This is a genomic window from Citrobacter braakii (assembly GCF_002075345.1).
GTDB lineage: Bacteria > Pseudomonadota > Gammaproteobacteria > Enterobacterales > Enterobacteriaceae > Citrobacter > Citrobacter braakii.
Map to the genome: position 1 here is coordinate 115,344 of NZ_NAEW01000007.1, position 57,671 is coordinate 173,014.

Below are 57,671 nucleotides of genomic sequence, written 5' to 3' on the forward strand. Positions count from 1 at the left end.
AAGTGGTGGCTATCAGTGATTTCGCCAGAGAGTTTATTCATTACGCCACGAATTTAATTTCGGGCCATTATGATAGCCAGTCAAAAGAGGGCAAGCTGGTTAGCGTCCTGGTCGACATTATTCTGCAGCTTCCGGAAGTCGCTTTTGTATTACCCTGGCCGCAGGATCGCGAATTAACCAAAGTTTGCCGAACAATACAAGAATCCCCGGCGCTGGAGCATTCGGTTGAATACTGGGCGCAGCATCTGGGTATGTCTGCCCGTACCTTTTCACGCCATTTCAAAAAAGAAACCGGATTGCCTTTCAGCGTCTGGAAGCAAAAAATGCGTATTCTGGAATCCGTATTAATGCTGAAGAAAAATAAAAGCGTGACCGCCGTGGCGCTCGACGTAGGGTATTCAAGCACCGCGGCATTTAGCTACGCATTCCGCCAGGCGTTTGGCGTTCCGCCATCTAATTACTGATTAACGACGCTGATGCCAGTAAGCCGCTGCGCGAACAAGTTGCTGATCGAACGCCTCGCTTTCAAAGCGAGCACTCAGGTTTTTGACCACCTTACCTTCGCCGGTAATCCAGATGTAATAATCATCTGCAGGCACGCTTAGCTGCGATAAGTGTTCATTCACCGCCTGTTCGTCATGGCCGATAAACCACTGAATAGTAAATCCGTCGAGATGGGCAAAATAGTCCTGGTACGCGGCATCCTGCACGCTTACCAGCGCCGTGACGTTCGGACGTACCGCTAAACGGCTGAGCGACTCCAGGCGTCGGCGCAGCGCAGGCATTCCCGATTCATCACACACGTAAACCTGATACGCATAGTCCTCTGGCACCACCAAAGAACCGCGCGGTCCGCCTACCGTCAGCTTGTCACCCTCGCGGGCATTCATCGCCCACGTACTTGCCACGCCACCGTCATGAATATAGAAATCCAGTGCCAGCTCATGGCGTGCTTCATCATACAACGGCGTGTAATCACGGGATATCGGACGCACGCCGTCAGCCCAGACAATACCTTCATCGGTGACAACCGGCGGCACAAAGTGGCTGCCCGGTTCAGGGAAAAAGACCTTGGTATGGTCGTCAAAGCCGTGTGAGCTAAAACCATCCAGAGCGTCACCGCCCAGTACAATGCGCTGAAAGCCCGCGCTAATACGTTCTACGCGCAGGACGGTAAGTTCCCGAAAACGCAGTTCATTGCGAACGCGCTGCGGGTAGCGTGAGGTGTTTTTTGTCATTTTTTCGCCTTCGGAAAGATAATACGATATATCTAAATTAATTTTTAAATGATAATGATTGCTAATCAGAAAGATTGCAAGCACTTTTTTGATATAGTCGACTTCTGATTAACCGGCTAAAACAACCTCTTTAAAACAGATAAAAATCATAAAGTTAAATAAAAAATATTTTATAGCCTTGCGCAAAAATGATATTTAGATATAAATTAGATATATCTAAAACACATCAGGAGACGATGATGCAAAACCATCATGAAGGTTGCTGCAAGCATACAGAGCACCAACACGAAGGCTGCTGCAAGGGTGAAGGACATCACCACGAAGGCCGCCACAACGAACACCATGCCGGTTGCTGCAAAGGTGAAGAACATCGCCATGAAGGCTGCAACAAAGAACATCACCACGAACAGGGTTGTGGACACCGCCACGGTCGCGGCGGCGGTCGTCGCCAGCGCTTCTTCGGTCACGGAGAATTACGCCTGGTCATTCTGGATATCCTGACCCGCGACGCCAGCCACGGCTATGAGCTGATTAAAGCGATTGAAACCCTGACTCAGGGCAACTATACCCCGAGCCCGGGCGTCGTCTATCCGACGCTGGATTTCTTGCAGGATCAAGAGCTGATCACCATCAGCGACGAGGAAGGCGGGCGTAAACAGATTGCGATCACAACCCAGGGCCAGCAGTGGCTGGATGAAAACCGTGAGCATCTGGAACATATCCACGAACGTATTAAAGCCCGCTGCGTGGGTTTTGAATTACGCAAGAACCCGCAGATGAAACGCGCGCTGGAGAACTTCAAAGCCGTGCTGGACCTGCGGGTCAATCATGGTGATACCAGCGATGCGCAGATCAAAAAAATCATCGGTATTATCGATCGCGCTGCGCTGGATATTACTCAACTGGATTAATCTACAGAGCAGGCGGAACGCGTTCACCCTGCGTTCCGCCTTTATCGTTAATATTAATGCAGCACCGTAACCGCATCTTCCAGACGACCAGCGCGATGTTTCACCATCGCGGAAATCTGGGCGCTCTCTTCAACCAGTTCGGCATTTTTCTGCGTAATGTTGCTTAATTCATTCACTGCGCGAGTCAGGCTCGAAAGACCATCTGACTGTTCCAGCGTTGAGTGACTGATTTGGGCGATCAACTGCGTCACGTTTTGCACCTGTGCCACAATATCATCCATCGTGCGCCCTGCGGCGTGAACCTGGTCAGATCCGGACTGCACCTTATCGGCGCTGGCATCAATCAGCTTGCGGATATCATTGGCTGCACTGGCGCTGCGGCTGGCAAGATGACGCACTTCTCCCGCCACCACGGCGAACCCTTTCCCCTGCTCACCCGCCCGTGCGGCTTCAACAGCGGCGTTCAGGGCCAGAATATTAGTCTGGAAAGCAATATCGTTAATCAGCGTGGTAATGGTGCCGATCCGCTGGGTGCTGTTGGCGATATCGTCCATAGTTTTGATGACGGTATCCATCGCCTCGCCGCCGTGCGTCGCCGCGCTGCTGGCTGCAATGGAGAGCTTGTCGGCCGCGGCGGCGGTCTCTGAGTTTTGCTTCACCGATGCCGCCATCTGATTCATGGTGGTCACCGTTTCCTGCACGTTCTCTACGGTCTGCTGCGTATGCTTGTTTAAATCATCGCTGCCTTTCGCCAGCGTTTCGCTGTCGCTGCGCACACAGCTCACCTGACTGGAGACATCATGGATGAGCCAACGGCACATTAGCCCCAGTTGCCCAACCGCTCGCAGCATCAGGCCCAGTTCATCACTGCGGTTAAGATGCGACACGCTGTTTCGTTCACCGGTCGCCACTTTTAGCGCCTGACGAGCGACATTCTCAATAGGACGCACAATCTGCCATTCGAAAATAGCCGTTCCCAGCATCATCACCAGCGCGCTTATCAGCAGTAACGGCCATTCGGCGCCCATTTGCTGCAATGCGGCCGCCAGTACGATAAACATAATTGCCATTACGCTGCGCACTCGCCAGCGAATCGGCAGCGCCGGGAGTTTACCCAGCCAGCCTTTGCGTACCACCAGTCCTTTATGGATACGTCGGTTGCAACGCCCTTCATTCAGCGCTTTATATAAAGGCTCTACCGCCGCAATCTCCTCGTCAGTGGCCCGGGTACGAATCGACATATATCCGGTGACACGACCTTCCCGCACCATCGGCACCGCATTGGCCCTTACCCAGTAGTGATCGCCATTCTTACGCCGGTTTTTCACAATCCCGCTCCATGGCTCGCCCTGTTTCAGGGTGTACCACATATCCGCAAACGCCGCTTTTGGCATATCCGGATGACGAACCAGATTGTGCGGCTTATCGAGCAATTCATTCAGTTGATAGCCACTGACCTGGACAAAGGTATCGTTCGCGTGGGTGATATAGCTTTGTAAATCGGTGGTCGACATGAGGGTGATATCATCATCCAGCGGTGTATTTTGCTGACTAACGTAGGGATGAGAAGACATGATTGCGTCCTGTGCAGGTTATCTGGTTGTTAACTCTTTCGGCTTATGTTATTTCGGCGATAATTTTTTTATCTTTAGTTGTTAAATTTGATTTAGATCGCAATTTGCGATTAAACCTCAAAATCTGTACGCATTCTAATCCATTGATTTAAAATACTTTCATTCAGTAACTATTCAACTGCACTTCTACCAACGCACCGTCACAGTGCAAACATTGCTCACTTTTAGCGCAGAAAAGTGCTTTTCCGATCTGTTTTCGCGGTCTTAACCTGGGCAAAATGCCAGCAAATGTTAAACATTAGAATTAAATGTTGCGTGAATGAGATGTTTCCTGGTGTTTATCCCGATTTTTGCTAAGCGCGCCGGAATGGCGCAATCGCTGCAATACTTAAATCAGTATCATGTGATACGCGAGCTCCGGGAGCATATTTTGAACAGGTTACCTTCCAGCGCATCGGCCCTGGCCTGCAGCGCACACGCACTGAATCTCATCGAAAAGCGCACGCTTGATCATGAGGAAATGAAATCATTAAACCGAGAGGTGATTGAATACTTCAAGGAGCATGTCAATCCGGGGTTCTTAGAGTATCGAAAATCTGTAACTGCAGGCGGGGATTACGGAGCCGTAGAGTGGCAAGCGGGAAGCCTGAATACGCTTGTCGACACCCAGGGGCAGGAGTTCGTCGATTGCCTGGGTGGATTTGGAATTTTCAACGTGGGGCACCGTAATCCAGTCGTGGTTTCCGCCGTACAGAATCAACTCGCGAAACAACCTCTGCACAGCCAGGAGTTACTTGACCCTCTGCGGGCCATGCTGGCAAAAACCCTCGCCGCGCTGGCGCCAGGTAAACTGAAATACAGTTTTTTCTGTAACAGCGGGACCGAGTCGGTTGAAGCCGCTCTGAAGCTGGCGAAAGCGTATCAATCGCCGCGCGGTAAATTTACGTTCATTGCCACCAGCGGCGCATTCCACGGTAAATCACTGGGAGCACTGTCCGCCACGGCTAAATCAACCTTCCGCAAACCGTTTATGCCGCTGCTGCCGGGTTTCCGCCATGTGCCGTTTGGCGATATTAACGCGATGCGCACCATGCTCAGCGAGTGTAAAAAGACCGGTGACGACGTCGCAGCCGTGATCCTCGAACCTATCCAGGGTGAAGGGGGCGTGATCCTGCCACCGCAAGGGTATTTGCCCGCCGTGCGTAAACTTTGCGATGAGTTTGGCGCACTGATGATCCTTGATGAAGTGCAGACCGGCATGGGTCGTACCGGCAAAATGTTCGCCTGCGAGCACGAAAACGTGCAGCCCGACATTATGTGTCTGGCCAAAGCGCTGGGCGGCGGCGTGATGCCAATTGGCGCAACCATTGCCACCGAAGAGGTGTTTTCCGTCCTGTTCGATAATCCCTTCTTGCATACCACCACGTTTGGCGGCAACCCGCTCGCTTGTGCGGCTGCGCTAGCCACCATTAACGTCCTGCTGGAGCAAAATTTACCGGCTCAGGCGGAGCAGAAAGGCGATATGTTGCTGGATGGTTTCCGCCAGCTTGCGCGGGAGTACCCAGACCTGGTGCATGATGTACGCGGTAAAGGCATGCTGATGGCAATTGAGTTTGTCGATAATGAAATCGGCTACAACTTTGCCAGTGAGATGTTCCGCCAGCGGGTACTGGTTGCCGGCACGCTAAACAATGCAAAGACGATCCGTATCGAACCGCCGTTAACGTTAACGATCGAGCAATGCGATCTGGTATTGCGATCGACGCGCAAAGCCCTGGCAGCATTACGGGTGAGCGTGGAGCAGGTGTAATACATGTCGGATGGCGCTGCGCATCTCAGGCTTACGGGATCAAATGTAGGTCGGATAAAAGCGTAGCCGCCATCCGGCAATTAGCACAACTTAAACAATCCGCACACCCGCTGGCATAAGGCGTTCTGGCGTCAGCAGCACGCTTTCGCTGCCATCGTCCGTCTCAGCGCAGAGCAACATGCATTCTGACGTTTCCCCGCGCATTTTGGCCTTTTGCAGATTACACAGCACCACCACCGTTTTCCCCATCAGCTCCTCTTCGCTGTAATAAGGCACCAGGCTGGTCACGGTTTGCAGCGTACGCTCTCCCACATCCACCTGCACGATATACAACTTATCAGCATTGTCATGGCGCTTTACCTGTGCGATTTTTCCAACACGTATTTCCATTCGGGCAAAATCAGCAAATGCGACGGTATCCATTGTGTTCTCCTTTGGTAAAATTTTACTAAATACTAGCAAAATATTTTCTTGGCATGGTTCTCAAAAGCGGGAAAATGACGTAGTCATCACACTCTGAAAGCCCAGTTTTACCCCAGGCATGTCAATTAAACGTACTTTTTTTACTGAAAACAGATGAATAGATAAGCACTTCATTTACAATGCGCAGGTAACTCAGGGAAAAGGCAAACATGGCAACACTTAAAGACATCGCAATCGAAGCTGGCGTGTCCCTGGCGACAGTGTCCCGGGTTTTAAACGATGACCCCACGCTGAATGTAAAAGAAGAGACCAAGCATCGCATTCTGGAGATCGCGGAAAAACTGGAGTACAAAACCAGCAGTGCTCGTAAAAACCAGACCAGCGCGCTCGGCCCCCAGCATATTCTGGCGCTCTACAGCTACCAGCAGGATTTGGAAATCAACGATCCTTACTATCTCGCGATCCGTCACGGAATAGAAACCCAGTGTGAGAAGCTGGGGATCGAACTGACCAACTGCTATGAGCACAGTGGGCTACCGGAGAGCAAAAACATTACCGGCATTCTTATTGTCGGCAAGCCTTCTTCGGCTTTGCGTAATGCAGCAGCAGCGCTTACCGACAACATCTGCTTTATCGATTTCCATGAACCCGGCAGCGAATATGACGCCGTCGATATCGATCTGGCCCGCATCAGTAAAGAGAGTATCGACTACTTCATCGCCCAGGGCGTCACTCGCATTGGCTTCATCGGCGGTGAAGACGAACCCGGCAAGGCAGATATCCGTGAAGCCGCGTTTGTCGAATACGGTCGTCTGCAGCAGGTCGTTTCTGAACAGGACATCTATCGCGGCGGTTTCTCCAGTTCATCAGGGTATGAACTGGCCAAAAAAATGCTGGCGAAAGCCGACTATCCCGGTGCCCTGTTTGTGGCTTCAGACTCGATTGCTATTGGCGTTCTGCGCGCCATTCACGAGCGTGGCCTGAACATTCCGCAGGACATTTCGCTGATTAGCGTTAATGATATCCCGACAGCGCGCTTCACCTTTCCTCCGCTTTCCACCGTTCGCATCCATTCAGAAATGATGGGCAGTCAGGGCGTCAACCTGCTGTTTGAGAAAGCCCGCGATGGGCGTGCGCTTCCTCTGCTGGTTTTTGTTCCCAGCAAGCTGAAACTGCGCGGCACCACCCGCTAAAATCCCCAGTAAACACGCCCGGTTTCTTCAGATGCCGGGCGCGCATTGTCATGCATTATTTTCTGCGCCCCATTATTTTCGTGATCCAGTTAAAGTAAATCACCTCACTCGCTATATTTTAGTAAAACTTTTACTAAAATCACCATCAATTACACTTACTCACCATTACAATGAATGGTTCCGATTTTTCTCCACCGGGAGGCCTTATGAATCGCTGGGAAAACATTCAGCTCACCCACGAAAATCGACTGGCGCCACGCGCATATTTTTTCTCTTATGACTCCGTTGCGCAGGCTCGCTCGTTTGCCCGCGAAACCAGCAGCCTCTTTCAGTTGCTAAGCGGTCAGTGGAATTTTCAGTTCTTTGAGCATCCGCTGCAGGTGCCGGAAATCTTTACGTCGCAGTTTATGAATGACTGGGGCAGCATCACCGTCCCAGGCATGTGGCAGATGGAAGGACACGGCAAACTGCAGTATACCGACGAAGGTTTTCCTTTCCCGATTGATGTCCCCTACGTTCCGACCAATAACCCCACCGGAGCCTACCAGCGCATTTTCTCCCTCAGCGAAGGCTGGCAGGGCAAACAAACGCTGATTAAATTTGATGGCGTAGAAACCTACTTCGAAGTTTACGTGAATGGTCAGTACGTTGGTTTCAGCAAAGGCAGCCGCCTGACGGCTGAATTTGATATCAGCGCGGTGGTAAAGACCGGTGACAACCTGCTGTGCGTTCGCGTAATGCAATGGGCTGATTCCACTTACGTTGAAGACCAGGACATGTGGTGGTCGGCGGGAATTTTCCGCGACGTCTATCTGGTAGGCAAACAGGCGACCCATATTCAGGATTTTACCGTTCGCACCGAGTTCGATGATGACTATCGCGACGCCACCCTCACCTGCGACATTGCGCTGGAAAACCTGGCTGCCACGCCAGCGATGGCGTCGCTCGAATACACCTTGTTTGACGGTGAGCAGGCGCTGCATAGCGGCGTGATTAACAATCTGGCAGTGGATCAACACACCCGCACCGCTTTTAATTTCAAGGTTAGCGCGCCGCAGCAGTGGTCAGCGGAATCGCCGTATCTTTATCATCTGGTGATGACGCTGAAAGATGCCAACGGCAATCTCCTTGAGGTCGTGCCACAGCGGGTCGGATTCCGCGATATCAAAGTTCGCGACGGTCTGTTTTACATCAATAACCGCTACGTGATGCTGCATGGCGTTAACCGCCACGATAACGATCATCTTAAAGGCCGTGCGGTTGGCATGGATCGCGTTGAAAAAGATCTGCTGTTAATGAAGCAGCACAACATCAATTCCGTGCGTACCGCCCATTACCCGAACGATCCGCGCTTCTATGAATTGTGCGATATCTACGGTCTGTTCGTGATGGCCGAAACCGACGTTGAATCTCACGGCTTCGCCAATATCGGCGATATCAGCCGGATAACGGACGATCCGTTGTGGGAAAACGTCTACGTTGAGCGCATCGTGCGCCACATCCATGCACAAAAAAACCACCCGTCGATCGTCATCTGGTCGCTCGGCAACGAATCCGGATACGGCTGTAACATCCGCGCCATGTATCACGCCGCGAAAGCACTGGATGACACGCGTCTGATCCATTACGAAGAAGATCGTGACGCCGAAGTGGTGGATATCATCTCCACCATGTACACCCGTGTGCCGCTGATGAATGAGTTTGGCGAATATCCACATCCTAAGCCGCGCATCATCTGCGAATATGCTCACGCCATGGGCAACGGTCCCGGCGGGCTGACGGAATATCAGAACGTCTTTTATCAGCATGACTGCATTCAGGGACACTATGTCTGGGAGTGGTGCGATCACGGGATTCAGGCCAAAGATGACGACGGCAACGTCTGGTACAAATATGGCGGCGACTACGGCGACTATCCGAACAATTATAACTTCTGCCTTGATGGCCTGATTTATTCCGATCAAACCCCGGGGCCGGGTCTGCAGGAATACAAGCAGGTGATTGCGCCAGTAAAAGTACGCGCACAGGATCTGGCTCGCGGCGAGCTACGGGTAGAAAACAAACTGTGGTTTACCACGCTTGACGACTACACCTTGCATATTGAGGTTCGCGCCGAGGGAGATACGCTTTCTGCTCAGCAGATAAAACTGCGCGACGTCCCTCCTGACAGCGATACCCTGGTGCAATGCACACTGCCGGAGCTGGATGCGCGCGAAGCGTTCCTCAACGTCATCGTGACGAAAGATTCCCGTACGGCATACAGCGAAGCCGGGCACCACATCGCGACTTATCAGTTCCCGCTGAAGGCCAGAACGGCGGCTGCCGTACCGTTTAGCCTGAAAAACGCTATTCCTCTGACGCTGGAAGACAGCCGCCAGAGCTGCACCATACGCGGTTATAACTTCCATCTGACCTTCTCAAAACTGAACGGTAAGCCCATTAGCTGGACCGTTAACGGTGAGGAGCTGATTACCCGCGAGCCGAAGATTAATTTCTTCAAACCAACCATTGATAACCACAAACAAGAGTTCGAAGGCCTTTGGCAACCAAATCATTTACAGATTATGCAGGAACATCTGCGCGATTTTGCCATTGAGCAAACCGATGACGCGCTGTTGATAACCAGCCAGACGATTATCGCCCCGCCGGTATTTGATTTCGGTATGCGCTGTACCTACCGCTGGCGGATTGCCGCAGACGGTCAGTTGAACGTGGAGCTTTCCGGCCAGCCTTACGGCGAGTACCGGGACATTATTCCGTGCATCGGCTTCACGATGGGCATCAACGGCGATTTGGGGCAGGTGGCGTATTACGGACGTGGTCCCGGTGAAAACTATGCCGATAGCCAGCAGGCCAACATCATCGATATCTGGCGCAGCAGCGTGGATGAGATGTTCGAAAACTATCCGTTCCCGCAAAACAACGGCAATCGTCAGGACGTGCGCTGGGCAACGCTAACCAACCGCCACGGCAACGGTCTGCTGGTGATTCCGCAGCGCCCTGTCAACCTGAGCGCCTGGCGCTATACGCCAGAAAATATCTTTGCCGCACAGCACTGTAATGCGCTGCAGCGCAGCGATGACATCACCCTGAATCTGGACCACCAGGTGCTGGGCTTAGGCTCCAACTCCTGGGGAAGCGAGGTGCTTGATTCCTGGCGCGTCTGGTTCCGTTCGTTCAGCTACGGCTTCACGTTGTTGCCGGTTTCCGGTAGCGAATCTAGCGCTCAAACCGCCGCCAGCCGCGTCTTTGGTACCGGGTTCTTTTCCACGAATTTGCACAGTGAGAATACAAAATGAGGATCATCGACAACTTAGCGCAGTTCCAACAAATTTACGCATCCGGGAAGAAGTGGCAGCGCTGCGTCGAAGCGATTGAAAATATTGATAATATTCAACCAGGCGTCGCCCACTCTATCGGTGATTCCCTGAGCTATCGCGTGGAGACAGACTCCGCGACCGATGCACTGTTTACCGGTTATCGTCGTTATTTTGAGATCCATTACTACCTGCAAGGACAGCAAAAAATAGAGTATGCCGCCAAAGAGGATCTCCAGGTGGTTGAATATTATCGCGATGAAACCGATCGCGAATATCTGAAAGGCTGTGGAAAAACCGTAGAAGTGCGCGAAGGACAAATGGTTATTTGTGACAACCATGAAGCCTATCGTTTTATTTGTAATAACGCAGTGAAAAAAGTCGTACTCAAAGTCACCATCGAAGATGGTTATTTTCATAATAAATAAAAACACAGGCGGCGCCGACGTTGCGCCGCCAGTACCCTATAATAATCAGGAATCGGAGATGTGCTATGTCTGATACCAAACGTAATACCATCGGCAAGTTCGGCTTACTTTCACTCACCTTTGCCGCGGTTTATAGTTTTAATAACGTTATCAACAATAATATTGAGCTGGGTCTGGCATCCGCACCGATGTTTTTCCTCGCGACGATCTTCTACTTTATTCCGTTCTGCTTAATCATCGCTGAATTTGTTTCGCTGAATAAAAACTCCGAAGCCGGTGTCTATGCATGGGTGAAAAGTTCGCTGGGCGGACGTTGGGCATTTATTACCGCCTATACCTATTGGTTCGTTAACCTGTTCTTTTTTACCTCGCTGTTACCCCGTGTTATCGCCTACGCCTCATATGCTTTTTTAGGCTACGAATACATTCTGACGCCGTTCGCAACCACTGTGTTAAGTATGGTGCTGTTTGCCTTCTCCACCTGGGTTTCGACCAACGGCGCAAAAATGTTAGGACCAATTACTTCGGTCACCTCCACATTGATGCTGCTGCTGACCCTGTCCTACATCCTGCTGGCGGGTACTGCGCTGGTTGGCGGCGTACAGCCTGCTGACCCTATCACCGTAGACGCAATGATCCCGAATTTTAACTGGGCCTTCCTCGGTATCACCACCTGGATCTTTATGGCGGCAGGCGGTGCGGAGTCGGTGGCAGTGTACGTCAACGACGTCAAGGGCGGGTCCAAATCGTTCGTGAAGGTTATTATCATTGCCGGGATTTTTATTGGCGTGCTCTATTCCATCTCCTCGGTACTGATCAACGTCTTCGTGAGCAGCAAAGAGCTGAAATTTACCGGTGGTTCGGTACAGGTATTCCACGGCCTGGCGGCATACTTTGGCCTGCCGGAACTGATCGTTAACCGCTTTGTCGGCCTGGTCTCCTTTACCGCGATGTTCGGCTCTCTGCTGATGTGGACCGCAACGCCGGTGAAAATTTTCTTCTCTGAAATTCCGGCGGGTATTTTCGGTAAAAAAACCGTCGAACTGAATGAAAACGGCGTTCCGGCCCGCGCAGCCTGGATTCAGTTCCTGATTGTTATCCCGCTGATGATTATCCCAACGCTCGGCTCCAATACCGTGCAGGATTTAATGAACACCATCATCAACATGACAGCCGCCGCATCGATGCTGCCGCCGCTGTTTATTATGCTGGCTTACCTGAATCTGCGCGCAAAACTGGACCACTTACCGCGCGACTTCCGTATGGGTTCGCAAAAAACCGGCATTATTGTGGTATCGATGCTGATTGTCCTTTTCACCATCGGGTTTATTGCCTCGACCTTCCCGACCGGCGGTAACATCATGACAATTATATTCTATAACGTCGGGGGGATTGTTATTTTTCTCGGTTTTGCCTGGTGGAAATACAGTAAATACATCAAAGGGCTAACCAAAGAAGAAAAAGCTATTGAGGCGGCTCCCGCGTCAGATATTAATTAAAATATTAATAACGATTAGAGCGGTCTGTTTTCTTGCTCACCTGAAATACAATGTGAAATTAAATATACAGACTTGCAGGGCATTTATTGCCCTGCTCTTCTGTTGTGTACTTTCATTATTTGCAGCAAAGATTCGTCCACCAGCGGCCGCAACGTGTGAATCGCCCCCTGCCAGAAGGAGGTTTAGCAACCCAGGACGCTCTGCGGCATTTATTTAACCCCCAGATGCCGCCACAGTTTGTCCAGCGGCATTGTCGCCAGCGCCACGCACTCATCGGCGGCGCCGTACCAGACGTGCAGCGTCTCATCGCGGATCAGCGCCCCACAGGTGAACACCACATTGCCGAAGAAGCCTTCGCGCTCGTAGGGCGCATCTGGCTCCAGCAACGGTACCGGTGATTTCGCCAAAATATGGGTCGGATCGTTGAGATCCAGCAGCAGCGCGCCGAGGCAGTAGCGCTGATCGGCATCCACACCGTGGTAGATCTCCAGCCAGCCGCGATCGGTTTTTAATACCGGCGCGCCGCCGCCTGATTTACGGCAGTCCCAGGCATCGCCGGACCGTCCCAGCAGGTGGCGATGGTTGCCCCAGTGCAGCATATCCGGCGACTCGCAGATCCAGATTTCCGGATGACCGAAGTGGCACGGGGCCGGACGGGTCAGGGCGTGATATTTACCGGCGATCTTTTCCGGGAAAAAGCAGACGTCGCGGTTGTCCGGACAGAGGATCAACCCTTTTTTCTCCACCGTGACAAAATCTTTGGTCACCGCCAGCGCGGTAGAGATCCCCAGCGACGACACCGCCGAGTAGTTGATGTACGCGATATCATCGATGCGGGTGATCCGCGCATCTTCGCAGCCAAACTCTTCATATTGCGTATCGGCGATGATAAACGGCTGGCTGTCAATCCGGAAGTTCACCCCGTCGCGGCTGCGCGCCAGGCGCAGATGCGACATGGAGGTCAGCCACACCCGCGCCGGATCGCTTTTCAGCACGATCACCCGCGGATCGCTGAAATCATAGCGTTCATCGCGACGATCGAAACTCGCGGTGGCCTGTACCCAGCCCGCATCGGTTTTTTCCAACAGCGGTACGACACGCTGCTGCGGGTCGGAATTGATCACGCTTTCCGCCACCCGCAGCAGCAGAACGATCTCCCCGTCACACTCCGTTACGCCAGCATTGAAAACACAATCGACCTTCCTGCCGGGCAGTGAAGGCGTCACGTCAGCCGGGGTAATCAACGGGTTTTTATTGTGCCTGTCCATGTACTCTCCTTTTGATCAAACATTGATTCTTGCCAATCCATTGCGCGTCCTCCCCGTACAGCACTTCAGCCTCAATCTCCTGCCACGGATTGCGAACGGGCGCACCAAAGTTGATGGCGACCCAGACCTGCTCCGCCGCCGTCGAACGGGTAAACCAGATGCATTCATCAGTGAGGTCGAGCGAGTCCTGCTGTCCCTGATGCAGCGCCGCAACGCGGCGGCGCAGGGCGATAAGCCGCCGGTACTGATGCCAGAACGATGTCTCATCCTGCTGCTGGCGCTCCGCGTTAATCAGGGCGATATCGCCGCCGACGGGCATCCACGGCGCGACGGTGGAAAATCCGCCAAAGGGGGCGTCGCGCCAGGGCAGCAGCGCGCGCGAACCATCCCGCGAATGTTCAATGGCCTGCGCCAGCGCCTGCTGCGGGCTGCTGCCTGCGGCAAGGGCGGTGCGGTAATGGGTTATTCCCTGAATATCAAAAAGCTGCTCTGCCGTTTGCGGACGGTAGTCGGTCACCCCCAGCTCTTCTCCCTGGAAGATAAACGGCACGCCGCTCACCGTTAGCTGGAGCGCCAGCACCGCCAGCGCCCGCCCGGTATCGCGCTCGTTTTCGCCAAAGCGGCCGATCATCCGCGACATATCATGGCTGGAGAAAAACAGCGTCGGTAAACCCGACTGCGCAACCAGCGTGGTTTTTAACTGGCTGAAAAGACGGGAAACATCAAAGGTTTTCTGGCTGCCGATATTAAAATTAAACACCACGTCCATCAGCTGCGGACTTTGATAGCGGCTGAGCACGTCAGGGTCTTCGCTGCCGATTTCGCCAATCAGGAAATAGTCACCCTGCGCCCGAACATGGGCACACAGCCGTTGCAGCGTCTCCGGGAGTCGCGGCTGATTGATGTCAAATTCATGGCGCTGCTCGCCGTTCTCTTCCGGGTTATCAGGCCCAATGCCGTCGGTAGTAAGAAAGTTGATAACGTCAAAGCGAAAACCGTCCACCCCCTGCGTAACCCAGAAATCCACTACCCGGTAAATTTCCTGTTCCACCGCCGGGTTGGCCCAGTTGAGATCCACCTGGCCGGGCGCGAATTTATGGTAATAAAACTCGCCGGTGTCTGGCTCAGCGGTCCACGCGCTGCCGGAAAAGAAAGAACGCCAGTTATTCGGCTGGCGGCGAAAAAGGAAATAATCACGATAGCGGCTGCCCGGATTATTCCACGCATCGCAAAACCAGGGATGTTCTGAGGAGACGTGATTGACCACCAGATCGATAATCACCCGAATGCCTCTGGCGTGGCAGCCGTCAACCACCCGGCGAAAATCGTCGAGAGTGCCGAAACGGGCGTCAACGGCGCAGTAATCGCTGATATCGTAGCCGTTATCCACCAGCGGAGAGGGATAAAACGGCGTGATCCACACCGCGCCGATGCCCAGCGCCTGCAAATAATCCAGCCGGGAAATCAGGCCCGGAAAATCGCCCAGCCCGTCGTTATTGCCGTCGCAAAACGAAGGCAGATAAATTTGATAGCAGGTACACGCCTGCCACCACAGTTGCTTTTTCACCGTCACGTTCCTTATTTCAGTGATAACGACATGCCTTCGAGGAAGTATTTTCTGAACAGAATAAACAGGACAACGATTGGCAGCATCTGCACCACCGACCCCGCCAGCACCGGTCCCAGGTAGATGCCGTAGGATTTGCTGAAGGTGGCGAGCAGCACCGAAAACGGCATTTTGTCCACTTCGCGCATCACGATCAGCGGCCAGAGGAAGTTGTCCCATGAGCTGGAAAAGGTGAACAGTGCGACAATCGCCAGAATGGATTTATTCAGCGGCATCATCACATGCCGCAAGATCCCCCACAGGCTGGCGTGATCGAGCCTTGCGGCGTACAGGTAATCATTCGGCGTGCCTTTAAAGCTCTGCGAAACCATAAAAATGCCCCAGGCGCTCATCGCATACGGCAGGATCATCGCCCCGTAGCTGTTGATCAGCCCCAGTTCACGCATCAGGACAAACTGTGGAATGATGAACATAAAGACCGGGAAAACCATCTGCACAATCAACAGGTTGCGAAACGCATTTTTGCCGCGAAACTCGGTTTTCGCGACGGCATATCCCACCAGCATTGAGGTCAGCGTGACGCAGACGGTAATGGTGAGCGACACGAACAGCGAGTTAACCAGGGTGCGCAAAAAAGGTTTGTCCGCCCGGTTGCTGTTATCGAACAGAAAAGCGTAATTCTCCAGCGTCAGATGACCGGAAAACAGCCCGGTCGTGTAGATTTGCGCCGTCGGTTTCAACGAGGAGATCACCATCCAGATAAAAGGATAAAGCCAGGTGAGCGCCAGCAAAAACATCACGGCGTGAATGAGCAGCGTTAAAGGAGTCAGTTTCTTCATTCACACAATCTCGATATGTTTTTCGAAAACTTTGCGGAAGACCCAGATGGCGAGGAAACTGCATGCCGCAACGATAATCGACATGGTCGCCGCCCAGGTTGGCTTCATTTTCTGGAACGCCACTTCATACATCACCACCATCGGACTGGTGGTGCTGTTGAGCGGTCCACCGCCGGTGATAAGATACGGCTCGGTAAAGATGCTGAACGCCACGGTAATCGCCAGCACCATCACCATCACGATTTGCACGTTCATCATCGGCAGGGTAATCGCCCAACTTTGCTTAAACTTCCCGGTTTTATCCAACTGCGCCGCGCTGTAAATATCCGCGGGGATCGCCACCATCCCGGAATAGAGAATCAGCCCGTAATAACCGACGAATTTCCAGGTAACAATTAACGCAATGGATAACATGGCGCAGTCAGGGTTGGTAAACCAGGGCACAGAGATGCCGAAACTGGCCTGTAAAAATTGATTGACCGGCCCGTATTCACTGAACAGTTTTGCAAAAACGATGGAATAGGCCACCCCCGAAGAGATATTCGCCAGTAAAAAACTCAGGGCAATAAAACTTTTCCCGTACTTAATTTTTCGTAATCCCGCGGCAAACAGCAGCGAGGTAAGAAAGACAATCGGGATATACCACATTAAAAAACGGCACACGTTCCACATCGACTGCCAGAATAACGCGTCATGAAACACACCAATGATATTCTGTAATCCGCTAAACGTCGGCGTGCCAATAAATTGCCAGTTCGTCACGCTGAGCACGACCAGCCAGCACAGCGGATAAAACCAGAACAGCAACGAATAACCGATCCACGTGGAGGCCAACAGGCCTCCGGTGCGGGATTCATATCCAGCCATTTTTTCCCCTTATTTCGCCAGCAACGTGTTAATTTCCTGCGCGGATTTATCGAGGGTGGCTGCCGGATCGGCGTGGTTGAAAATGACCTGCTCCAGCATCTGCGTCATGCTGCGCTGAATCTCCGTGGTTTGCGTAGTGGCCGCTGGCGGCAGCGCGACGTCCACGTAAGATGCGATCGCCTTCTCCAGCGGGTTTTTCTCAAAGTAATTCACAAACAGCGGATTACTCATTAAATCACTGCGTGCTGGCGGCATACCGGTCAACTCCAGCCAGCTCCGGTCGTGCTCGGCGTTGTTAAAGACCCACTGAATAAACGCCCACGCCTGCGCTTTGCGCTTGCTGGAACTGAAGATCACCACCCCTTTGCTGTCGCCGAACGTATACGGGTGCGCGTCGCCTTTCTCGGTGAGCATCGGCCCAATTTGCAGCGTTTTGAGGATCTCCGGATACTGCTTGTGATAGCGAGCGATATCCCACGGACCGCGCGCGGATGCCAGCACCTGTCCGGTCGCTAACGGATCGTCGGCGGCGGTGAAGTCGTAGCTGCTCCACTTGCTGTTAAAGACTTTCCCCATAAAGGTCAGTACCGCCTGTCCGGCAGGATCGGCAAACGTCGCCTGATGACCCGCGAGGTAAGGTTTACCGCCGTTTTGCGCATAATAAAGCGGAATAAAATCGAACCAGCGTTCCCACCAGTTTTTCCCGGCGGTCATCTGGATAACATAGCCGTTATTATCCGCCGCCCGGCGCTCTGCCAGCTGATAAAGCTCATCATAACGGGTCGGAACATGATCAAAACCATACTGCTTGAGTAAATCGCCCCGCCACCACCAGACGATAGGATTAATATAGATTGGCAGAACGTGTTGCTCGCCGTTTAATTGCCAGGCAGGAATAATTTTGCCCATCTGTCGGTTATTAACGAGTTCATTAAAACCACTCATTTTAGACAGGTCTTCAAGCTGACCAATTTCCACCAACTGGCTGGCAAAACCGATAAAGATATTACTGGAAATATCGGGTTCCGTGCCGGAAGCCAGCGCGTTCATTATTGCCTCTTCAGAACTGCTGGCGGCAGGAATGGGCGTAAATTCGACCGGGGTATGCGCCGGGTCTTTATTCCATTCTTTAACCATAGTATTCCAGAAGGCTTCTTCATTTTCGTTTGGTGCCACCCACATTTTAATTGGCGTTGTTGCTGTCTCTTCGGATTTTTTATCATCCGGACCGCAGCCAGAAATACAAAATGCGAATAGTACACAGGCTGTTAATTTAGCTAATTTTACAACTCTCACGATAACTCTCCATTTACTTTCAATAAGTATTGATTTACCGCTACCCTGCTATTGAATGGAGCGTAAATTAACACCCCCTTTTTATGTTTAACGTTAAACAAATCACAAAACGATTTTTGTTTAACGTTAAACTTTGCATCAACGTTCAACGCAATGGACGATAGAAATAAATAATTCACGCCAATATATAAACCCAGCAAATATATTAAACATGAAAATAAACGTTAATGATAATAAAGATAAGAAACGTATTACGATAAAATCATTGGCCAAGATTATGGGTATTTCCCATACCACGGTGTCGAACGCATGGAATAATCCGGAAAAATTATCTCCGGAGCTGCGCCAGCGAATTTTGCAATATGCCAACGAGCTTGGCTTTCAGGGACCGGACAAGCTGGCGCGCGCGCTGCGTACCGGTAAATCTGACACCATCGGCGTGATATTCAATGACTCTATGAGTTACGTGTTTATCGATCCCCACGACATTGCGCTGATGCGGGGGATCGCCGTCCAGTGTGAAGAACAAAACGTCAATCTGGTCTTGATCCCTTTGCGTAAGCGGCAACAGACGCCGCTCAACACCCTGGTTGATGGCTATATTCTCAACGCCACGCATAACAATGCGGCCATGATCCAGCACGCGCTGGCTCATGGGCGTCCGGTGGTCACGCTCGATTTTCAGTTTCCCGACCACAGCAGCGTCTCCATCGATAACGCCTGCGCCATGCGCGATATTGCCCGCTATCTGGCCGATAAAGGTCATCGGTATTTCGGCGTCATCGCTTTTCCGTCACAGCCCTCGGCGCAGGGAATGTGCGATCTGACCGCCCCCGTCACCGGCGACAACCTGCTGATGCTCTCCCGCGTGAATGCCTGCCGGGAGGTTTTCCAGCAGCGCGGCTTCGCCCTTGATACGTGCTGGCTGTATCAAACCCGACACGATGAAGAACACGGCGAACAGGCGGCCAAAGCGTTACTGGAAACCCATCCGGAGATCACTGCGCTTATCTGCCTTTCCGATCGCTTCGCCGTCGGCGCGATCCACTACTGCCAACGGCAGCAGCTGGCGGTTCCGCAGCGGGTTGCCGTTACCGGTTTCGATAATCTCGCCGTTGAGGTGGCGGGAATACGCCTGACCACCATCGCGCAAGACGCGGAAAAGAAAGGGGAAATGGCCGTCAAATTGCTGCTCACCAGAGGACCGGTGACCCACTATGAATTGCCTTACCAGCTCATCATTCGGGAGTCAGCCTGACTCATTAATTACAGAAGAGTAGATTATGGATGAACTAACCTGTTTTAAAGCCTACGACATTCGCGGTGAGGTTGGCGTCAACCTGACGCCGGATATCGCCTTTCGCATCGGTCGCGCTTACGCCGCCTGGCGCCATCCGCGCCGGGTAGTGATCGGCGCCGACATTCGCCTTAGCTCGGAATCGTTAAAATCCGCCGTGACCGACGGGCTGATTTCCAGCGGCGTGGATGTTATCGACCTTGGTCTGTCAGGCACCGAAGAGATCTACTTCGCCACCCGGGAACTGCGTGCCGACGGCGGCATTCAGATAACCGCCAGCCATAATCCGGCGCAGTACAATGGTATGAAGCTGGTGCGCGAAGAGGCGCGTCCGATCAGTAACGACAACGGCCTGCTGGAGATAAAAGCGCTGGCGGAGCGCAACGACTTTGCACCGATCGTCCATCGTGGCAGCCTCATCCCTTATGATAATCGCCCCGCCTGGATTGCCTGCCTGCTGCGCTTCCTTCAGCATCCGCCGACTCGCCCGCTACGTATTGTGACCAACGCCGGACATGGCACCGTCGGGCCTGCGCTTGACGCGATCGCCGACGGGCTGGCCCGTGCGGGCGTTCAGATTGAGTTTATTCGCCTGCACCATCAGCCGGACGGTCATTTCCCCGCAGGCGTGCCGAATCCGATGCTGACGGAAAACCGCCTCATCACCCAGCAGGCGGTTATCGAGAATCAGGCTGATTTCGGCATCGCCTGGGACGGCGATTTCGATCGCTGCTTCTTCTTTGATGAGTGTGGCCGCTTTATTGAGAGCTACTACCTGGTTGGCCTGTTCGCCGAGCACTTCCTGCAACGCTCCGCAGGCAGTCACATCATTCTGGACCCGCGGCTGACGTGGAATACGCTGGACGTTGTAACTCGCTGCGGCGGAATCCCGGTCATCAGCAAAACCGGGCACGCCTTTATCAAAGCGCGGATGCGCGAAGAGGACGCGGTCTACGGTGGAGAAATGAGCGGCCACCACTACTTCCGCGATTTTGGCTATTGCGACAGCGGGATGATCCCACTGGTATTGCTGCTGCAAATTATCGGCAGCGACAGCCGTCCGCTGTCGGCGTATATCGAACACGCCCAGGTGCGCTTTCCGGTTTCCGGCGAAATCAATCTGACGGTGGCCGATCCGCAATCGGTCATGCAATCCATCGCCGCTCACTATCTGCAAGCCGGCGGCCTGCGTGACGATTGCGATGGGTTGAGCATCGACTTCGTTGACTGGCGCTTCAACTTACGCGCCTCCAACACCGAGCCGCTGCTGCGCCTGAACGTGGAAACCCGCGCGGATACGGCACTGCTGGCGCGCAAAACCGATGAACTTTTAACGCTGATTGCAGCCTGGGATTCTGACAAGGAGAGGTTATGACCGCGCTAAGCCTGAGCAATATTCATAAAGCCTGGGGCAAGAACACCATCATTGAAAATCTGTCGCTGGAGATCGCCTCCGGGGAGTTCATTGTGCTGGTTGGCCCTTCCGGATGCGGGAAATCCACGCTGCTGCGGATCATCGCCGGACTGGAAATCCCCGACGGCGGTAAACTGGTGATGGGGGGAAAAGAGGTCACCAGGCTTGCGGCGGGCAAACGCAACCTGTCGATGGTGTTTCAGTCCTACGCCCTCTACCCGCATATGACCGTCAGGGAAAATCTGTCATTCGGTTTACGTAATATCAACACGCCCGCCGCCGAGATTGATAAGCGGGTCGCTCACGCCGCCAGCATGCTGAAGCTGGAAGAGATGCTGGACAGGCTGCCGCAGAATCTGTCCGGCGGGCAGCGCCAACGTGTGGCGATCGGGCGTTCTATTGTCCAGCAACCGGAACTGTTTCTGTTTGATGAACCGCTGTCTAACCTGGATGCCGCGTTGCGGGTCGGGATGCGCCAGGAGATCCAGCAACTGCATAACACCCTGAAAAACACCATGATCTATGTAACGCACGATCAGGTGGAGGCGATGACGCTGGCCGATCGCATCGTGGTGCTTTACAAGGGAAAAATTGAGCAGGTGGGCACGCCGCTGGAGCTGTATAACACCCCGGCAAACCTGTTTGTCGCTGAGTTTATCGGCACGCCGAAAATCAATGTTCTGCCAGCGGTATGGCGCGAAGGCGCGCTGCATATCGCCGATAACCTTGTCTTCCGCCTCACCCGTCAGCCAGCAGGCGTTAGCGACGGGGACAAGCTGTTTGTCGCCATCCGCCCGGAGCATATGCAGTACCAGCAGACCGGGGATTTCACATTGCAAGGTCGTACCCGGCTGTGTGAATTACAGGGCGACTCCACGCTGGTGTGGTTGGATTTAGCCGGCCACCCCGTGTGCCTGAAGTCTTTTCAACAGCTTAGCTTCATGCCGGATACACCGCTTACGCTCACCGTACAAGAGTCGCACCTGCACCTCTTTGACGGTCTGGGTAAACGACTGGCGTTCTGACCCAGTTGCCCTTGCGTCCGCAGGGGCATTTTTTGAATCCCATCACAATCACGGCATTCCCCTTTTCCCTTTTACGCGGCGACGGCTAAATTATTAACTCATCCGACCACATAACAATAATTTTACATACTGGACACCTTTATGAGCTATCCGTCGCTGTTCGCCCCGCTCGATTTAGGCTTCACCACGCTTAAAAACCGCGTGCTGATGGGTTCAATGCATACCGGGCTGGAGGAGTATCCCGACGGTGCAGAACGGCTGGCCGCGTTCTACGCCGAACGCGCCCGTCACGGCGTAGCGTTAATTGTGAGCGGAGGTATTGCGCCTGCGCTTTCCGGCGTGGGGATGGAAGGCGGCGCGATGCTGAACGACACCAGCCAACTTGCACATCATCGCGTCATTACCGACGCCGTGCATGACGAAGGCGGCAAAATCGCCCTGCAAATCCTGCATACCGGGCGTTACAGCTACCAGCCGCATCTGGTGGCACCTTCTGCCATTCAGGCGCCAATCAACCGCTTTACGCCGCATGAGCTGACGCACGATGAGGTACTGCAGTTGATTGAAGATTTTGCCCACTGCGCTCAACTGGCGCGGGAAGCAGGCTATGATGGCGTCGAAGTGATGGGCTCGGAAGGCTATCTCATCAACGAATTCCTGACTCTGCGCACCAATCAGCGCAATGACGAGTGGGGTGGCGAGTATGCCAACCGCATGCGTTTTGCCGTGGAAGTGGTGCGCGCGGTACGCCAGCGTGCCGGTAATGACTTTATTATTATCTTCCGCCTGTCGATGCTCGATCTGGTGGAAAACGGCGGAACCTTCGACGAAACCGTCCAACTGGCGCAGGCGATAGAAGCCGCAGGGGCGACCATTATTAACACCGGTATTGGCTGGCATGAGGCGCGTATTCCCACTATCGCCACCCCGGTGCCGCGCGGTGCGTTTAGTTGGGTGACACGTAAGCTGAAAGGGCATGTGACGATCCCACTGGTCACCACCAACCGCATTAACGATCCTCAAGTCGCCGATGACATTCTGGCCCGTGGCGATGCCGATATGGTGTCGATGGCCCGTCCGTTCCTCGCCGATGCCGAACTGCTGTCAAAAGCGCAAACCGGGCGAGCGGATGAGATCAATACCTGTATCGGCTGTAACCAGGCCTGCCTGGATCAGATCTTCGTCGGCAAAGTCACCTCATGCCTGGTGAATCCGCGCGCCTGCCATGAGACCAAAATGCCGATCGTTGCCGCCACTGTGCCGAAAAATCTGGCGGTTGTCGGAGCAGGTCCTGCAGGCCTCGCCTTCGCCATTAATGCCGCCGCACGCGGTCATCACGTGACATTGTTTGACGCGCATAGCGAGATTGGCGGGCAGTTTAATATCGCTAAGCAGATCCCCGGCAAAGAAGAATTTTATGAAACCCTGCGCTACTACCGCCGGATGATCGATGTGACTGGCGTGTCGCTGAAGCTGAATCACTTTGTCAGCGCACGCGATCTGTACCCCTTCGATGAAGTGATCCTTGCCAGCGGGATCGAGCCTCGCATGCCACCGATCGAGGGGATCGACCACCCTAAAGTACTGAGCTATCTTGACGTCCTGCGCGATAAAACGCCGGTGGGCAAACGCGTGGCGATCGTTGGCTGCGGCGGGATAGGTTTTGATACCGCCATGTATTTGAGCCAGCCCGGTGAGCCCACCAGCCAAAACATTGCGGAATTCTGCGTGGAATGGGGGATCGACACCAGCCTGCAACAGCCTGGCGGCTTACGCCTGGAAGGCCCGCACTTATCCCGCAGCCCGCGCCAGATAGTGATGTTGCAGCGCAAAGCCAGCAAACCGGGACAAGGTTTAGGGAAAACGACGGGCTGGATCCATCGCGCCACCCTGCTCTCACGCGGCGTGAAAATGATCCCGGCAGTTAGCTATCAGAAAATTGATGATGATGGCTTACACGTTGTGCTGAACGGCGAACCGGTGATCTTTAACGTGGATAACGTGGTGATTTGCGCCGGACAAGAGCCGCGCCGTGAGCTGGTCGATCCGCTCCACGCGGCGGGTAAAACGGTGCATCTGATCGGCGGCTGCGATGTGGCGATGGAGCTGGATGCCCGACGCGCTATTGCGCAAGGGACGATGCTGGCGCTGGAAATTTAACAGTATGTATTTCGTAGGCCGGATAAGGCGGTCACGCCGCCATCCGGCACACACGATTAGCGGCGGCGACCGGTTTTGACCGCTTTCAGTACCACGAATTTATTATTGGTGGCGATGGTCACGCAGTTGCCGAAAATCTTCTTCAGCTTGTGGAAGTAGTCAAGGTGACGGTTAGCCACAATGTACAGCTCACCGTTGATTTTCAGGCAGCGACGAGCGTGGTGGAACATCTCCCAGGCAATGTTATCCGTCAGCGCGTGCTTCTGGTGGAACGGTGGGTTACACAGCACGGCGTTAAAGCGGAACGGTTCGACGCCCGACAGCGCGTTGTTGATCATAAACTCACAGCGATCCAGCGCTTCAGGCATGTTACTTTCCACGTTCAAGCGGCTTGAAGCCACCGCCATCGGCGATTCATCAACAAATACCACGCTGGCTTCCGGGTTCTTCGCCAGCAGCGTCATACCGATGACGCCGTTACCACAGCCGAGGTCAACAATCTCCCCTTCGAGGTTTTCCGGCAGATGCTCGATAAAAAAGCGCGCGCCGATATCCAGTCCGGTACGGGAGAAGACGTTGGCGTGGTTATGGATAGTCCATTCGGTACCTTCCAGCTTCCAGCTTAGCGTTTGCGAGGCAGCGGCCAGCTCAGGTTTGCTGAACGTACAGTTGATTAAACGGGCTTTTTTCCACGCCAGCGTCGTGGTGGTTGGACCCAATACTTTTTCAAACAGCTCCAGCGTCGAAGTATGCACATCACGCGCTTTTGCCCCGGCGATGATACGCGTTTGCGGCGTTACCACTTCGCGCAGCGCGCGCAGTTGCTGCTCCAGCAGCGCCATGGTTTTTGGCAGCTTAATCAGCACCACGCCCGGCGCCTGCGGGTAGTCAGCCGTACTGTCGAGGAACTTGATGCTCGACTCGGCAATATCGTTGTGACGCAGGTTCTCGCGTGTGGCAAGCTCGCTGAGATAAGAATCGCCGATGCTGTACGGCGAATGTTGCGCCAGCGCACAGCCCAGCGCGCCAAAGGTATCATTCAGGATTAGCACCGGGCCGCTAATCTCGGTATCGTCCAGCTGTTGCAGCAGATATTCATCTGCCGCTTCCCACGCCAGCAGCGGGTTAACGTCATCCGTTTCCGGGAAACGTTTAAGTGACAGCGAACGGAAACCGTTGTCTATGTGGCTCATCGGCCCTCCTGAATGGTAAAATTTCGGCGTATCCCTGAAAAGGGTGCGTGAGTATACACTTTTTATGATTGGCATGGGCAAAGATGAACCAACTAACTTATCTCCAGGGCTACCCGGAACATTTGCTTTCTCAGGTGAGAACGCTGATTGCTGAACAGCGTCTGGGCGCAGTGCTGGAGAAGCGCTATCCGGGGACGCATGATTTCGCGACCGACAAAGCGCTCTGGCAATATACTCAGGATCTGAAAAATCAGTTCCTGCGTAATGCCCCGCCGCTGAATAAAGTCATGTATGACAGCAAGATACACGTTCTGAAGAATGCGCTGGGGCTGCATACCGCCGTATCTCGCGTGCAGGGCGGTAAGCTAAAAGCCAAAGCGGAGATCCGCGTTGCCACCGTGTTTCGCAATGCCCCTGAACCTTTTTTACGCATGATCGTCGTTCATGAACTGGCGCATCTGAAAGAAAAAGAGCACGACAAAGCGTTTTACCAGCTGTGCTGTCATATGGAGCCTCAGTATCATCAACTGGAGTTCGATACCCGCCTGTGGTTAACGCAACAATCGTTAAAGCAAACTGCGTAGTTGCGCACTGGCTTTGTCTTCAGGGCATGCTAAATTGACGAAAGGATCCCTTTTCGCAGCCTGAAGGCCATTATGATACGTTTCGCAGTAATTGGCACAAACTGGATCACCCGCCAGTTTGTCGATGCCGCCCATGAAACCGGCAAATATAAGTTGACCGCGGTCTATTCCCGTAGCCTCGAGCAGGCGCAGACCTTCGCCAACGATTACCCCGTCGAGCATCTGTTTACCTCACTGGAAGCGATGGCGCAAAGCGAGGCGATCGACGCCGTCTACATCGCCAGTCCAAACTCCCTGCACTTCCCGCAGACCGAGCTGTTTTTGCGGCACAAAAAGCATGTTATTTGCGAAAAGCCGCTGGCCTCAAACCTGGCGCAAGCCGAAGCCGCTATCGCCTGCGCGCGCGAAAATCAGGTCGTGCTGTTTGAAGCGTTTAAGACCGCCAGCTTGCCTAACTTCCTGCTGTTGCAGCAATCTCTACCCAAAGTCGGAAGAATCAGGAAAGCGTTTATTAATTACTGCCAGTACTCCTCGCGTTACCAGCGCTATCTGGACGGTGAAAATCCGAACACGTTTAATCCGGCGTTCTCAAATGGCTCGATCATGGATATCGGTTTTTACTGCCTGGCCTCAGCGGTTGCGCTGTGGGGTGAACCGCAAAGCGTTCAGGCCAGCGCCAGTCTGCTGGAAAGCGGCGTAGATGCCCACGGCGTGGTGGTGATGAATTACGGTGATTTCAGCGTCACACTCCAGCACTCAAAAGTAAGCGACTCGGTGTTAGCCAGTGAAATTCAGGGCGAGCAGGGATCGCTGGTGATCGAGCATATCTCCGAGTGTCAGAAAGTGTGCTTCGTTCCTCGCGGGGGGAAAACCCAGGATCTGACGACGCCTCAGCACATCAATACTATGCTGTATGAGGCAGAGGCTTTTGCTCATTTGGTTGAATCCGGCGAAGTGGATCACCCCGCACTGGCCGTCAGCCGTATCACCGCCAAACTGCAAACAGAGATTCGCCGCCAGACCGGCGTGATTTTCCCGGCAGATGAAGCGGTAACATCGCTGACAGCGTAAAGGTATGTAAAACGAATGTTGCAGGCCATTGACTGAATGCATGGCCTGTAATATTTTGTAACCCGCAAAGGGGAGTAACTTCGTTGTCGGTTGATCGTCATTACGATGTGTGAAAAACCACATCCGGTCGCCGGGCGATAACAAAGGAATACGCCATCGTATTCCTTTGTTGTTGTAAGTGAGACCTTGCCGAATGGCAAGGTCTATGCATAAAAAGCAGCGGCTAACGTCATTCGGCGTTGGCCGTTTTTTTTATGCATGGGGAAATACAATGAATACTGTCGGCACACCGTTGTTATGGGGTGGCTTCGCTGTCGTGGTGGTAATTATGCTGGCCATCGACCTGCTGTTGCAGGGTCGTCGTGGCGCGCATACGATGTCGATGAAGCAGGCTGCGGCCTGGTCAATCGTTTGGGTAACGCTGTCGTTACTGTTTAACGCCGTCTTCTGGTGGTACCTGGCACAAACCCAGGGCCGCGCCGTTGCCGACCCACAGGCGCTGGCGTTCCTTACCGGCTATTTGATCGAAAAATCGCTGGCAGTAGATAACGTCTTTGTCTGGTTGATGCTGTTCAGCTACTTCTCCGTACCGCCTGCGTTGCAGCGTCGGGTACTGGTGTATGGCGTGCTGGGAGCCATTGTTCTGCGTACGATCATGATCTTCGCCGGCAGTTGGCTTATCACCCAATTTGAGTGGCTGTTGTACGTGTTCGGTGCATTCCTGCTGTTTACCGGCGTAAAAATGGCGCTGGCGAAAGAAGATGCTTCCGGTATTGGCGACAGACCGTTAGTACGCTGGCTGCGCGGTCATTTGCGCATGACCGATACCATCGAAGATGAAAAATTCTTCGTGCGTAAAAACGGCCTGCTGTTTGTTACGCCGCTGATGCTGGTGTTGATTCTGGTTGAGCTGAGCGACGTCATTTTCGCCGTCGACAGTATTCCGGCTATCTTTGCCGTCACTACCGACCCGTTCATCGTGTTGACCTCAAACCTGTTTGCTATTTTAGGTCTGCGCGCAATGTACTTCCTGCTGGCGGGCGTGGCGGAGCGTTTCTCCATGCTGAAGTACGGTTTGTCGGTCATTCTGGTGTTTATCGGTATTAAGATGCTGATCGTCGATTTCTACCATATCCCGATCGCTATCTCGTTAGGCGTGGTATTTGGCATTCTGTTTGTGACGCTGATTGTGAACGCCTGGGTCAACCACCAGCACGATAAAAAGCAGCAAATACAGTAAGTTTCATCTGCTAGCTGAAAAGCCCGACAGCACACTGCGTGCGTCGGGCTTTTTGTTTATCATGTCAAAATAATGTTAACTCAAAGTTATAAAATATGATCTCAACGCGAAATCCAGGATATTTCGCTTCCAGAACCCTGTTCTTTCCTTATACTCAGCCATGCAAACATTTGCCTCATCCTGAAAGATGCGTCTACAGAACGCACAAAGGCAGGGCAACAACACAATGAAAGGATTACTACATGACTACGCAACGTTCATCGGGGCTATTCTCGCGCTTGGCGCAAGGGAGCCTGGTTAAACAAATTTTGATCGGTTTGGTTCTGGGGATTTTACTGGCACTGGTGTCAAAACCTGCGGCAGAAGCCGTTGGTTTACTGGGTACTCTGTTCGTCGGCGCGTTAAAAGCCGTCGCACCAATTCTGGTTCTGATGCTGGTAATGGCTTCTATCGCCAACCACCAGCACGGGCAAAAAACCAATATCCGCCCAATTCTGTTCCTCTACCTGCTCGGAACATTTTCCGCAGCGTTAGCGGCCGTTGTCTTCAGCTTCGCCTTCCCATCGACACTGCATCTTTCCAGCAGCGCCAGCGATATCGTACCGCCGTCCGGCATTATCGAAGTGATGCGTGGTCTGCTAATGAGCATGGTTTCTAACCCAATTGATGCACTGCTTAACGCCAACTACATCGGCATCCTGGTTTGGGCCGTCGGTCTGGGCTTTGCGCTGCGTCACGGTAATGAAACGACCAAAAATCTGGTCAACGATATGTCCAACGCTGTTACCTTTATGGTGAAGCTGGTGATTCGTTTCGCGCCGATCGGTATCTTCGGCCTGGTCTCCTCCACGCTGGCAACCACCGGTTTCGCCACGCTTTGGGGCTACGCACATCTGCTGACCGTGCTGGTAGGCTGTATGCTGCTGGTAGCGTTGGTGGTCAACCCGCTGCTGGTATTCTGGAAAATTCGCCGCAACCCATATCCGTTAGTGCTGGCCTGTCTGCGTGAAAGCGGCGTGTACGCCTTCTTTACCCGCAGCTCCGCGGCAAACATTCCGGTGAATATGGCGCTGTGTGAGAAGCTGAACCTGGATCGTGATACCTATTCGGTGTCTATCCCGCTGGGAGCTACCATCAATATGGCTGGCGCGGCGATCACCATTACCGTGTTGACGCTGGCGGCGGTAAATACGTTGGGTATTCCGGTCGATTTACCGACGGCGCTGTTACTGAGCGTGGTTGCTTCGCTGTGCGCCTGCGGCGCATCGGGCGTGGCGGGGGGGTCTCTGCTGCTGATCCCACTGGCATGTAATATGTTCGGTATCCCGAATGACATCGCCATGCAGGTCGTTGCCGTTGGCTTTATCATCGGCGTATTGCAGGATTCCTGTGAAACGGCGCTGAACTCTTCTACAGACGTCCTGTTTACCGCTGCGGCCTGCCAGGCTGAAGACGAACGTCTGGCAAATAACGCCCTGCGCGGCTAATCTCTGCCCCTCTGTCACCGGACGGAGGGGTTCTCTTCTTGTACGCTTTTTTCAATTTTGAATGGATCAATTCCGCGTTTTTGCATCCGCCGGAAGCGAATAATGTTCAGGCCGTTCATCACCAGAAAACTACCTTCGATCATCGTCCCACCAATCGATCCCAACCAGAAATTATGGATAACCCAACAGGCGGTTGCGCACCACATTACGCAGCGCACGGTCAGCCCCTGGCAGCGAAACAGCGCCCAAGTGCTGGCCAGCGTGCCAATAATCGGCAACAGCTCCATCGCATGCTGTAATTTCGCCAGCCCGAGAACCAGGGTGAGGATAATAAAAACGGTCATTACCCATAGTTTGCGGGTATGCATCGAGACGAGTGTGCGGATGGTGTTTAGCTCTGCACTCATTCCCGCAGGCCAGGCGCCCATCAGAAAAAAATGCACGCCAATGGTGGCGCTGTAGACGGCGAGTTGCAGCCGGAACCGGCGCTCATCTCGATTGAAAAAGGTGGTAATGCCGATCAAAAAGGCGATGACACCTACGCCCTGGGCCAGCCAATACGCGGTCATGGGAGATCCTTGTGAGGAAACGCAAAAACAAACGGCGCCCCATATTATGAAACGCCGTTTTTAAAATCCACTCCATTTCGATTACCCAATAGATTTCGTGCTACCGCAAGGCGGTAAGTTCAGACATCCCCGGGAGCTTACTGGAGTAAGTGACCGGGGTGAATGGACGCAGCCAACGCGGCTGTCACGCGAAAGATGAAGGGTAATTACAATGTTACGCCGCTTTTAAAGATAGCCAGTTCCCGGAAATCGTTGCGCTCGTTGCAAGTTTGCTTGCCATTGGCGAACTCAACGATCGTATCGACAAACTCGCTCAGCAGCTGAGGCATCGCTTTACCGTGGATCAGCTGTCCGGCGTCAAAATCGATCCAGTGTTTTTTCTTGGCCGCCAGCTCGCTGTTGGTCGCAATTTTCACCGTCGGCACAAAACCGCCGTACGGCGTACCGCGGCCGGTGCTGAACAGCACCATATGACAGCCCGCGCCCGCGAGGGCACTGGTAGCAACCGCATCGTTACCCGGCGCGCTCAGTAAGTTCAGGCCGTGTGTCTTCAGGCGTTCGCCGTAGCGCAGTACATCCACCACCTGGCTGGAGCCCGCTTTTTGCGTGCAACCCAGAGATTTATCTTCCAGCGTGGTGATCCCGCCCGCTTTGTTGCCCGGCGATGGATTCTCGTAAATCGGCTGGTCGTGAGCAATGAAGTACTGCTTAAAGTCATTGACCATGGTCACCAGCTTGCCGAAGGTTTCTTCGTCACGGCAGTGGTCCATCAGCAGCTGCTCGGCACCGAACATTTCCGGTACTTCAGTCAGCACGGTGGTGCCGCCGTTGGCAATCACGTAGTCGGAAAAACGCCCCAGCATCGGGTTGGCGGTAATACCGGACAGGCCGTCAGAGCCGCCGCATTCCAGACCAAACTTCAGCTCGCCCAGCTTACCCGGCTCACGCTTATCGTTACGCATCACGTTGTACAACTGATGGAGATGTTCAATCCCCGCTTCCACTTCGTCTTCCTGATGTTGGCAGACCATAAAGTGAACACGCTCAGGATCGTACTCGCCTAAAGTTTCGCGGAAGGCATCAACCTGGTTGTTTTCACAGCCCAGGCCGACCACCAGCACCGCACCCGCATTCGGGTGGCGCACCATATTTTGCAGCATGGTACGGGTGTTGATGTGGTCGTCACCCAGCTGTGAACAGCCGTAGGTGTGACTGAAAAGATGCACGCCGTCGATACCCTCGGCGTCGTTGGTCTCTTTCAGAAAGCGGTTCTGCATCTGACGCGCCATAGCGTTGACGCAGCCGACCGTCGGCAGGATCCACAGTTCGTTGCGCACGCCGACCTCGCCGTTGGCGCGACGGTAGATCTGTACATCGCGATCGGCGGGTTGAACAAGCTCTGCCTGAAAATCAGGGTGGTAGCTATACGTGTCCAGGTCGCTCAGATTCGTGCGCGTGTTGTGAGCATGAATATGCTCACCCGCCGCCACGTCCACCAACGTATGACCTATTGGCAAACCGTATTTAATGACGTTTTCGCCTTGCGCAATATCGCATAAAGCGAATTTATGGCCACGAGAAACCGCTTGGCGCAGGATTACCGCTTGCCCATCAACGGTGACTTCGGTTCCTTCAGCCAAATCAGCGAGCGCTACCGCGACGTTATCCAGCGTATGGATCTTGATGTATTGCATACCTTCACCCAGGCCTTAGTTCAGTTCAATGGCGAAATAATCACGCGCATTGTTGAAGCAAATATTTCTGACCATTTCACCCAACAGCTGGATATCTGCCGGCGCTTCACCTGCAGCAACCCAACGGCCAATCATCTGGCACAGGATGCGACGGAAGTATTCATGGCGCGTGTATGACAGGAAGCTACGGCTATCGGTCAGCATGCCGACGAAACGGCTCAGCAGACCGAGCTGGGCCAGTTGCGTCATCTGACGTTCCATACCGTCTTTCTGATCGTTGAACCACCAGCCGGAACCGAACTGCATCTTGCCCGGCATACCTTCGCCCTGGAAGTTGCCGATCATGGTGCCCAGCACTTCGTTATCGCGCGGGTTCAGGCAGTAGAGAATGGTTTTCGGCAGCAGGTTCTGTTCGTTCTGCTTGCTCAGCAGTTTGGACAGCTCTTCGGCCATCGGGCGATCGTTGATGGAGTCGAAGCCGACATCCGCACCCAACAGTTTGAACTGACGCAGGTTGTTATTACGCAGCGCGCCGATGTGGTACTGCTGTACCCATTCACGACGCGCGTATTCCGCACCGAGGAACACCAGCACCGCGGTTTTAAACTGGGCAACTTCATGCTCGCTCAGCGTTTCACCCGCCAGGCGGCGTGCCAGAATGCTATCCAGTTCAGATTCGTTAGATTCAGCAAACAGCACCACGTCCAGCGCGTGGTCAGAGACTTTACAGCCGTGAGCCGCAAAGTGATCCAGACGTTTGGTCAGCGCAGCTTGCAGGTCGCTGAAGCGGCGGATATCCGTGTCAGACACCTCACCGAGCTTCGCCATATAGTCATTAAAGGTCGCCAGCTCAATGTTAAAGGCTTTATCCGGACGCCAGCTCGGCAGCACTTTCACATCAAAGCTTGCGTCTTTAGCAACGGCCGCGTGATGCTCCAGAGAGTCGATTGGGTCATCGGTAGTACCGACCATTTTCACATTCATCTGCTGCATGATGCCGCGCGCGAAGAATTTGTCCTGCGCCAGCAGTTCATTGCACTGGTTCCAGATTTCGTCAGCCGTTGCCGGAGACAGCAGCTTACCTGTAATACCAAACGGGCGACGTAATTCGAGGTGGGTCCAATGGTACAGCGGGTTACCGATTGTGTGCGGAACCGTGGCGGCCCAGGCGTCAAACTTCTCGCGATCGGACGCATCGCCGGTACACAGGCGCTCAGCGACGCCGTTAGTACGCATCGCACGCCACTTGTAGTGGTCACCCTTCAGCCAGATGTCATACAGGTTATTAAAACGGTAGTTTTCCGCGATTTGTTGCGGTGGCAAATGGCAGTGGTAGTCGAAGATTGGCTGGTCTTTGGCGTAATCATGATACAGACGGCGGGCAAATTCGGTGTCCAACAGGAAATCTTCAGTCATAAACGGGGTCATTATCGTCTTCCTCTCAGCGAGTGCGTCAGATTGCTTATGTTTTGATGTTGACAAAGTTATCACACCAATTTCCATACACTGAAGATATTTTCGTGAGTTAGATCAACAAATGGCGACAAAAAAATTACTCTCAAAGAGGTAAACCTCGCGCCAAGCCGCACCAGCACTGGCTTTGCTGAATCGAAATAATGACCACACGAAGATTCACACTTTTGTGATGGCACTCACCTTTTAAAGCTGTATGACAAGTTATCTTTTTGCCGTCGCGATACATAAGCCGACGGAATGCAAATTACCGATGTATCACCATCGGATTAACCGGTACGGAAACCGAATTAGCACAAATATTGACATGGCAGAGTTCGGGGAGTACCGGCTTTTTTTCGGTTACCCCCTCGTAAAAGAACATCCTCCTCCCTGAACTGGAAGATGACCGCTCGTTCGCGGACATAACAAAACGATGAGGTTTTACATGCGTAAAATTAAAGGGTTACGTTGGTACATGATCGCACTGGTGACGCTTGGCACCGTGCTGGGTTATCTGACACGTAACACTGTGGCGGCAGCTGCGCCAACTCTGATGGAAGAGTTACACATCTCCACCCAACAGTATTCCTATATCATCGCAGCGTATTCTGCTGCTTACACCGTAATGCAACCCGTTGCCGGCTATGTGCTCGATGTGCTCGGCACAAAAATTGGTTACGCGATGTTCGCCGTTCTGTGGGCCGTCTTCTGTGGCGCGACCGCACTGGCTGGTAGCTGGGGTGGACTGGCGCTGGCGCGAGGCGCAGTCGGTGCCGCTGAAGCTGCGATGATCCCTGCGGGTCTGAAAGCCAGTTCTGAATGGTTCCCGGCAAAAGAACGTTCAATCGCCGTGGGTTACTTTAACGTCGGTTCCTCTATCGGCGCGATGATTGCTCCGCCGCTGGTCGTCTGGGCTATCGTCATGCACAGCTGGCAGATGGCATTCATTATTTCCGGTGCCCTGAGCTTTATCTGGGCCATGTGCTGGTTGGTATTTTACAAACACCCACGCGACCAGAAAAAACTGTCTGATGAAGAACGTGATTACATTCTGAATGGTCAGGAATCACAGCATAAAAACAGCACCGCCAAGAAAATGTCTCTCGGTCAGATCCTGCGTAACCGCCAGTTCTGGGGCATCGCGCTGCCGCGTTTCCTGGCAGAGCCGGCCTGGGGTACCTTCAACGCCTGGATCCCGCTGTTCATGTTTAAAGTCTACGGCTTTAACCTGAAAGAGATTGCGATGTTTGCCTGGATGCCGATGCTGTTTGCTGACCTGGGTTGTATCGTAGGGGGTTACTTACCGCCGCTGTTCCAGCGCTGGTTCGGCGTTAACCTGATCGTTTCCCGTAAAATGGTCGTCACCATGGGCGCATTGCTGATGATTGGCCCAGGGATGATCGGTCTGTTCACCAGCCCGTACATTGCTATCGCCCTGCTGTGCGTCGGCGGCTTTGCTCACCAGGCGCTGTCCGGTGCGCTGATCACGCTCTCTTCTGACGTATTTGGTCGTAATGAAGTGGCAACCGCGAACGGTCTGACCGGTATGTCCGCCTGGCTTGCAAGTACGCTGTTTGCGCTGGTCGTTGGCGCGCTGGCTGACACCATCGGCTTCAGCCCGCTGTTCGCCGTACTGGCGGTATTCGACCTGCTCGGCGCGTTAGTCATCTGGACGGTATTGCAGAACAAATCGGCCAGCGAGGTAGAGTCAGCTTCGCAAACTGGCGATCCCGCTGCGCAAAGTTAACCAGACACGATTTAACAAGGTTATGTAATCTAAGCCGCCAGTCATCTGGCGGCTTTTTTATCGCCGCGAGTGGAGCCGTAATCGCAAAAGTGGTATAACAAATAGAGTCTGCCGTATCATGCCTGGAGCGCATATGGAAATCACCGAACCACGACGTTTGTACCAACAACTTGCCGCTGATCTGAAAGAACGCATTGAGCAGGGTGTCTACCTGGTGGGTGACAAACTCCCCGCCGAGCGCTTTATCGCCGATGAAAAAAATGTCAGCCGCACCGTGGTTCGTGAAGCGATTATCATGCTCGAGGTTGAGGGCTACGTTGAAGTGCGTAAAGGATCGGGGATCCACGTCATTTCAAACCAACCCAAACACTATGTCGCGCCAGATGAAAGTCTGGAATTCGCCAGCTACGGTCCGTTTGAGCTGCTCCAGGCTCGCCAGCTCATAGAAAGCAACATTGCCGAATTTGCCGCCACCCAGGTGACCAAACAGGACATCATGAAACTGATGGAAATTCAGGAGAAGTCGCGTAACGAAAAAAGCTTTCGTGACTCCGAGTGGGATCTCCAGTTCCATGTGCAGGTCGCGCTGGCAACACAGAACTCTGCCCTGGCCGCGATTGTTGAAAAAATGTGGACTCAGCGTATTCACAACCCCTACTGGAAGAAGCTGCACGACCACATCGACCTGCGCACGATAGATAACTGGTGCGACGACCATGACCAGATCCTGCGGGCGCTGATTCGCAAAGATCCACACGCCGCCAAACTGGCGATGTGGCAGCATCTTGAGAACACAAAGCAGATGCTGTTTAACGAAACCAGCGATGATTTTGAATTCAACGCAGACCGTTATCTTTTTACCGATAATCCCGTCATTCATCTCGATACGGCAGCTAACGGCGCAAAATAAACAATCTTAACGATGCAGGCGCGACAAAGCGCCTGTTTCTGACGCTTGGTAAGCATTAGGTATAAAGTGTCAGCCTGTGTAAATCCTCTCGCCTCCCTCCATTGCGATAAGCAAAATCACAGTGCAACACCCGTAATTTCTATAACGGACTACGTTGACCTTTGTTACAATTAGTTGTTATTTGAATTTTTGTGTTTGAGAGCTTGCTTACTTCACAACTTTACAGGGAATAGTTCAGGCCGTGAATTTGTGTCAGACCGCGATCCATGTAAAAAACACCAATAAAATTGCGGCGTTACAAACTCCAGAATACCGGCATGACGACAACCGATTCTCCAGGAATATTGAATGGAACTACTGACTCAATTACTGAATGCTTTATGGGCTCAGGATTTTGAAACGCTGGCCAATCCCTCCATGATTGGCATGCTCTATTTCGTACTGTTTACCATTTTGTTTCTGGAAAATGGACTGCTGCCAGCAGCCTTTTTACCTGGCGACAGTCTACTGGTACTGGTCGGCGTACTTATCGCTAAAGGCGCGATGGGTTTTCCGCAAACGGTACTGCTGCTCACCACCGCGGCCAGCCTGGGTTGCTGGCTCAGCTATATCCAGGGGAGATGGCTGGGAAATACCCGCACCGTTCAAAACTGGCTGTCTCATCTACCCGCGCACTACCATCAGCGCGCACATCATCTGTTCCATAAGCATGGCTTGTCTGCCCTGTTGGTCGGTCGCTTTATCGCGTTTGTCAGAACATTACTGCCGACCATCGCAGGATTGTCCGGTCTGAACAATGCGCGCTTTCAGTTCTTTAACTGGATGAGCGGGCTGCTTTGGGTTCTGATTCTCACAACGCTTGGCTATCTGCTGGGCAAAACGCCAGTGTTTCTCAAATATGAAGATCAGCTGATGTCTTGTCTGATGCTGCTTCCCGTGGTGTTACTGGTGTTTGGTCTGGCAGGTTCCCTGGTTGTGCTTTGGAAAAAGAAATACGGGAACCGAGGGTAAATTATGCTGAAATCATGCATAACACTCCGACGACTGGCCTGGACGACTACTTTTATGCTGTTTATCGGCGCGCTGCTCCTGACCTGGTCGGTCATCCGCCAGCAGGAGTCAACGCTTGCCATTCGTGCTGTAAACCAGGGAGCCACCATGCCTGATGGCTTCTCTATCTGGCATCACCTGGACGCCAACGGCATTCGCTTTAAAAGCATTACTCCGCAAAATGACGCGCTGCTGATCACCTTTGATTCCAGCGCGCAAAGCGCAGCCGCAAAGGTCGTGCTGGACCGAACGTTACCGCACGGTTTCGTTATTGCTCAGCAGGATGATGATAATCAGGCGGTACAGTGGTTATCCCGCTTACGTGATACCCCGCACCGTTTTGGTTAATCTCCAGGAATCTGAATTAGATCACTCACTTTGGTGATTTCATCATTTAGCGCCTATGATTAATAAACTGGGTTTATGACCCATTGCTTTATTATTCTGGAGCATCGGCCAAAGCCACAAGGTCGAATCACAATGGAAGGTTCAAGAATGAAATACCGCATCGCTTTAGCAATTAGTCTTTTCGCTCTCAGTGCCGGCAGTTACGCCTCCACCCTCTGTCAGGAAAAAGAACAGGATATTCAGCGGGAGATAAGCTATGCCGAAAAGCACAACAATCAAAACCGCATCAATGGTCTGAACAAAGCGCTGAGCGAAGTTCGGGCAAATTGTACTGACAGCAAACTGCGCGCCGACCATCAGAAAAAAATCGCCGAGCAGAAAAATGAGATAGCCGAGCGTCAACGTGATTTGGCCGAGGCGAAGCAAAAAGGCGATGCGGATAAGATAGCCAAGCGCGAACATAAGCTTGCTGAAGCTCAGCAAGAGCTGAAAGAACTCGAGACACGCGATTACTAAGTACGGTAACTAGCCACTCAACTGGAGAAAACTATGTCGAAAGATAATGCTACGGAAAACCTGCGCGCTGAGCTGAAATCTCTTGCGGATACGCTTGAAGAAGTACTTAGCTCCTCTGGCGATAAGTCGAAGGAAGAGATGAGTAAAATTCGCAGTAAAGCCGAACATGCGTTACGCGAGAGCCGCCATCGTCTGAGCGAAACCAGCGATGTGATTGCCAAACAGACCCGTGAGGCCGCGGCAAAAGCCGATAACTACGTACGCGAAAACCCATGGACAGGCGTCGGCATTGGCGCTGCAGTCGGTGTGGTACTTGGTGTACTGCTGTCGCGCCGTTAATAATGGCAGACTCTCAACACGCACAAGGTCCAGGCAAAGGCGTACTGGGTATTGGACAGCGGATCCTGACGATTCTCGTTGAGATCGTAGAGACGCGGCTGCGGCTGGCCGTCGTTGAGCTGGAAGAGGAAAAAGCCAATCTCATCCAGATCCTGCTGATGCTTGGGCTGACCATGCTGTTCGCGGCGTTTGGTCTGATGAGCCTGATGGTGCTTATCATCTGGGCCATAGACCCGCAGTATCGCCTTAACGCCATGATTGCCACCACCGTTGTGCTGTTGCTTTTAGCGCTTATCGGCGGGCTATGGACGCTGAGTAAAGCGCGTAAAACAACCCTGCTACGCCATACGCGCAATGAACTCGCTAACGACAGGCAGGCCCTGGAGGATGATGCATAATGAGCAGTAAAGTCGAACGTCAACAACGTAAGGCGCAACTGCTTGGACAGATCCAGCAGCAACGGCTGGATCTGTCTGCCACTCGCCGCGACTGGCTGGAAGCCACCGAAGTTTACGATCGTGGCTGGAAGACGCTGCTGAACCTGCGTGGCTGGGTGTTGGTCGGAAGCAGTATTATGGCGGTTCGCACCATTCGTAACCCGAATCTGCTGGTACGCTGGGCTAAACGCGGCTTTAGCGTGTGGAGCATCTGGCGTCTGGTTAAATCGACCATCAGACAACAGCAACTGCGCGGCTAATCACCTCTCCCCCCTAACCTCAAATTTTTTGAAAATTTCTGACAGTTTTCCTTGCTAACAATTGTCATTAGCCGCGTTTATGATTCTCTCCATCGACAGCAACGACGCACTCTGCGACGTCGTTGCACAAAAAAACACAATAAGCCGCCTGAGTGGTTTCCTGGAGAGTATGATGAAGAAATTAGAAGATGTTGGTGTACTGGTAGCGCGCATTCTGATGCCAATCCTGTTTATTACCGCAGGTTGGGGAAAAATCACCGGATATGCGGGTACCCAACAGTACATGGAAGCCATGGGTGTCCCAGGATTTATGTTACCGCTGGTTATCCTGCTTGAGTTTGGCGGCGGTCTGGCCATCCTGTTTGGTTTCCTGACCCGTACTACTGCGCTGTTCACCGCGGGCTTCACGCTGCTGACGGCGTTCCTCTTCCACAGCAACTTTGCGGAAGGTGTGAACTCTCTGATGTTTATGAAAAACCTGACCATCGCAGGCGGCTTCCTGCTGCTGGCTATCACCGGTCCGGGCGCATTCAGCATCGACCGCGTACTGAATAAAAAATGGTAAGCGAGCTATACTAAACGCATCAAAAAGCGAGGAGACATCTCCTCGCTTTTGCTATCTGAGGAGGCGAAAATCATGGGACAACTCATTGACGGCGTATGGCATGACACCTGGTATGACACCAAATCAACCGGGGGAAAATTTCAACGCTCTGCATCAGCTTTCCGTAACTGGCTCACCGCGGATGGCGCACCGGGTCCAACGGGCGAAGGGGGTTTCGTCGCCGAAAAAGACCGCTATCATCTCTACGTTTCTCTGGCCTGTCCGTGGGCGCATCGCACGCTGATCTTGCGTAAACTCAAAGGGCTGGAACCGTTTATTTCCGTTTCCGTTGTGCATCCGCTGATGCTGGAAAACGGCTGGACCTTTGACGATAACTTCCCGGCGGCAACCGGCGATACCCTGTATCAGCACGAATTTCTTTATCAACTCTATTTACACGCCGATCCGCACTACAGCGGTCGGGTGACCGTTCCGGTGCTGTGGGACAAAAAGAACCACACCATTGTCAGCAACGAATCTGCAGATATCATCCGTATGTTTAACACTGCGTTTGATGCGATGGGCGCGAAAGCCGGGGATTACTATCCACCCGCTCTGCAAACTAAAATCGACGAGCTCAACGGCTGGATTTATGACAACGTCAATAACGGCGTGTATAAAGCCGGATTTGCCACCAGTCAGGAAGCCTACGACGACGCCGTAGAAAAAGTCTTTCAATCTCTGGCGCGACTGGAGCAGATCCTTGGGCAACATCGCTACCTGACCGGGGACCAGTTAACAGAGGCCGATATTCGCCTGTGGACCACGCTGGTGCGCTTTGATCCTGTGTATGTGACGCACTTCAAGTGCGACAAACACCGGATTAGCGACTATCTGAACCTGTACGGTTTCCTGCGCGATATCTACCAGATGCCAGGCATTGCGGAGACCGTTAATTTTGATCACATCCGCAATCACTACTTCCGTAGCCACAAAACCATTAACCCGACCGGCATTATTTCTGTCGGACCGTGGCAGGACCTCAACGAACCCCACGGGCGTGATAACCGTTTTGCCTGATTTACACGGGTCCCCTTTGGGGGCCAAATAATTAATACTGCAAATATTTACCAGTATTCCATTCACGGCTATTCTTAATTTGATTGCTTTAAAAACAAGTAATTGAATACAGAACGAGGCAAAAATGGATTGGTATTTAAACGTATTAAAGAACTACTTTGGTTTTGGGGGCCGCGCGCGTCGTAAAGAATACTGGATGTTTGTGCTGGTCAACATCATCTTTACGTTCGTGCTGGGCATTCTGGACAGAATGCTTGGCTGGGAACGCGCCGGAGGGGAAGGCATATTAACGACGATTTATGGGCTTCTGGTCTTTATCCCGTGGTGGGCGGTGCAGTTCCGGCGTTTACATGACACCGACCGCTCGGCCTGGTGGCTACTGGTGCTGCTGATCCCGATCGTAGGCTGGTTGGTAATCATCATTTTCAACTGTCAAAATGGTACTCAGGGGAGCAACCGCTTCGGCGCTGACCCCAAACAACTGTCCTGATGTAATACACCATCTTGTCGGCCGGATAAGGTGCATTTGCACCGTATCCGGCGTAACAGCCCTGCTATTTACCCGCAAACAGCTTGGGAATTTCCCGCAAACACCAGGATTTCGCTTCGCCCATGCTGTCTCGACGCCAGGCCATAATAATATCAATTTCGCTTGTCGATTCCGGGCTAACCACACGCAACCGACCCGCCGCAATGTCCTCTTCCACCAGCGGGTATGGCATCGTCGCCACGCCAAGGCCGGCCAACAGCGCCTGGCGTTTATCTTCTATCGAACTCACCGTCAGACGCGGCTGTTTATCCAGCAGTTGAACCGTCAGCACCGGACGTTCGCGGGCCGTGTCCGCCACCGCGATTCCACGGTACTTCACGCGGGTGACTTCCGATAACGGTTCCGGCTCCTGATGAATTGGATGATCCGGGGCCGCCACATATACGTTCATCAGCGAGTACAGCTTGCGCGAGTTGATTTCCGAAGATGAGCGAAAATGCATATCCGGCGCAATCACGATATCCGCCCGCCCCTGCTCCAGACGCTCCCACGCCCCGGCCAGAACTTCGGTAATAACGGAAAGCTGGGTATTGGCCTTCCCGGCAAGTCTGTCGATCAGCGGGAAAAACGCCGCCGTCGGCACCAGCGCTTCGGTGACGATGGTCAGATGCGTTTCCCAACCGCGAGCCAGCGCTTCGGCATCGGTAGTCAGCTTATCCGCAGCTTCCAGCAGTACACGCCCACGTTCCAGCAGCATACGCCCGACGTTGGTGAATTTTGTGCGATGACCTGAACGGTCGAACAACACGACGTCCAGCTCTTCCTCCAGCTTCTGCATGGTATAGCTGAGCGCGGAAGGAACGCGCCCCAGTTCGTCCGCTGCGGCGGCAAAGCTGCCACGCCGGTCTATTGCGTCCATGACGCGTAACGCCTCAAGCGTTAAAGCCCTTTCTTTGGCCATCTCGTTCTCATTCAGGAAATTTGAACATACCGGGCAGAATATCTGGCTAACAATGCAGCGTCTAGCCATTTAACATAAAAGGAAGTAAAGAGAGGTCAAGAACTATGATTACTACCCGTACAGCCAAACAATGCGGGCAAGCAGACTACGGCTGGCTGCAGGCCCGTTATACCTTCTCCTTTGGACACTATTTTGATCCTAAACTGCTGGGTTATGCCTCGCTGCGTGTTCTGAACCAGGAAGTTCTGGCACCGGGAGCCTCTTTCCAGCCACGTACCTATCCGAAGGTAGATATCGTCAATCTGATCCTTGAAGGGGAAGCGGAGTACCGCGACAGTGAAGGGAACCATATCCAGGCCAAGGCAGGAGAAGTTTTACTGCTCGCCACACAGCCGGGAATTAGCTACAGCGAACACAATATCAGCAAAGATAAACCGTTAACCCGAATGCAGCTCTGGCTGGATGCCTGCCCGCAGCGCGAAAACGCCTGCGTACAGAAAGCCACGCTGAGTGCCGGTAAGCATCAGTTGCTTGCCTCGCCGGATGGAGAACAAGGCAGCCTGCATCTGCGTCAACAGGTATGGGTGCACCACGTTGAACTGCAACAAGGTGAATCGCTGAGTTTTCAGTTACATGGGCCGCGGGCTTACTTACAGTCGATCCACGGCAGATTCCATGCGGTGACATCTGGCGCCGAAAAGGAATCGCTCACCTGCGGCGATGGCGCATTTATTCGTGACGAAACTAACATAACGTTAGTCGCCGATACCGCGCTGCGCGCTTTGCTGATAGATTTGCCCGTATAGTCAGGGAAAACAATGGAGTACGACTATTGAGCAAGAAATCATCAAAAAAACGCCAGCCGCAGGTTGAGCCGAAAAAACAAGATACTGTGACCTTCGGCTATGAAGAAATGCTGACAGAGCTGGAAGCGATTGTGGCGGATGCCGAGCTACGGCTGGAAGACGAAGAAGCCGCCTGAAAAGGCGGCTTAGAGTTATGCCGGGGGCGATTCCGCCTTACCCGGCCTGCAGATTAATGTGCCTTACTGGCCATAATCTCAATGATCTGCTTGTCGGTTTCCTGCATCGAGCGACATGCCAGCGCACACAGGTTCGTGATCGATTGCTCCACGTTATGTGCCACAATCCCTTCATTGCCGGTCACAGCGGTATCATCCAGCGCCATCAGCACCGCTTTCCACGCCGCAGATGCGCTGGTTGAAACTTTCATCGCGCAGCTGTTTGAGGCGCCATCGCAAATCATTCCGCTCACGTCGCCAATCATGCTGCTGATTGCCATCGCGATGGTGTTGTAGCGACCATCAACGATCCACGCCATCCCCGCCGCGGCGCCCATCGCCGCCGTGGTTGCCGCACACAATGCAGACAAACGCGGAAGCTGATGATGGATGTAGATAGCGCTCAGGTGAGACAACATCAGCGCACGCGCCAGTTTCTCTTCATCCGCACCAAAGTGCTCAGCCACCACCATTACCGGAACGGTCGCGGTAATCCCCTGATTACCAGAGCCCGAGTTGCTCATTGCCGGAAGCGTCGCTCCCCCCATTCGCGCATCCGATGCCGCACTGGTGCGGATCAGAATAGAGGTGGAGAGATCGTTCGCCAGCAGGCCACGCGCGCACTGCTTCTCAAGCGTGGTTCCGATGTGCAAGCCCCAGTTACCGCGCAGCCCTTCCAGGGACAGCGCACCGTTCAGTTTCGCCGCATCGAGAATAAAGCGGATTGACTCAAACGGTACCGCGTTCACGAACGCCAGAATCTCTTCCAGCGACGTGTGGGACAATACCGCCAGCGGTGACTCCTGCTCCTCTTCCTGAGCGTTCTGTTCTGTCGTGAACACCACGCCCTTATTAGTCTCAATGTGCACAATGTTGGTATGACCACCAACAATCGTCACGCACGCCCATCCTTCAGCGCTATAAACCTTCGCACGGGAGAAAAGAATGTCCTCGCATGGCTCCTGCAGCATCACCGCGACCTTCCCGGCGGTAAGCATCGCTTTCGCATCGGCAATCGCTTGAGGCGAGGCGTCTTTCAGTACCTCTAAACCGGCGTGGGCATTTCCCCCCAGCGCACCCAGTGCCGCCGCCACAGGCAGCCCAACCATTCCGGTACCCGGCACGGTAACGCCCATGCCGTTTTTCATCAGGTTCGGTGAGACCCACGCATCAATGCGTTCAACCGCGCCGTCCAGCTCAGAGGAGGCGACCGCTGCCGCCAGAGCCAGAGAGATAGGTTCCGTGCAGCCCAGCGCAGGCTTAACTTCTTCCTGCACCGCGCGGATAAAACTATCCCATAATGGATTCAATGTAGTCTCAAACATAACAACAACCTTTGCTCAGATATCTCAGGAAAATGCCAGGAACGGAGAAACGCACAGCAGCAGGCCCGTGACAATAATCAGATACAGGGAAGCGCCTTTGTATTTGTGCAGTGCAGGAACTTTGTAGACCAACCAGGCCGGGATCAGACATCCCACCATGCCGAAGATAGGGCTACAAATAGAAGTGAAGCTCAGTACCGGCGCATTGAGCACAATGGCTCCCCACGCCAGCAGGATAGCGAAAACCATAATGCCGCGCTGAACCAGGGTCTCATTGATTTTCTCGGCTGGCATTTTGCGGCGCAGAACGTTCATCACGATCCCTTGAGTGGCTTCACGGAACCCTAAGTAAACGCCGAAGAAAGCGGTCATTACGGCAAAGATGTTCAGAATAACGCTGACGATTTTCACCCAGCCAGCACCCGCGCCGCTGATAAACTGCGCGGCAATCGCCAGAGCGGAAATGTTCTGCTCATAAGCTTTAACCGCTTCGTCATGGCCCATCGCCAGCGTGAAGGAAACGGCGTAGAAAAAGACGGTCACAAACAGAATACCGAACGCAATATTCATGGCTCGCAGGGCTTTATGGCGTGCCACTTCAATGGATTTATTGCGAGAACGATAGGAGATAACCATCGGGCTTAAGGTCTGAATAAACAGAATCGAAGTCAGGGTAAACGGCAGCGTGATAATCGCGTTTTTGATCAACAGTGCCATCGGCGGCAGTGAACCTACGTTATATAAATGCCACATCCCAACCATCGACACGCCAAGCGCCGCCACCACCAGCAGCTTGGTCAGTACCATACCGGTGGAGATTTTAAACAGCAGTTTTTCCCCGCGGGACGAGATAGCCACCAGGATGCAAATCAGCACCAGGCCATAGAACGGGCTGTCGGACAGTAACCCTTCAGTAACACCAAAAGTATGCAGGTAGGAGGCGCTATCGTTGGTGATGGCGGTGGAATAGACGAACATCCAGATAACCAGCATCACAAAATACAACGCACCTAACAGGATGCCCCAGTTCTTACCCAGATAGCCGCTGATTACGCTCGGGTAGTCTTTACACTCTGGGGACTCAGCCAGCGTATTAATAAACAGACGCTGGAACAGATACATGGCTGGGTAGCCAATGATAGAGGAGAGCAAAAACACCCACAGCCCCATCAAACCCACCTGGACGGGAAGAAAAACAATCCCCGCACCAATTGCCATACCGATACTCATAATGACCCAGCCGGTGTCCATGCTGTCGAATTTAATGGCTTCGCGCCATTCACTTTCGGTCATTCCCGCCCGACGTGCCGGAGCAGATGCGTCGAGTATTACGCTGTTATTCGTTGCCGTTTCCATAATTTTCCGCTCAATGTGTAGGTAGAGGTTTTTATATTTTTTTCGTACTGCCTCAATGCGATACGCAGTACTACGGTGCAGGTGAGCTATTGGAGTAATGAGGAAATCATACGCGCAGGATCAGAGAAAAACTTCACAAACAAACCCCTGTAATTTCTAAAAGTTAAGAAATATTTTCTCTTTTATTTCCATATAAAGAATTGAATTTCTATATTTGAAGCAGATCACAACAAAAAAGGCGCACTAACGTGCACCTTTTTTTATCATGCCATATTGATTAATTTATTGCCGGATAGCGCTGCGCTGACCAGGCACGGCTTTACACCTCAGGTACAAACCACTTTAATTGCCAGCCCACCGCGTGAGGTTTCACGGTATTTGTCGTTCATATCTTTGCCCGTTTCATACATGGTCTCGATCACTTTATCGAGCGAAACGCGTGGTTCTGACGTTCGACGTAGCGCCATGCGCGCGGCGTTGACGGCTTTTACTGCGTTGATCGCATTACGTTCAATGCACGGTATTTGCACCTGTCCGGCTACCGGATCGCAGGTCAGCCCCAGGTTATGCTCCATGGCGATTTCCGCTGCAATGCCGACCTGCGACGGGCTACCGCCCAGCAGTTCTGTCAGCCCGGCAGCCGCCATTGAACAGGCTACGCCAATCTCACCCTGGCAGCCCACCTCAGCACCAGAAATAGAGGCGTTCATCTTATACAGCGCGCCTATCGCCCCCGCGGCCAGCAAATAGCGGGCAATGGAGTTCGCATTCACCGGACGGCGGAACTTGTCGTAATAGGCCAATACGGCGGGAATAATCCCACATGCACCGTTGGTCGGCGCCGTCACAACCCGGCACCCGGCGGCGTTTTCTTCGCTCACGGCCAGCGCGAACATGTTGATCCAGTCAATAACGTTCATCGGGTCGCTGGACAGATTATCGCTGGAAACCAGCAACCGGCGTAACGCCACGGCGCGACGCGGAACGTTAAGCGGCCCCGGCAGGACGCCTTCGGTGTTCATGCCGCGCTCAATCCCGGCGTGCATGACGTCCCAAATGGCGGCAAAGCCAGCATCGATTTCCTCTTTGCTGCGCATCGCCAGCTCGTTTTGCATCATCAAGCCGGAAACAGACAGCCCATTGCGCTCGCACAGTTTCAGCAGTTCGCTGGCGGAATGAAAATTGTAGGGCACGTGTGCTTCAACATCATGCTCCTGCCCAAATTGCTCCTCTTCAATGATAAAACCACCGCCGACGGAGTAATAGGTTTTGCTTAATAGCCTCTCGGTGCCGTTCCACGCGGTGATACGCATGCCATTTTCATGGCGTGGCAGGGTTTCGGTATGAAAGAGAATATTTTCATCTGGAGAGAAATCGACAACATGCGCGCCCTCAGCAACCGGCAAACGTCCGGTACGGGCCACTTCCTGAGTAAAACCAGCGATTGAGTCTATATTAACATTTTGCGGACTGTTACCGGCCAGCCCCATCATGATCGCGACATCTGTCGCATGACCTTTCCCGGTCAGGGAAAGCGATCCGTAAAGATCGACCACAATATGCGTGGTTCTAGGGAGTTCGCCGCTGCTGACCAACAGATCGATAAAGCTTTTACCTGCGTTCATTGGCCCCACGGTATGGGAGCTGGAAGGCCCAATGCCAATCTTGAAAATATCGAATGCGCTAATCATATCCACACCCTCGGATTGCCGTTCAGTGAAGACCAGGTTTCACACTCATTAAGGATTGGGGCGATCCTGAGATCGCCCCGCAAGGGATTACAACGTGTCGCCACGTACGGCGATGGCTTCAATCTCCAGCTTCACATCCTTTGGTAAGCGGGCGACCTGTACGCAACTGCGCGTGGGGTAGGTAGCCTGATGCTCATCAAAGAACTGCTGGTACACCTGGTTAATGGTGGCGAAGTCGTTCAGGTCGGATACGAAAACGGTAGTCTTCACGATATCGCTCACTTTCAAACCTGCGGACTCGACGATCGCTTTCACGTTTTCCAGGCTTTGACGTGCCTGATCGGCCACGTTTTCTGCCACTTCACCGGTCTGTGGACACACCGGGATTTGACCTGACGTCAACACCATGCTGCCCAGATCCACGCCCTGTACGTAAGGCCCAATCGCCCCTGGCGCACATTCGGTTGCAATAACTTTTCTCATAATCCCTCCGGCGTCAGAGCGCCTGGGTGAAAGTGCGTGAAATAACATCCTGCTGCTGTTCACGGGTCAACGCGTTGAAGCGCACCGCATAGCCAGACACGCGGATCGTCAGGTTTGGATAGTTTTCCGGGTGCTCAATAGCATCCATCAACATTTCACGGTTCATAACGTTAACGTTCAGATGCTGCCCACCTTCCACATGCGCTTCATGGTGGAAGTAACCGTCCAGCAGACCAACCAGGTTGGTTTTACGCACCCCATCTTCTTTGCCCAGTGCAGCCGGCACAATGGAGAAGGTGTACGAGATGCCGTCTTTGGCATAGGTAAACGGCAGTTTGGCCACCGAGGTTAACGACGCAACCGCGCCTTTACGATCGCGGCCGTGCATCGGGTTAGCCCCTGGCGCAAACGGCGTACCTGCGCGACGTCCGTCCGGTGTGTTACCGGTTTTCTGTCCGTACACCACGTTGGAGGTGATGGTCAGGATGGACTGCGTCGGCACCGCATTACGGTAGGTTGGCAACACCTTAATTTTCTTCATGAAGCGTTCAACCAGGTCGCAGGCAATGCTGTCTACTCGCTCGTCGTTGTTGCCGTATTGCGGATAGTCGCCTTCGATTTCGAAATCGACAGCCAGACCGTTTTCATCACGAATCGGTTTCACGCGGGCGTATTTGATAGCCGACAGAGAATCCGCCGCCACGGACAGACCCGCCATACCACAAGCCATCGTGCGATAGACATCACGATCGTGCAGCGCCATCAGCGAAGCTTCATAGCTGTACTTGTCGTGCATATAGTGGATGATGTTCAGCGCGCTGATGTACTGCACGGCCAGCCAGTCCATAAAGTGGTCCAGGCTCTCCATCACCGTATCGTAATCCAGCACGTCATCCATCAGCGGTGCCGTTTTCGGCCCAACCTGAATTTTCAGCTTCTCATCCACGCCGCCGTTGATTGCGTACAGCAACGTTTTGGCGAGGTTGGCACGCGCACCGAAGAACTGCATTTGTTTGCCGATAACCATCGGGCTTACGCAGCAGGCAATGGCATAGTCATCGCTGTCAAAGTCGGCACGCATCAAATCGTCGTTTTCATACTGCAAAGACGAGGTGATGATAGACACCTGGGCGGCGTACTTTTTGAAGGCAATCGGCAGCGCTTCAGACCACAGCACCGTCAGGTTCGGCTCAGGCGCCGGTCCCATGGTGTGCAGCGTATGCAGGTAGCGGAACGAGTTTTTCGTTACCAGCGTGCGGCCATCCAGCCCCATGCCGCCGATAACTTCAGTCGCCCAGATAGGGTCGCCTGAGAACAGGGTGTCGAATTCCGGCGTACGCAGGAAGCGCACCATACGGATCTTCATAATGAAGTGGTCGATCAGCTCCTGCGCCTGCTGCTCGTTTAAAATTCCCGCTTTGAAATCGCGCTCAATGTAGATGTCGAGGAACGATGCGGTACGGCCCAACGACATTGCGCCGCCGTTCTGAGATTTCACCGCAGCCAGGTAAGCAAAGTAAACCCACTGCACCGCTTCCTGCGCATTACGCGCCGGGCGGGAGATATCGCAGCCGTACTTCGCTGCCATTTCCTGCATCTGCAGCAGGGCGCGACGGTGCTCAGACAGCTCTTCGCGCAGGCGAATCGTGGCTTCAAGATTCTGGCCCCACTCCAGGTTCGACTGGAGATCGGCAAACTGCAGTTCACGCTCACGTACCAGGTAGCGGATACCGTACAGCGCGACGCGGCGATAGTCGCCGATGATACGACCACGGCCATAGCCGTCCGGCAGACCGGTCAGCACGCCAGATTTACGGCAGCGCAGCATATCTGGAGAGTAGGCGTCGAATACGCCCTGGTTATGGGTTTTACGCAGTTCAGTAAACTGGTATTCAAAATCAGCATCCATCTCACGACCATAAGCATCAAAAGAGCTTTTGATCATGTTGATGCCGCCAAACGGATGCAGAGCGCGCTTGAGCGGCTTATCCGTTTGCAGACCGACGATTTTTTCCAGTTCTTGTTCAATATAACCCGCATCATGTGCGGTTATCGTGGTGGCAATATTGGTATCGAAATCAACCGGCGCGTGCGTCGAGTTTTCAATACGGATGCCCGCCATGACTTTTTCCCACAATGCAGTGGTCGCTGGCGTTGCTTCGGCGAGGAAAGATTCATCCCCTTCATAAGGCGTATAGTTGTGCTGAATAAAATCACGGACATTAATTTCTTCTTTCCAGTCCGTACCTTTAAAGCCATTCCAGGCTTCGGCATACAGCATATCGCTGGTATCGATATTTACCTTCATGAAAAATAATCTCTCTGCTGAAAATTAATTATGCAAATTCTACTGGTATATTAATTTTGCCTAACGCAATGGCATCACGCGCAATCATTTTCTCTTCATTTGTGGGAATAACCGCACAAATAACACGAGCATCTTTATTAGAGATAATTCTTTCGCCATGGGAATTTGGCAGGCTATTCATCTCGCTGTCGATATTCACCCCTAAAACGGCGAGATGCTCGATAACCAGACGACGAATTAATACCGAGTTCTCACCTATTCCACCGGTGAAAATAATCCCATCAAGACGATGCAGCGAAGCGGCATGTCCGGCGATATGGCGCGCGATACGATGCACAAACGTTTTAATCGCCAACTGCGCACGCTCATGTCCCTCGTGCCAGGCTTTTTCTAACGTACGTAAGTCAGAGGACAAACCGGAAATACCCAGTAAACCGGACTCTTTATTCACAACGCGCTCAAGGTCGCTCAGCGTCTGGTTGGTTTCGCTGGCAATCCACGCCATGGCGCCGAAATCGACGTCACCGCTGCGTGTGCCCATCATCAACCCTTCCAACGGCGTCATGCCCATTGAGGTATCAACGCTCTGCCCGTTACGCACCGCGCAGATTGACGCGCCGTTCCCCAGGTGAGCCACAACCAGACCTGAGTCATCACTCTGCAGCTCAAGAAGCTCATGCGCTCGCTGAGATACATAGCGGTGCGACGTGCCGTGGAAGCCATAACGACGAACGCCTAACTCCTCAAAATATTTCCACGGTAGACCGTAAAGATAGGCCTCAGGGGCCATCGTCTGGTGGAAGCTGGTATCAAATACCGCAACCTGCTGCACGCCTGGGAAAAGGTGCTGTGCGGACTCAATCCCACTGAGGTTCGCATAATTATGTAACGGTGCTAAAGGCGATACCCGGCGAATATTATCGATAACGTCGTCAGTAATAATTGCTGATTCGGTAAAGATATTTCCACCGTGGGCAATGCGGTGGCCAATTAAGGCCACGCTGTCCATTAAATTACGTTTTTCCAGTTCAACGGCGATTGCTTTTAATGCGTCTTCGTAGCTGTGGTGAGCCAGCTTAGCTGGCTCTCCTCCATTAATTGCTATGAACGCATTTTCAGAGTTAATACCGTCCGCGATTCCCGCCATTAAAACTTCACAGTTCGCTGCATCCAGCACTGAGAATTTAATGGAAGACGAACCACAGTTAATAACCAGTACTACCGGAAACTCATTCATTTCACTACTCCGCTCATCCTGAGCTTAAGGATTAAAACAGTTTGTAGACAATGTTCAGGATAGTCAGCAGACCAATCACGGTAACAAACACGTTATCCAGACGGCCACGGTATTTCGCCAGTGACGGCGCTTTACGGATGGCATACATCGGCAGCAGGCAGAGCAGAGAGGCAATAATCGGCGCGCCCATTGCTTCAATCAGGTCCAGGATGTTCGGGTTGGCGTAAGCCACAACCCAGGTGGAGCCCATGATGAAGATCATGCTGATGGTATTAAGTTTGCCAGCGGAAACCTTAGTTTTATCGCCTTTGTAACCAAACTTCAGTACCAGACCGTTCAGACCTTCCAGCGTGCCCAGGTAGTGGCCGAAGAAAGATTTGAAGATAGCAACCAGTGCGATGATTGAAGCGCCGTACTCCAGAACGGTCGCGAAGGTGGACTTCGAACCGGACAGTGAAGCGAAGTGGTTCGCCAGGTAAGACAGTACTGGAATGTTCTGCGCTTTCGCATCCGCCATGTTTGCCGGAGAGAGCGTGAACAGGCAGCTAAAGGCAAAGAACATGACCACGGCAACCATCAGCATACTGGCGCGGGAGATGATTTTTGAACATTTCTGCTCGGTAAATTCGCGACCGTAATCTTTCTCATACTCTTCACGTTTAGAGACCACGAAGGAAGAAACGATTGGTGAGAAGTTGAAAGAGAACACCATGATGGAAATACCCAGCCACACGGTAACCAGGATGCCGTCATGGCCAGTCAGAGCGATATTGCTGAGATCAACCTGATCGATAACCGCAGAGTTCCAGTAAGGAATCAGAGACAGAGAGATCAGCACCAGGCTGGCAATAAACGGCCATACCAGGTAGCTCATCACTTTAACCATCAGATCCTTACCAAACCAGATGACGAATGCCATCAGCAGCAGCAGGAACAGTGCCACGAAGCCACGGTTTAACGCTGGCATCTGCAACTGGTTTTCCCAAAAGGTCATAAAGGTGTTGGTAATGGTGACGCCATAAATCCACAGCAGCGGACAAATCGCAAAGAAGTAGAGGAACGTGATAACCACGCCGCCCGTTTTACCAAAGTGCTCTTCAACCGTTTCTGTGATGTTACCGGAAGGGTTAGAACCGGAAAGACACAGGCGTGCCAGCGCACGGTGGCAATAGAAGGCGATGGGGTATGCTAACACCAGCATTATCAGAATGGGGATCAGTCCGCCAAAACCTGCGCGGATAGGGAAGAACAGCACCCCGGCGCCGATGGCTGTACCAAATAAACCCAGTGTCCAGGTGGTGTCCGATTTGCGCCAGGACGACTGTTTTGTCTGGCTGGATACAATGCTATCAGTAGTACTCATATCCTATCCTCAACGAAGTATATTAAGCGTCAACTAAACCAGTAATTTGAGATACACGAGAAAGGTCGATATTACCGCCAGAAATAATGCTGACTGTTTTTCTGTTCTGGATATAGCTATCTAATTTCCCGCTTAATAATGCTGCGCAAGCCAGCGCGCCGGCACCTTCAGTCACAACTTTATTTCGCTGAATTAATGCCACCATGCTGTTGCGAATTTCATCTTCGCTGACCAGGACAATGTCATCCACCAACTCACGAACAATTTCATACGTTAAAGTACCCGGGCGGGAAACGTCACAACCATCCGCCAGGGTGCCGGTCGTTCGGTGCGTGGTTATTTCTCCAGCGTGGAAAGAAGCCGCCATGCCATGAACATTTTCAGACTGTACGCCAATAATTTTAATAGTCGGGTTAATAGATTTAATTGCCACCGCAATACCAGCAATCAGTCCGCCACCGCCAATTGGCACAATCACGTTATCGACATCGTACAGATCTTCCAGAATTTCCAGACCAATAGTGCCCTGACCAGCAATCACTTTCGGGTCATCATATGGCGGAATAAAGATACGGCCTTCAGTTTCCACAATCTCGCTAACCTTAGCGATGGTGTCGTTGAAGTTGTCGCCGTGCAGCACAACCTCTGCGGAATAATCGCAGGTTGCAGCAACTTTAGACTTCGGCGCGCCTTTCGGCATGACCACTTTGCCGTCGATTCCGAGCATGGCGCAGGAGAGAGAAACCCCTTGCGCATGGTTACCTGCAGAGCAAGCCACCACGCCCTTACATCTTTCAGCTTCGGTTAATGAACTGAGCTTGTTAAACGCACCACGGATTTTAAATGAACCGGTACGCTGCATATTTTCAAACTTGAGGAAAATTTCCCCTTTGCAACGTTCACTAAAATAGTTAGAGCGAGGCATTCCCGTTTTATAAATTTTCCCCGCCAGTCTTTTTTTCGCTTCGAGGATATCTTCAATTGCAACTGGGAGATCGTATGTAATGTGCATTAGAACCTCTTACTAGGGTATTAAAGTAAATAGATAGCCATGACCATTGTCAGATATAGACAGATGGCGTTGATTTCGTGTTAAAACAAATTCAATCTTTAATCAATTTCAATTAATTGCCTTCGTCTCCGACAATTATATGATGAATACTCTTTGGCTAATTCCACCAAAATAGATGCTGCTTTTTTAATTCGATAATTTTTCGACCATACGGCGGCATAACGCGCGACGGGTAAGGTTTCTTCTACCGGGATAGTAATAAACTGGTTTGAGCCAAATGGTGTGGTCATATCGCAGGGAATTACTGTTAAGAAATCAGCATTGAGAACAAGATTATAAATCGTAACGACGGAGTCTGTTTTAACGATGTTTTCACTGCTGATGCCATTATTTTGTAACGTGGTTAGAAGTTCACTGTAGTACCCCATATTCGTTTGTGGCAACACCCACTGTTCGTTTTTCAACGCGCTCAGCGAGGTGATGCCGGTGCATGTTCGGGACTTGCTGGCAACCAGGATGAAGTCTGACTCAAAGAGCGGTTCAACATGCAGATCGTGCAGTTTCATCTCATCACTCAGCGTACCGATCGCGAAATCCAGACGCCCGTCACGAATCGCAGGTAAGAACGAGGAGAGCTGAGCTTCATACATGGAAACCTGCGCTTTCGGGAACACTTCTTTGAATTTTTTAATCATGCCGGACATGATGGTGAAGGCAATCAGTGAAGGAAAGCCAAACGACACATCAACGACCGCATTGCTCGTCATGCTGTTCATCTCATCAACCATGTTCTTCATTTCACGGGTAATAGATTCAGACCATGAGAGCATAACCTGACCTGCCTGAGTTAATGTCACACCAGTATTTTTGCGTACGACTAACTCAATACCGAAATAAGCTTCTACATCATTAATGATTTTGCTGACAGCCGGTTGAGTTAAACCTAATTCTTTTGCAGCTGAGCCGATAGAACCGCTTCTAATGACTTCCTGAAAGACCACTAAGTGCTGTGTTTTAGGGAGTGTAATAGTATTCATATCGACCTGCGCTAATTACTTTGTTGACGGCAGGAAGTGTACCAAATTAAGCGAACGAGGATATGTGCTACCACTCACAAATCCCCTTGACTTACATTTTGTAAGACTATTATTTAAATTGAAATCACTTAATAATCATATAGATATGAAATATCGATCTCACTTTATCCTGACTTTAATCAAAAAAAGATGGGGGGATAACGATTTTTTATGGCTATAACAACACCATTTCTCCTGCTATTTCTTAAAACCACGAAAGGCTATATTTCAATCAATTACAGAGTAATTACCAGGCAAAACAGCGCTTAAATTTAATAAGCAACTTATCAAATATAATTATATTTTATCGTTTATAGTGGTCAAATAACGTTATGCATCACGTTTTTTAGCCTTATTTGTTTGTAAAGAAACATTGCATTTATTAATATTTAAACCAAAACATACAAATAATCATCAAATGCAACATTGCATTAACAGTAGTTTTGTACAATTTATCAGCCAGTAATTTTGTGATGGCGATCGATTGCGTTCGATTATTCTCGATAAAAACGTATCGCGCAGCGTTTTGTGCTAGTCATCACAAAAAATGAAATATCCCGCAAGACATTGCCTTAGATAAAAGAAGTTCAGCGCGTAAATAAAGGTCAAATAACGATGAGATGAATGGGAAATAAAGGCCTGATTCGTGGTGAACCAACTACAACAAAGAAAGGCCAGGACAAAGCCCAGCCATTCCACTCGCAATCAGAATTTACTCATCGCGAAAACCGGGCTTGCCATTGGCTTTACGCCACTCTTTGATTTCTTGAACAACCGCGACCGGACCGCCTTTCCCTTCTTCTGGGTAATATATCAAATCAGAACCTGACGGATGTTCAGAAAGCCGCTCAAACTCTGCTACAGCAGCTATATGGGCCTTTTCAGATGGATAGGTATCGTTACAAATATCTTCAACAAAACTGAGGAACTCAGCTTCAGTAAAATCAGTGATGTCTTTATGCGTTACCATTTTATTTTCCTTGGTGAATTTCGATGTGCCGCTTTGGTGTAGTGACACCCAAATTATCTACGTCATAAACTGCACCACTATTTCTGATCTCTTCGATATGATGAAGTTCATACTTGACCCTTTGCCCGATGCTATCGGGTTTTCTTGCGTAGGCGGATCGACCATTTTTCATCGTAGCTAAGTTACGTGGATCAAATTGCTTTGAAAGTTCAGAGTCTTTGCTGACCTCCAGCCAGAAAGCCTGCCTGAAGTCGTCAAAATTGGAGAAGGTGCGTCCACGCAGTTTATCAGCAATCTGAGACGGGATAGGCGAGCCGTTGCCCTGACCCGCATCAGCTAACCAGGTGCCAGAAATCTTTTGCCCCTTGCCTGTGACTTGCCCTGGCAGATTGCGAATATAAACATAAATCGGGTCAAACGTCCCGGCAGGGTGTACCAGAATATAATCCCTGAATGGGCGTTCTCCCGGTGCTGGCGTTTCCGTTGACCACGGGCTGTTGATTTCACTTTCAGGGTAAACCAGCACACTCGGAGGAACGTATACATTGTCCCGATTCCCGGTATTGGAAGGAGATTCATACCCAGGATCGTCTGGTGTCCAAACAATCGTTGGCTTACTTGCGCTATCCTCCCAGAACTCATAGTTCCCGGTGGCGCTGTTCTTCTGAAGCATTCGAACCGGAACTTTGTCCTGCCCACCTCCAGCGCTGACATGAAAACCTTTCGGCCTTATCATCCCGTTTTGCTCTGCTTCCCAGCGAAAGCGAACGCGCGTTGGAACATCTTCTTTATTCCGTGCGGCCTGCTCAAGCCGCATTTTATCGATGTAGTCCTGTTCGCCGCTGTTGAGTTTTGGCGAGTAGAATATGCCAAACAGAAAAACGGTGGTGGGGTTGGGGACTATCCAACGGCCAGCAGCAGAAAGATTTCCCCCGATTTTTTGCAATGCTGCATATCCAGCCTCAATTGCAACATCAGTGGTGACCCCTGCTGTCGTCGCGGCTCTTGCTGTTGCCATCCCTGCGGTCGCTGCCGCTTTAGGGGCATCCGGGGAGCTGAAAAGGCGCTTATACCACGGGTGATTATCTTCTGGTGGTGAGGTCGGTTCGGCGGGTTTATGCTTCTTTGCTGCCTGCGCGTGCTGGACGGGTTCCGATCCAGTTTCTTTCGGTTGGGGCAGCGCCCGGTAGTAGCCAGCATGCCCAAAATTATCAACGGATTCCTGATCTGTTCCTGCGTCGGTACAACCTTCTCCCCGCAGACAGGATTTAGCAAAAACAGGTAATGCACTTGAGGCTGCCGCAGCGGCAATCGCTTGGTTAATGGGCCATTCTGCCGCCCGCTTTTGGTGCTCTTCGAAAGGATCGCCAGGGCTGTCTTCTACCCAGAGTGTTGTCGTGCCCATTACCTGATTGTTTTTGCAGTTACACAACACCTGATCACCAGTGGCAACGCAGGGTTTGTTTTCCGCAAAGTAGTATGCCGTACCATTTATCTGAAATGGTCCATTGCAGGTTTCTTTCGGACACCAGGCCATATCGCCACTTAGCGCAATATTCCTGTCTTCAATAATCGTTGAGGAAGCGGAAATAACCTCTCCACCGCTCGTGGTCTTGTCTCCTAGCCTTACCAGCGCTCTGGCCATAAATCCCTCTATTTACTATGGAGAAATTGCTGAGAGGGAATTGTACAAATAACGATCATTAGTCGAAAGTATTTTTTCAGTTA

General features: G+C 52.4%; 52 protein-coding genes (1 of these 52 only partly in view). 28 read left to right on the forward strand and 24 right to left on the reverse strand.

The window, feature by feature from the left end:
- A protein-coding gene (locus tag BZK42_RS16285; RefSeq protein WP_047358672.1) for a helix-turn-helix domain-containing protein crosses the window boundary here: on the forward strand, positions 1 to 464 show its 3' portion. Its footprint begins 385 nt before the window's first position; 464 of the gene's 849 nt are visible here — the last part of the coding sequence; the start codon falls outside the window, past its left edge; the stop codon is at positions 462 to 464.
- Here BZK42_RS16285 and BZK42_RS16290 read toward each other — a convergent pair whose 3' ends face one another.
- Positions 465 to 1,238, reverse strand: coding sequence for a siderophore-interacting protein (locus tag BZK42_RS16290; RefSeq protein WP_019077743.1), 774 nt, complete (start codon positions 1,236 to 1,238; stop codon positions 465 to 467). It abuts the gene before it with no gap.
- Positions 1,239 to 1,474: 236 nt separating this feature from the next.
- On the opposite strand from BZK42_RS16290, the gene BZK42_RS16295 reads away from it, so the two are divergent.
- The gene (locus tag BZK42_RS16295) at positions 1,475 to 2,149 is read left to right on the forward strand and encodes a PadR family transcriptional regulator (RefSeq protein ID WP_161623113.1); all 675 of its coding nucleotides are present in this window, start codon (positions 1,475 to 1,477) and stop codon (positions 2,147 to 2,149) included.
- A 53-nt stretch (positions 2,150 to 2,202) separates the two neighbouring features.
- On the opposite strand, the gene BZK42_RS16300 is transcribed toward BZK42_RS16295, so the two are convergent.
- A complete protein-coding gene (locus BZK42_RS16300) occupies positions 2,203 to 3,723 on the reverse strand; it encodes a methyl-accepting chemotaxis protein (RefSeq protein WP_016154592.1) in 1,521 nt (506 codons plus the stop codon).
- A 430-nt stretch (positions 3,724 to 4,153) separates the two neighbouring features.
- On the opposite strand from BZK42_RS16300, the gene ygjG reads away from it, so the two are divergent.
- A complete protein-coding gene (ygjG, locus tag BZK42_RS16305) occupies positions 4,154 to 5,533 on the forward strand; it encodes a putrescine aminotransferase (RefSeq protein ID WP_049259762.1) in 1,380 nt (459 codons plus the stop codon).
- A gap of 90 nt (positions 5,534 to 5,623) precedes the next feature.
- Here the strand turns inward: ygjG and BZK42_RS16310 are convergent, their stop codons facing one another.
- A complete protein-coding gene (locus BZK42_RS16310; protein WP_016157522.1) occupies positions 5,624 to 5,956 on the reverse strand; it encodes a tRNA-binding protein in 333 nt (110 codons plus the stop codon).
- 209 nt (positions 5,957 to 6,165) lie between these two features.
- Here BZK42_RS16310 and ebgR point away from each other — a divergent pair, with 209 nt between their 5' ends.
- The 4 genes from ebgR to BZK42_RS16330 all read left to right on the forward strand — a co-directional run bounded on the left by ebgR (position 6,166) and on the right by BZK42_RS16330 (position 12,393).
- The gene (gene ebgR, locus BZK42_RS16315) at positions 6,166 to 7,149 is read left to right on the forward strand and encodes a transcriptional regulator EbgR (RefSeq protein WP_016157523.1); all 984 of its coding nucleotides are present in this window, start codon (positions 6,166 to 6,168) and stop codon (positions 7,147 to 7,149) included.
- A 206-nt stretch (positions 7,150 to 7,355) separates the two neighbouring features.
- A complete protein-coding gene (gene ebgA / locus BZK42_RS16320; protein WP_080859520.1) occupies positions 7,356 to 10,448 on the forward strand; it encodes a beta-galactosidase subunit alpha in 3,093 nt (1,030 codons plus the stop codon).
- Positions 10,445 to 10,894 carry a beta-galactosidase subunit beta gene (locus BZK42_RS16325; RefSeq protein WP_047358669.1) on the forward strand — a complete coding sequence of 150 codons (450 nt, stop codon included), beginning with the start codon at positions 10,445 to 10,447 and terminating at the stop codon, positions 10,892 to 10,894. The genes ebgA and BZK42_RS16325 overlap by 4 nt, the downstream gene beginning before the upstream one ends.
- A 65-nt stretch (positions 10,895 to 10,959) precedes the next feature.
- Positions 10,960 to 12,393, forward strand: coding sequence for an amino acid permease (locus BZK42_RS16330; RefSeq protein ID WP_016154598.1), 1,434 nt, complete (start codon positions 10,960 to 10,962; stop codon positions 12,391 to 12,393).
- Positions 12,394 to 12,602: 209 nt separating this feature from the next.
- Here BZK42_RS16330 and BZK42_RS16335 read toward each other — a convergent pair whose 3' ends face one another.
- From BZK42_RS16335 to BZK42_RS16355, 5 genes are read right to left on the reverse strand one after another with little or no spacing between them, the layout of a single operon-like run.
- On the reverse strand, positions 12,603 to 13,661 hold the full coding sequence (locus BZK42_RS16335) for a glycoside hydrolase family 130 protein (RefSeq protein WP_080859522.1): 1,059 nt from the start codon (positions 13,659 to 13,661) through the stop codon (positions 12,603 to 12,605).
- Positions 13,645 to 15,228, reverse strand: a complete 1,584-nt coding sequence (locus BZK42_RS16340; RefSeq protein WP_080859524.1) for a glycoside hydrolase family 13 protein — start codon at positions 15,226 to 15,228, stop codon at positions 13,645 to 13,647. Before BZK42_RS16340 ends, BZK42_RS16335 begins: the two co-directional genes overlap by 17 nt.
- An 11-nt stretch (positions 15,229 to 15,239) precedes the next feature.
- The gene (locus BZK42_RS16345) at positions 15,240 to 16,067 is read right to left on the reverse strand and encodes a carbohydrate ABC transporter permease (RefSeq protein WP_016154601.1); all 828 of its coding nucleotides are present in this window, start codon (positions 16,065 to 16,067) and stop codon (positions 15,240 to 15,242) included.
- Positions 16,068 to 16,934, reverse strand: a complete 867-nt coding sequence (locus tag BZK42_RS16350; protein ID WP_080859525.1) for a carbohydrate ABC transporter permease — start codon at positions 16,932 to 16,934, stop codon at positions 16,068 to 16,070.
- Positions 16,935 to 16,943: 9 nt separating this feature from the next.
- Positions 16,944 to 18,230, reverse strand: a complete 1,287-nt coding sequence (locus BZK42_RS16355; RefSeq protein ID WP_080859528.1) for an ABC transporter substrate-binding protein — start codon at positions 18,228 to 18,230, stop codon at positions 16,944 to 16,946.
- Positions 18,231 to 18,441: 211 nt separating this feature from the next.
- Here BZK42_RS16355 and BZK42_RS16360 point away from each other — a divergent pair, with 211 nt between their 5' ends.
- From BZK42_RS16360 to BZK42_RS16375, 4 genes are all read left to right on the forward strand, one after another.
- Complete coding sequence (locus tag BZK42_RS16360) at positions 18,442 to 19,488, forward strand: LacI family DNA-binding transcriptional regulator (protein ID WP_080859530.1); 1,047 nt, start codon at positions 18,442 to 18,444, stop codon at positions 19,486 to 19,488.
- Positions 19,489 to 19,513: 25 nt separating this feature from the next.
- Positions 19,514 to 20,902 carry a phosphohexomutase domain-containing protein gene (locus BZK42_RS16365; RefSeq protein ID WP_047414090.1) on the forward strand — a complete coding sequence of 463 codons (1,389 nt, stop codon included), beginning with the start codon at positions 19,514 to 19,516 and terminating at the stop codon, positions 20,900 to 20,902.
- Positions 20,899 to 21,966 carry an ABC transporter ATP-binding protein gene (locus BZK42_RS16370; protein WP_049040409.1) on the forward strand — a complete coding sequence of 356 codons (1,068 nt, stop codon included), beginning with the start codon at positions 20,899 to 20,901 and terminating at the stop codon, positions 21,964 to 21,966. Before BZK42_RS16365 ends, BZK42_RS16370 begins: the two co-directional genes overlap by 4 nt.
- 141 nt (positions 21,967 to 22,107) lie before the next feature.
- A complete protein-coding gene (locus BZK42_RS16375; RefSeq protein ID WP_016157531.1) occupies positions 22,108 to 24,126 on the forward strand; it encodes an oxidoreductase in 2,019 nt (672 codons plus the stop codon).
- Positions 24,127 to 24,182: 56 nt separating this feature from the next.
- Here the strand turns inward: BZK42_RS16375 and rlmG are convergent, their stop codons facing one another.
- Entirely contained in the window at positions 24,183 to 25,319 is a 1,137-nt protein-coding gene (gene rlmG, locus BZK42_RS16380; RefSeq protein WP_047358953.1) for a 23S rRNA (guanine(1835)-N(2))-methyltransferase RlmG, read from the reverse strand.
- Between the two features lie 83 nt (positions 25,320 to 25,402).
- On the opposite strand from rlmG, the gene BZK42_RS16385 reads away from it, so the two are divergent.
- From BZK42_RS16385 to sstT, 4 genes are all read left to right on the forward strand, one after another.
- On the forward strand, positions 25,403 to 25,903 hold the full coding sequence (locus tag BZK42_RS16385) for a M48 metallopeptidase family protein (protein WP_016154609.1): 501 nt from the start codon (positions 25,403 to 25,405) through the stop codon (positions 25,901 to 25,903).
- 72 nt (positions 25,904 to 25,975) lie between these two features.
- Entirely contained in the window at positions 25,976 to 26,974 is a 999-nt protein-coding gene (locus tag BZK42_RS16390; RefSeq protein ID WP_016154610.1) for a Gfo/Idh/MocA family protein, read from the forward strand.
- Positions 26,975 to 27,245: 271 nt separating this feature from the next.
- Positions 27,246 to 28,214: a TerC family protein gene (locus BZK42_RS16395; RefSeq protein ID WP_016154611.1), complete on the forward strand. Its 969-nt coding sequence runs from the start codon at positions 27,246 to 27,248 to the stop codon at positions 28,212 to 28,214.
- A 242-nt stretch (positions 28,215 to 28,456) separates the two neighbouring features.
- Positions 28,457 to 29,701: a serine/threonine transporter SstT gene (gene sstT / locus BZK42_RS16400; protein ID WP_016154612.1), complete on the forward strand. Its 1,245-nt coding sequence runs from the start codon at positions 28,457 to 28,459 to the stop codon at positions 29,699 to 29,701.
- Between the two features lie 14 nt (positions 29,702 to 29,715).
- On the opposite strand, the gene BZK42_RS16405 is transcribed toward sstT, so the two are convergent.
- The 3 genes from BZK42_RS16405 to uxaC all read right to left on the reverse strand — a co-directional run bounded on the left by BZK42_RS16405 (position 29,716) and on the right by uxaC (position 33,392).
- A complete protein-coding gene (locus BZK42_RS16405; RefSeq protein WP_016154613.1) occupies positions 29,716 to 30,270 on the reverse strand; it encodes a YgjV family protein in 555 nt (184 codons plus the stop codon).
- A gap of 206 nt (positions 30,271 to 30,476) precedes the next feature.
- On the reverse strand, positions 30,477 to 31,964 hold the full coding sequence (locus BZK42_RS16410; RefSeq protein WP_016157534.1) for a UxaA family hydrolase: 1,488 nt from the start codon (positions 31,962 to 31,964) through the stop codon (positions 30,477 to 30,479).
- Between the two features lie 15 nt (positions 31,965 to 31,979).
- Entirely contained in the window at positions 31,980 to 33,392 is a 1,413-nt protein-coding gene (gene uxaC / locus BZK42_RS16415) for a glucuronate isomerase (RefSeq protein WP_046274731.1), read from the reverse strand.
- Between the two features lie 472 nt (positions 33,393 to 33,864).
- Here uxaC and BZK42_RS16420 point away from each other — a divergent pair, with 472 nt between their 5' ends.
- The 11 genes from BZK42_RS16420 (at position 33,865) to BZK42_RS16470 (ending at position 41,140) form a co-directional block, all read left to right on the forward strand.
- Positions 33,865 to 35,166 carry an MFS transporter gene (locus tag BZK42_RS16420; RefSeq protein ID WP_016154616.1) on the forward strand — a complete coding sequence of 434 codons (1,302 nt, stop codon included), beginning with the start codon at positions 33,865 to 33,867 and terminating at the stop codon, positions 35,164 to 35,166.
- A gap of 133 nt (positions 35,167 to 35,299) precedes the next feature.
- Positions 35,300 to 36,076, forward strand: a complete 777-nt coding sequence (exuR, locus tag BZK42_RS16425) for a transcriptional regulator ExuR (protein WP_046274732.1) — start codon at positions 35,300 to 35,302, stop codon at positions 36,074 to 36,076.
- 348 nt (positions 36,077 to 36,424) lie between these two features.
- Positions 36,425 to 37,087, forward strand: coding sequence for a DedA family general envelope maintenance protein YqjA (gene yqjA / locus BZK42_RS16430; protein ID WP_003024820.1), 663 nt, complete (start codon positions 36,425 to 36,427; stop codon positions 37,085 to 37,087).
- A gap of 18 nt (positions 37,088 to 37,105) precedes the next feature.
- Complete coding sequence (mzrA, locus tag BZK42_RS16435) at positions 37,106 to 37,474, forward strand: EnvZ/OmpR regulon moderator MzrA (RefSeq protein ID WP_029139667.1); 369 nt, start codon at positions 37,106 to 37,108, stop codon at positions 37,472 to 37,474.
- Positions 37,475 to 37,621: 147 nt separating this feature from the next.
- On the forward strand, positions 37,622 to 37,990 hold the full coding sequence (locus tag BZK42_RS16440; RefSeq protein WP_016154619.1) for a DUF1090 domain-containing protein: 369 nt from the start codon (positions 37,622 to 37,624) through the stop codon (positions 37,988 to 37,990).
- Positions 37,991 to 38,023: 33 nt separating this feature from the next.
- Positions 38,024 to 38,329 (forward strand): ElaB/YgaM/YqjD family protein, encoded by a 306-nt coding sequence (locus tag BZK42_RS16445; protein WP_003024832.1) that lies wholly within the window; start codon positions 38,024 to 38,026, stop codon positions 38,327 to 38,329.
- Between the two features lie 2 nt (positions 38,330 to 38,331).
- On the forward strand, positions 38,332 to 38,727 hold the full coding sequence (locus BZK42_RS16450; protein ID WP_016157537.1) for a phage holin family protein: 396 nt from the start codon (positions 38,332 to 38,334) through the stop codon (positions 38,725 to 38,727).
- The gene (locus BZK42_RS16455; RefSeq protein ID WP_003024845.1) at positions 38,727 to 39,026 is read left to right on the forward strand and encodes a YqjK-like family protein; all 300 of its coding nucleotides are present in this window, start codon (positions 38,727 to 38,729) and stop codon (positions 39,024 to 39,026) included. Before BZK42_RS16450 ends, BZK42_RS16455 begins: the two co-directional genes overlap by 1 nt.
- Before the next feature lie 172 nt (positions 39,027 to 39,198).
- A complete protein-coding gene (locus BZK42_RS16460; protein ID WP_003024847.1) occupies positions 39,199 to 39,591 on the forward strand; it encodes a DoxX family protein in 393 nt (130 codons plus the stop codon).
- Between the two features lie 72 nt (positions 39,592 to 39,663).
- Complete coding sequence (gene yqjG, locus BZK42_RS16465) at positions 39,664 to 40,650, forward strand: glutathionyl-hydroquinone reductase YqjG (RefSeq protein ID WP_080859531.1); 987 nt, start codon at positions 39,664 to 39,666, stop codon at positions 40,648 to 40,650.
- 124 nt (positions 40,651 to 40,774) lie between these two features.
- On the forward strand, positions 40,775 to 41,140 hold the full coding sequence (locus tag BZK42_RS16470) for a DUF805 domain-containing protein (RefSeq protein ID WP_080859533.1): 366 nt from the start codon (positions 40,775 to 40,777) through the stop codon (positions 41,138 to 41,140).
- Positions 41,141 to 41,204: 64 nt separating this feature from the next.
- Here BZK42_RS16470 and yhaJ read toward each other — a convergent pair whose 3' ends face one another.
- On the reverse strand, positions 41,205 to 42,101 hold the full coding sequence (gene yhaJ, locus BZK42_RS16475) for a DNA-binding transcriptional regulator YhaJ (protein ID WP_016154624.1): 897 nt from the start codon (positions 42,099 to 42,101) through the stop codon (positions 41,205 to 41,207).
- Positions 42,102 to 42,205: 104 nt separating this feature from the next.
- Between yhaJ and BZK42_RS16480 the strand changes: the two genes are divergently transcribed.
- Positions 42,206 to 42,907 carry a pirin family protein gene (locus BZK42_RS16480; RefSeq protein WP_080859535.1) on the forward strand — a complete coding sequence of 234 codons (702 nt, stop codon included), beginning with the start codon at positions 42,206 to 42,208 and terminating at the stop codon, positions 42,905 to 42,907.
- Between the two features lie 26 nt (positions 42,908 to 42,933).
- Complete coding sequence (locus BZK42_RS28335) at positions 42,934 to 43,083, forward strand: hypothetical protein (protein WP_016157540.1); 150 nt, start codon at positions 42,934 to 42,936, stop codon at positions 43,081 to 43,083.
- Between the two features lie 53 nt (positions 43,084 to 43,136).
- Here the strand turns inward: BZK42_RS28335 and BZK42_RS16485 are convergent, their stop codons facing one another.
- The 11 genes from BZK42_RS16485 to BZK42_RS16535 all read right to left on the reverse strand — a co-directional run bounded on the left by BZK42_RS16485 (position 43,137) and on the right by BZK42_RS16535 (position 57,588).
- Positions 43,137 to 44,447, reverse strand: coding sequence for an L-cysteine desulfidase family protein (locus tag BZK42_RS16485; protein ID WP_080859536.1), 1,311 nt, complete (start codon positions 44,445 to 44,447; stop codon positions 43,137 to 43,139).
- A 24-nt stretch (positions 44,448 to 44,471) separates the two neighbouring features.
- Positions 44,472 to 45,803, reverse strand: a complete 1,332-nt coding sequence (locus tag BZK42_RS16490; RefSeq protein ID WP_016157542.1) for an SLC5/6 family protein — start codon at positions 45,801 to 45,803, stop codon at positions 44,472 to 44,474.
- A 326-nt stretch (positions 45,804 to 46,129) separates the two neighbouring features.
- The gene (gene tdcG, locus BZK42_RS16495) at positions 46,130 to 47,494 is read right to left on the reverse strand and encodes an L-serine ammonia-lyase (protein ID WP_080859537.1); all 1,365 of its coding nucleotides are present in this window, start codon (positions 47,492 to 47,494) and stop codon (positions 46,130 to 46,132) included.
- Positions 47,495 to 47,581: 87 nt separating this feature from the next.
- A complete protein-coding gene (locus BZK42_RS16500; RefSeq protein WP_016154630.1) occupies positions 47,582 to 47,977 on the reverse strand; it encodes an enamine/imine deaminase in 396 nt (131 codons plus the stop codon).
- A gap of 13 nt (positions 47,978 to 47,990) precedes the next feature.
- Positions 47,991 to 50,285 (reverse strand): formate C-acetyltransferase, encoded by a 2,295-nt coding sequence (gene pflB, locus BZK42_RS16505; protein WP_016154631.1) that lies wholly within the window; start codon positions 50,283 to 50,285, stop codon positions 47,991 to 47,993.
- 28 nt (positions 50,286 to 50,313) lie between these two features.
- On the reverse strand, positions 50,314 to 51,522 hold the full coding sequence (tdcD, locus tag BZK42_RS16510) for a propionate kinase (protein ID WP_016154632.1): 1,209 nt from the start codon (positions 51,520 to 51,522) through the stop codon (positions 50,314 to 50,316).
- A 31-nt stretch (positions 51,523 to 51,553) separates the two neighbouring features.
- Positions 51,554 to 52,885 (reverse strand): threonine/serine transporter TdcC, encoded by a 1,332-nt coding sequence (tdcC, locus tag BZK42_RS16515; protein WP_016154633.1) that lies wholly within the window; start codon positions 52,883 to 52,885, stop codon positions 51,554 to 51,556.
- Positions 52,886 to 52,907: 22 nt separating this feature from the next.
- Positions 52,908 to 53,897: a bifunctional threonine ammonia-lyase/L-serine ammonia-lyase TdcB gene (gene tdcB / locus BZK42_RS16520; RefSeq protein ID WP_003828594.1), complete on the reverse strand. Its 990-nt coding sequence runs from the start codon at positions 53,895 to 53,897 to the stop codon at positions 52,908 to 52,910.
- A gap of 98 nt (positions 53,898 to 53,995) precedes the next feature.
- A complete protein-coding gene (gene tdcA / locus BZK42_RS16525) occupies positions 53,996 to 54,934 on the reverse strand; it encodes a transcriptional regulator TdcA (protein ID WP_003828596.1) in 939 nt (312 codons plus the stop codon).
- A gap of 751 nt (positions 54,935 to 55,685) precedes the next feature.
- On the reverse strand, positions 55,686 to 55,943 hold the full coding sequence (locus BZK42_RS16530) for a bacteriocin immunity protein (protein ID WP_080859539.1): 258 nt from the start codon (positions 55,941 to 55,943) through the stop codon (positions 55,686 to 55,688).
- A 1-nt stretch (position 55,944) separates the two neighbouring features.
- Positions 55,945 to 57,588: an S-type pyocin domain-containing protein gene (locus BZK42_RS16535; protein WP_080859540.1), complete on the reverse strand. Its 1,644-nt coding sequence runs from the start codon at positions 57,586 to 57,588 to the stop codon at positions 55,945 to 55,947.
- Positions 57,589 to 57,671 lie beyond the last annotated feature (83 nt).

Coding starts and splice junctions, on each gene's coding strand:
- BZK42_RS16290 (WP_019077743.1), bottom strand. CDS start 1,238: ATGACAAAAAACACCTCACGCTACCCGCAGCGCGTTCGCAATGAACTG.
- BZK42_RS16295 (WP_161623113.1), top strand. CDS start 1,475: ATGATGCAAAACCATCATGAAGGTTGCTGCAAGCATACAGAGCACCAA.
- BZK42_RS16300 (WP_016154592.1), bottom strand. CDS start 3,723: ATGTCTTCTCATCCCTACGTTAGTCAGCAAAATACACCGCTGGATGAT.
- BZK42_RS16310 (WP_016157522.1), bottom strand. CDS start 5,956: ATGGATACCGTCGCATTTGCTGATTTTGCCCGAATGGAAATACGTGTT.
- ebgR (WP_016157523.1), top strand. CDS start 6,166: ATGGCAACACTTAAAGACATCGCAATCGAAGCTGGCGTGTCCCTGGCG.
- ebgA (WP_080859520.1), top strand. CDS start 7,356: ATGAATCGCTGGGAAAACATTCAGCTCACCCACGAAAATCGACTGGCG.
- BZK42_RS16325 (WP_047358669.1), top strand. CDS start 10,445: ATGAGGATCATCGACAACTTAGCGCAGTTCCAACAAATTTACGCATCC.
- BZK42_RS16330 (WP_016154598.1), top strand. CDS start 10,960: ATGTCTGATACCAAACGTAATACCATCGGCAAGTTCGGCTTACTTTCA.
- BZK42_RS16335 (WP_080859522.1), bottom strand. CDS start 13,661: ATGGACAGGCACAATAAAAACCCGTTGATTACCCCGGCTGACGTGACG.
- BZK42_RS16345 (WP_016154601.1), bottom strand. CDS start 16,067: ATGAAGAAACTGACTCCTTTAACGCTGCTCATTCACGCCGTGATGTTT.
- BZK42_RS16350 (WP_080859525.1), bottom strand. CDS start 16,934: ATGGCTGGATATGAATCCCGCACCGGAGGCCTGTTGGCCTCCACGTGG.
- BZK42_RS16360 (WP_080859530.1), top strand. CDS start 18,442: ATGAAAATAAACGTTAATGATAATAAAGATAAGAAACGTATTACGATA.
- BZK42_RS16365 (WP_047414090.1), top strand. CDS start 19,514: ATGGATGAACTAACCTGTTTTAAAGCCTACGACATTCGCGGTGAGGTT.
- BZK42_RS16370 (WP_049040409.1), top strand. CDS start 20,899: ATGACCGCGCTAAGCCTGAGCAATATTCATAAAGCCTGGGGCAAGAAC.
- BZK42_RS16375 (WP_016157531.1), top strand. CDS start 22,108: ATGAGCTATCCGTCGCTGTTCGCCCCGCTCGATTTAGGCTTCACCACG.
- rlmG (WP_047358953.1), bottom strand. CDS start 25,319: ATGAGCCACATAGACAACGGTTTCCGTTCGCTGTCACTTAAACGTTTC.
- BZK42_RS16385 (WP_016154609.1), top strand. CDS start 25,403: ATGAACCAACTAACTTATCTCCAGGGCTACCCGGAACATTTGCTTTCT.
- BZK42_RS16390 (WP_016154610.1), top strand. CDS start 25,976: ATGATACGTTTCGCAGTAATTGGCACAAACTGGATCACCCGCCAGTTT.
- BZK42_RS16395 (WP_016154611.1), top strand. CDS start 27,246: ATGAATACTGTCGGCACACCGTTGTTATGGGGTGGCTTCGCTGTCGTG.
- sstT (WP_016154612.1), top strand. CDS start 28,457: ATGACTACGCAACGTTCATCGGGGCTATTCTCGCGCTTGGCGCAAGGG.
- BZK42_RS16405 (WP_016154613.1), bottom strand. CDS start 30,270: ATGACCGCGTATTGGCTGGCCCAGGGCGTAGGTGTCATCGCCTTTTTG.
- BZK42_RS16410 (WP_016157534.1), bottom strand. CDS start 31,964: ATGCAATACATCAAGATCCATACGCTGGATAACGTCGCGGTAGCGCTC.
- uxaC (WP_046274731.1), bottom strand. CDS start 33,392: ATGACCCCGTTTATGACTGAAGATTTCCTGTTGGACACCGAATTTGCC.
- BZK42_RS16420 (WP_016154616.1), top strand. CDS start 33,865: ATGCGTAAAATTAAAGGGTTACGTTGGTACATGATCGCACTGGTGACG.
- exuR (WP_046274732.1), top strand. CDS start 35,300: ATGGAAATCACCGAACCACGACGTTTGTACCAACAACTTGCCGCTGAT.
- yqjA (WP_003024820.1), top strand. CDS start 36,425: ATGGAACTACTGACTCAATTACTGAATGCTTTATGGGCTCAGGATTTT.
- BZK42_RS16440 (WP_016154619.1), top strand. CDS start 37,622: ATGAAATACCGCATCGCTTTAGCAATTAGTCTTTTCGCTCTCAGTGCC.
- BZK42_RS16445 (WP_003024832.1), top strand. CDS start 38,024: ATGTCGAAAGATAATGCTACGGAAAACCTGCGCGCTGAGCTGAAATCT.
- BZK42_RS16450 (WP_016157537.1), top strand. CDS start 38,332: ATGGCAGACTCTCAACACGCACAAGGTCCAGGCAAAGGCGTACTGGGT.
- BZK42_RS16455 (WP_003024845.1), top strand. CDS start 38,727: ATGAGCAGTAAAGTCGAACGTCAACAACGTAAGGCGCAACTGCTTGGA.
- BZK42_RS16460 (WP_003024847.1), top strand. CDS start 39,199: ATGAAGAAATTAGAAGATGTTGGTGTACTGGTAGCGCGCATTCTGATG.
- yqjG (WP_080859531.1), top strand. CDS start 39,664: ATGGGACAACTCATTGACGGCGTATGGCATGACACCTGGTATGACACC.
- BZK42_RS16470 (WP_080859533.1), top strand. CDS start 40,775: ATGGATTGGTATTTAAACGTATTAAAGAACTACTTTGGTTTTGGGGGC.
- yhaJ (WP_016154624.1), bottom strand. CDS start 42,101: ATGGCCAAAGAAAGGGCTTTAACGCTTGAGGCGTTACGCGTCATGGAC.
- BZK42_RS16480 (WP_080859535.1), top strand. CDS start 42,206: ATGATTACTACCCGTACAGCCAAACAATGCGGGCAAGCAGACTACGGC.
- BZK42_RS16485 (WP_080859536.1), bottom strand. CDS start 44,447: ATGTTTGAGACTACATTGAATCCATTATGGGATAGTTTTATCCGCGCG.
- BZK42_RS16490 (WP_016157542.1), bottom strand. CDS start 45,803: ATGGAAACGGCAACGAATAACAGCGTAATACTCGACGCATCTGCTCCG.
- tdcG (WP_080859537.1), bottom strand. CDS start 47,494: ATGATTAGCGCATTCGATATTTTCAAGATTGGCATTGGGCCTTCCAGC.
- BZK42_RS16500 (WP_016154630.1), bottom strand. CDS start 47,977: ATGAGAAAAGTTATTGCAACCGAATGTGCGCCAGGGGCGATTGGGCCT.
- pflB (WP_016154631.1), bottom strand. CDS start 50,285: ATGAAGGTAAATATCGATACCAGCGATATGCTGTATGCCGAAGCCTGG.
- tdcD (WP_016154632.1), bottom strand. CDS start 51,522: ATGAATGAGTTTCCGGTAGTACTGGTTATTAACTGTGGTTCGTCTTCC.
- tdcC (WP_016154633.1), bottom strand. CDS start 52,885: ATGAGTACTACTGATAGCATTGTATCCAGCCAGACAAAACAGTCGTCC.
- tdcB (WP_003828594.1), bottom strand. CDS start 53,897: ATGCACATTACATACGATCTCCCAGTTGCAATTGAAGATATCCTCGAA.
- tdcA (WP_003828596.1), bottom strand. CDS start 54,934: ATGAATACTATTACACTCCCTAAAACACAGCACTTAGTGGTCTTTCAG.
- BZK42_RS16530 (WP_080859539.1), bottom strand. CDS start 55,943: ATGGTAACGCATAAAGACATCACTGATTTTACTGAAGCTGAGTTCCTC.
- BZK42_RS16535 (WP_080859540.1), bottom strand. CDS start 57,588: ATGGCCAGAGCGCTGGTAAGGCTAGGAGACAAGACCACGAGCGGTGGA.